At 66.6% G+C, this 55,902-nt stretch carries 50 protein-coding genes, 1 tRNA gene and 1 riboswitch (1 of these 52 cut by a window edge); of the genes, 27 read left to right on the forward strand and 24 right to left on the reverse strand.

What is annotated here, in order from left to right; all coding sequences use genetic code 11:
* Window positions 1-36: 36 nt before the first annotated feature.
* The 3 genes from bamA to fabZ are packed head-to-tail and all read left to right on the forward strand — an operon-like array spanning window position 37 to window position 3,745.
* On the forward strand, window positions 37-2,658 hold the full coding sequence (gene bamA, locus NUW81_RS00800; RefSeq protein WP_245109324.1) for an outer membrane protein assembly factor BamA: 2,622 nt from the start codon (window positions 37-39) through the stop codon (window positions 2,656-2,658).
* The gene (locus NUW81_RS00805; protein WP_245109327.1) at window positions 2,658-3,257 is read left to right on the forward strand and encodes an OmpH/Skp family outer membrane protein; all 600 of its coding nucleotides are present in this window, start codon (window positions 2,658-2,660) and stop codon (window positions 3,255-3,257) included. Before bamA ends, NUW81_RS00805 begins: the two co-directional genes overlap by 1 nt.
* Before the next feature lie 11 nt (window positions 3,258-3,268).
* Window positions 3,269-3,745 carry a 3-hydroxyacyl-ACP dehydratase FabZ gene (gene fabZ / locus NUW81_RS00810; RefSeq protein ID WP_260508516.1) on the forward strand — a complete coding sequence of 159 codons (477 nt, stop codon included), beginning with the start codon at window positions 3,269-3,271 and terminating at the stop codon, window positions 3,743-3,745.
* 3 nt (window positions 3,746-3,748) lie between these two features.
* Here fabZ and NUW81_RS00815 read toward each other — a convergent pair whose 3' ends face one another.
* Genes NUW81_RS00815 through NUW81_RS00830 form a run of 4 tightly spaced genes read right to left on the reverse strand, consistent with a single transcriptional unit; the run spans window position 3,749 to window position 8,028 of the window.
* The gene (locus tag NUW81_RS00815) at window positions 3,749-4,450 is read right to left on the reverse strand and encodes an ABC transporter ATP-binding protein (protein WP_245109329.1); all 702 of its coding nucleotides are present in this window, start codon (window positions 4,448-4,450) and stop codon (window positions 3,749-3,751) included.
* A complete protein-coding gene (locus tag NUW81_RS00820; protein WP_245109332.1) occupies window positions 4,447-5,403 on the reverse strand; it encodes a FecCD family ABC transporter permease in 957 nt (318 codons plus the stop codon). The genes NUW81_RS00815 and NUW81_RS00820 overlap by 4 nt, the downstream gene beginning before the upstream one ends.
* Window positions 5,400-6,140, reverse strand: a complete 741-nt coding sequence (locus NUW81_RS00825; RefSeq protein ID WP_245109334.1) for an ABC transporter substrate-binding protein — start codon at window positions 6,138-6,140, stop codon at window positions 5,400-5,402. Before NUW81_RS00825 ends, NUW81_RS00820 begins: the two co-directional genes overlap by 4 nt.
* Window positions 6,124-8,028 carry a TonB-dependent receptor gene (locus NUW81_RS00830; RefSeq protein WP_245109336.1) on the reverse strand — a complete coding sequence of 635 codons (1,905 nt, stop codon included), beginning with the start codon at window positions 8,026-8,028 and terminating at the stop codon, window positions 6,124-6,126. The genes NUW81_RS00825 and NUW81_RS00830 overlap by 17 nt, the downstream gene beginning before the upstream one ends.
* A 98-nt stretch (window positions 8,029-8,126) precedes the next feature.
* Window positions 8,127-8,270: riboswitch (cobalamin riboswitch) on the reverse strand.
* Window positions 8,271-8,371: 101 nt separating this feature from the next.
* Here NUW81_RS00830 and rpmE point away from each other — a divergent pair.
* Both rpmE and NUW81_RS00840 read left to right on the forward strand, forming a co-directional pair.
* Entirely contained in the window at window positions 8,372-8,602 is a 231-nt protein-coding gene (gene rpmE, locus NUW81_RS00835) for a 50S ribosomal protein L31 (RefSeq protein ID WP_245109339.1), read from the forward strand.
* Window positions 8,603-8,614: 12 nt separating this feature from the next.
* Window positions 8,615-9,175, forward strand: coding sequence for a GNAT family N-acetyltransferase (locus NUW81_RS00840; protein WP_245109341.1), 561 nt, complete (start codon window positions 8,615-8,617; stop codon window positions 9,173-9,175).
* Window positions 9,176-9,178: 3 nt separating this feature from the next.
* Here NUW81_RS00840 and NUW81_RS00845 read toward each other — a convergent pair whose 3' ends face one another.
* The 3 genes from NUW81_RS00845 to NUW81_RS00855 are packed head-to-tail and all read right to left on the reverse strand — an operon-like array spanning window position 9,179 to window position 12,927.
* Window positions 9,179-11,104 (reverse strand): DUF2207 domain-containing protein, encoded by a 1,926-nt coding sequence (locus NUW81_RS00845; RefSeq protein WP_245109343.1) that lies wholly within the window; start codon window positions 11,102-11,104, stop codon window positions 9,179-9,181.
* 5 nt (window positions 11,105-11,109) lie between these two features.
* Window positions 11,110-11,670 (reverse strand): LemA family protein, encoded by a 561-nt coding sequence (locus NUW81_RS00850; RefSeq protein WP_245109345.1) that lies wholly within the window; start codon window positions 11,668-11,670, stop codon window positions 11,110-11,112.
* 54 nt (window positions 11,671-11,724) lie between these two features.
* Entirely contained in the window at window positions 11,725-12,927 is a 1,203-nt protein-coding gene (locus tag NUW81_RS00855; protein ID WP_245109347.1) for an acyl-CoA dehydrogenase, read from the reverse strand.
* Here NUW81_RS00855 and otsB point away from each other — a divergent pair.
* Genes otsB through NUW81_RS00870 form a run of 3 tightly spaced genes read left to right on the forward strand, consistent with a single transcriptional unit; the run spans window position 12,926 to window position 16,940 of the window.
* Entirely contained in the window at window positions 12,926-13,765 is an 840-nt protein-coding gene (gene otsB / locus NUW81_RS00860) for a trehalose-phosphatase (RefSeq protein WP_245109350.1), read from the forward strand. The two genes, NUW81_RS00855 and otsB, sit on opposite strands and share 2 nt — an antisense overlap.
* Complete coding sequence (locus NUW81_RS00865) at window positions 13,762-15,564, forward strand: glycoside hydrolase family 15 protein (protein ID WP_245109352.1); 1,803 nt, start codon at window positions 13,762-13,764, stop codon at window positions 15,562-15,564. The genes otsB and NUW81_RS00865 overlap by 4 nt, the downstream gene beginning before the upstream one ends.
* Window positions 15,561-16,940: an alpha,alpha-trehalose-phosphate synthase (UDP-forming) gene (locus tag NUW81_RS00870; protein WP_245109354.1), complete on the forward strand. Its 1,380-nt coding sequence runs from the start codon at window positions 15,561-15,563 to the stop codon at window positions 16,938-16,940. The genes NUW81_RS00865 and NUW81_RS00870 overlap by 4 nt, the downstream gene beginning before the upstream one ends.
* 12 nt (window positions 16,941-16,952) lie before the next feature.
* Here the strand turns inward: NUW81_RS00870 and NUW81_RS00875 are convergent, their stop codons facing one another.
* The 4 genes from NUW81_RS00875 to NUW81_RS00890 all read right to left on the reverse strand — a co-directional run bounded on the left by NUW81_RS00875 (window position 16,953) and on the right by NUW81_RS00890 (window position 24,718).
* Complete coding sequence (locus NUW81_RS00875) at window positions 16,953-18,341, reverse strand: HlyD family type I secretion periplasmic adaptor subunit (protein ID WP_245109357.1); 1,389 nt, start codon at window positions 18,339-18,341, stop codon at window positions 16,953-16,955.
* On the reverse strand, window positions 18,338-20,104 hold the full coding sequence (locus NUW81_RS00880; RefSeq protein ID WP_245109359.1) for a type I secretion system permease/ATPase: 1,767 nt from the start codon (window positions 20,102-20,104) through the stop codon (window positions 18,338-18,340). Before NUW81_RS00880 ends, NUW81_RS00875 begins: the two co-directional genes overlap by 4 nt.
* A complete protein-coding gene (locus NUW81_RS00885; protein WP_245109361.1) occupies window positions 20,094-20,396 on the reverse strand; it encodes a response regulator transcription factor in 303 nt (100 codons plus the stop codon). Before NUW81_RS00885 ends, NUW81_RS00880 begins: the two co-directional genes overlap by 11 nt.
* 383 nt (window positions 20,397-20,779) lie before the next feature.
* Complete coding sequence (locus NUW81_RS00890) at window positions 20,780-24,718, reverse strand: DUF5801 repeats-in-toxin domain-containing protein (protein WP_245109363.1); 3,939 nt, start codon at window positions 24,716-24,718, stop codon at window positions 20,780-20,782.
* 268 nt (window positions 24,719-24,986) lie between these two features.
* On the opposite strand from NUW81_RS00890, the gene NUW81_RS00895 reads away from it, so the two are divergent.
* The 4 genes from NUW81_RS00895 to msrA are packed head-to-tail and all read left to right on the forward strand — an operon-like array spanning window position 24,987 to window position 28,471.
* The gene (locus NUW81_RS00895) at window positions 24,987-26,474 is read left to right on the forward strand and encodes an FMN-binding glutamate synthase family protein (RefSeq protein ID WP_245109365.1); all 1,488 of its coding nucleotides are present in this window, start codon (window positions 24,987-24,989) and stop codon (window positions 26,472-26,474) included.
* Between the two features lie 58 nt (window positions 26,475-26,532).
* Window positions 26,533-27,282, forward strand: a complete 750-nt coding sequence (locus NUW81_RS00900; protein ID WP_245109367.1) for a fatty acid desaturase — start codon at window positions 26,533-26,535, stop codon at window positions 27,280-27,282.
* Complete coding sequence (locus tag NUW81_RS00905) at window positions 27,279-27,821, forward strand: sterol desaturase family protein (protein WP_245109369.1); 543 nt, start codon at window positions 27,279-27,281, stop codon at window positions 27,819-27,821. Before NUW81_RS00900 ends, NUW81_RS00905 begins: the two co-directional genes overlap by 4 nt.
* Window positions 27,821-28,471: a peptide-methionine (S)-S-oxide reductase MsrA gene (gene msrA, locus NUW81_RS00910; RefSeq protein ID WP_245109371.1), complete on the forward strand. Its 651-nt coding sequence runs from the start codon at window positions 27,821-27,823 to the stop codon at window positions 28,469-28,471. Before NUW81_RS00905 ends, msrA begins: the two co-directional genes overlap by 1 nt.
* Here the strand turns inward: msrA and NUW81_RS00915 are convergent.
* The 4 genes from NUW81_RS00915 to NUW81_RS00930 all read right to left on the reverse strand — a co-directional run bounded on the left by NUW81_RS00915 (window position 28,468) and on the right by NUW81_RS00930 (window position 33,471).
* The gene (locus tag NUW81_RS00915; RefSeq protein ID WP_245109373.1) at window positions 28,468-30,210 is read right to left on the reverse strand and encodes a BCCT family transporter; all 1,743 of its coding nucleotides are present in this window, start codon (window positions 30,208-30,210) and stop codon (window positions 28,468-28,470) included. The genes msrA and NUW81_RS00915 overlap by 4 nt on opposite strands.
* A 300-nt stretch (window positions 30,211-30,510) precedes the next feature.
* Window positions 30,511-31,551, reverse strand: coding sequence for a hypothetical protein (locus tag NUW81_RS00920; protein ID WP_245109375.1), 1,041 nt, complete (start codon window positions 31,549-31,551; stop codon window positions 30,511-30,513).
* 269 nt (window positions 31,552-31,820) lie between these two features.
* A complete protein-coding gene (locus tag NUW81_RS00925; RefSeq protein ID WP_245109377.1) occupies window positions 31,821-33,323 on the reverse strand; it encodes a ShlB/FhaC/HecB family hemolysin secretion/activation protein in 1,503 nt (500 codons plus the stop codon).
* A 58-nt stretch (window positions 33,324-33,381) separates the two neighbouring features.
* Window positions 33,382-33,471, reverse strand: a tRNA-Ser gene (locus tag NUW81_RS00930).
* Window positions 33,472-33,620: 149 nt separating this feature from the next.
* On the opposite strand from NUW81_RS00930, the gene NUW81_RS00935 reads away from it, so the two are divergent.
* The 8 genes from NUW81_RS00935 to NUW81_RS00970 all read left to right on the forward strand — a co-directional run bounded on the left by NUW81_RS00935 (window position 33,621) and on the right by NUW81_RS00970 (window position 41,186).
* Window positions 33,621-34,718, forward strand: coding sequence for a lytic murein transglycosylase (locus NUW81_RS00935; RefSeq protein WP_260508517.1), 1,098 nt, complete (start codon window positions 33,621-33,623; stop codon window positions 34,716-34,718).
* A 69-nt stretch (window positions 34,719-34,787) separates the two neighbouring features.
* On the forward strand, window positions 34,788-35,951 hold the full coding sequence (locus NUW81_RS00940; protein ID WP_245109383.1) for a D-alanyl-D-alanine carboxypeptidase family protein: 1,164 nt from the start codon (window positions 34,788-34,790) through the stop codon (window positions 35,949-35,951).
* Between the two features lie 3 nt (window positions 35,952-35,954).
* Entirely contained in the window at window positions 35,955-36,584 is a 630-nt protein-coding gene (tmk, locus tag NUW81_RS00945; protein WP_245109386.1) for a dTMP kinase, read from the forward strand.
* Entirely contained in the window at window positions 36,581-37,549 is a 969-nt protein-coding gene (locus NUW81_RS00950) for a DNA polymerase III subunit delta' (protein WP_245109388.1), read from the forward strand. The genes tmk and NUW81_RS00950 overlap by 4 nt, the downstream gene beginning before the upstream one ends.
* A gap of 10 nt (window positions 37,550-37,559) precedes the next feature.
* Entirely contained in the window at window positions 37,560-39,065 is a 1,506-nt protein-coding gene (metG, locus tag NUW81_RS00955) for a methionine--tRNA ligase (protein WP_245109390.1), read from the forward strand.
* A complete protein-coding gene (locus NUW81_RS00960; RefSeq protein ID WP_245109392.1) occupies window positions 39,062-39,841 on the forward strand; it encodes a TatD family hydrolase in 780 nt (259 codons plus the stop codon). Before metG ends, NUW81_RS00960 begins: the two co-directional genes overlap by 4 nt.
* Entirely contained in the window at window positions 39,838-40,602 is a 765-nt protein-coding gene (locus NUW81_RS00965) for an MBL fold metallo-hydrolase (protein ID WP_245109395.1), read from the forward strand. The genes NUW81_RS00960 and NUW81_RS00965 overlap by 4 nt, the downstream gene beginning before the upstream one ends.
* Window positions 40,599-41,186: a retropepsin-like aspartic protease family protein gene (locus tag NUW81_RS00970; RefSeq protein WP_245109397.1), complete on the forward strand. Its 588-nt coding sequence runs from the start codon at window positions 40,599-40,601 to the stop codon at window positions 41,184-41,186. Before NUW81_RS00965 ends, NUW81_RS00970 begins: the two co-directional genes overlap by 4 nt.
* A 143-nt stretch (window positions 41,187-41,329) precedes the next feature.
* Here NUW81_RS00970 and NUW81_RS00975 read toward each other — a convergent pair whose 3' ends face one another.
* Window positions 41,330-42,583 (reverse strand): DUF819 family protein, encoded by a 1,254-nt coding sequence (locus NUW81_RS00975; protein WP_245109399.1) that lies wholly within the window; start codon window positions 42,581-42,583, stop codon window positions 41,330-41,332.
* Window positions 42,584-42,677: 94 nt separating this feature from the next.
* Between NUW81_RS00975 and mazG the strand changes: the two genes are divergently transcribed.
* On the forward strand, window positions 42,678-43,445 hold the full coding sequence (gene mazG / locus NUW81_RS00980) for a nucleoside triphosphate pyrophosphohydrolase (RefSeq protein ID WP_245109402.1): 768 nt from the start codon (window positions 42,678-42,680) through the stop codon (window positions 43,443-43,445).
* Here mazG and hflX read toward each other — a convergent pair.
* From hflX to dusB, 5 genes are all read right to left on the reverse strand, one after another.
* On the reverse strand, window positions 43,442-44,731 hold the full coding sequence (hflX, locus tag NUW81_RS00985) for a GTPase HflX (protein ID WP_245109404.1): 1,290 nt from the start codon (window positions 44,729-44,731) through the stop codon (window positions 43,442-43,444). The genes mazG and hflX overlap by 4 nt on opposite strands.
* Window positions 44,728-45,159: an RNA chaperone Hfq gene (gene hfq / locus NUW81_RS00990; protein WP_245109407.1), complete on the reverse strand. Its 432-nt coding sequence runs from the start codon at window positions 45,157-45,159 to the stop codon at window positions 44,728-44,730. Before hfq ends, hflX begins: the two co-directional genes overlap by 4 nt.
* 5 nt (window positions 45,160-45,164) lie before the next feature.
* Window positions 45,165-46,544 (reverse strand): nitrogen assimilation response regulator NtrX, encoded by a 1,380-nt coding sequence (gene ntrX, locus NUW81_RS00995; RefSeq protein WP_245109409.1) that lies wholly within the window; start codon window positions 46,542-46,544, stop codon window positions 45,165-45,167.
* Window positions 46,544-48,763, reverse strand: coding sequence for a sensor histidine kinase NtrY-like (locus NUW81_RS01000; RefSeq protein ID WP_245109411.1), 2,220 nt, complete (start codon window positions 48,761-48,763; stop codon window positions 46,544-46,546). Before NUW81_RS01000 ends, ntrX begins: the two co-directional genes overlap by 1 nt.
* Before the next feature lie 97 nt (window positions 48,764-48,860).
* A complete protein-coding gene (gene dusB / locus NUW81_RS01005) occupies window positions 48,861-49,865 on the reverse strand; it encodes a tRNA dihydrouridine synthase DusB (protein WP_245109413.1) in 1,005 nt (334 codons plus the stop codon).
* 84 nt (window positions 49,866-49,949) lie between these two features.
* On the opposite strand from dusB, the gene NUW81_RS01010 reads away from it, so the two are divergent.
* Both NUW81_RS01010 and NUW81_RS01015 read left to right on the forward strand, forming a co-directional pair.
* Window positions 49,950-51,104 carry a bifunctional 2-C-methyl-D-erythritol 4-phosphate cytidylyltransferase/2-C-methyl-D-erythritol 2,4-cyclodiphosphate synthase gene (locus NUW81_RS01010; protein ID WP_245109416.1) on the forward strand — a complete coding sequence of 385 codons (1,155 nt, stop codon included), beginning with the start codon at window positions 49,950-49,952 and terminating at the stop codon, window positions 51,102-51,104.
* The gene (locus NUW81_RS01015) at window positions 51,101-51,592 is read left to right on the forward strand and encodes a CinA family protein (RefSeq protein WP_245109418.1); all 492 of its coding nucleotides are present in this window, start codon (window positions 51,101-51,103) and stop codon (window positions 51,590-51,592) included. The genes NUW81_RS01010 and NUW81_RS01015 overlap by 4 nt, the downstream gene beginning before the upstream one ends.
* Here NUW81_RS01015 and NUW81_RS01020 read toward each other — a convergent pair.
* Both NUW81_RS01020 and lipA read right to left on the reverse strand, forming a co-directional pair.
* Window positions 51,553-52,014, reverse strand: coding sequence for a type II toxin-antitoxin system RatA family toxin (locus NUW81_RS01020; protein WP_245109421.1), 462 nt, complete (start codon window positions 52,012-52,014; stop codon window positions 51,553-51,555). The two genes, NUW81_RS01015 and NUW81_RS01020, sit on opposite strands and share 40 nt — an antisense overlap.
* Entirely contained in the window at window positions 52,014-52,934 is a 921-nt protein-coding gene (lipA, locus tag NUW81_RS01025) for a lipoyl synthase (protein ID WP_245109424.1), read from the reverse strand. Before lipA ends, NUW81_RS01020 begins: the two co-directional genes overlap by 1 nt.
* Before the next feature lie 79 nt (window positions 52,935-53,013).
* Here lipA and NUW81_RS01030 point away from each other — a divergent pair, with 79 nt between their 5' ends.
* The 3 genes from NUW81_RS01030 to NUW81_RS01040 are packed head-to-tail and all read left to right on the forward strand — an operon-like array spanning window position 53,014 to window position 54,886.
* Entirely contained in the window at window positions 53,014-53,958 is a 945-nt protein-coding gene (locus NUW81_RS01030; protein ID WP_245109427.1) for a sodium-dependent bicarbonate transport family permease, read from the forward strand.
* A complete protein-coding gene (locus tag NUW81_RS01035) occupies window positions 53,958-54,263 on the forward strand; it encodes a P-II family nitrogen regulator (protein ID WP_245109430.1) in 306 nt (101 codons plus the stop codon). The genes NUW81_RS01030 and NUW81_RS01035 overlap by 1 nt, the downstream gene beginning before the upstream one ends.
* Window positions 54,263-54,886, forward strand: a complete 624-nt coding sequence (locus NUW81_RS01040; protein WP_245109432.1) for a carbonic anhydrase — start codon at window positions 54,263-54,265, stop codon at window positions 54,884-54,886. Before NUW81_RS01035 ends, NUW81_RS01040 begins: the two co-directional genes overlap by 1 nt.
* On the opposite strand, the gene NUW81_RS01045 is transcribed toward NUW81_RS01040, so the two are convergent.
* Window positions 54,883-55,227: a YMGG-like glycine zipper-containing protein gene (locus tag NUW81_RS01045; protein WP_245109434.1), complete on the reverse strand. Its 345-nt coding sequence runs from the start codon at window positions 55,225-55,227 to the stop codon at window positions 54,883-54,885. The genes NUW81_RS01040 and NUW81_RS01045 overlap by 4 nt on opposite strands.
* Before the next feature lie 106 nt (window positions 55,228-55,333).
* On the opposite strand from NUW81_RS01045, the gene NUW81_RS01050 reads away from it, so the two are divergent.
* A protein-coding gene (locus tag NUW81_RS01050) for an NYN domain-containing protein (protein ID WP_245109436.1) crosses the window boundary here: on the forward strand, window positions 55,334-55,902 show its 5' portion. The gene runs 163 nt beyond the window's last position; 569 of the gene's 732 nt are visible here — the first part of the coding sequence; its start codon is at window positions 55,334-55,336; its stop codon lies off the right edge, out of view.

Consider the following 55,902-nt stretch of genomic DNA (forward strand, 5'->3'; position numbering starts at 1 on the left):
GTTGAAAAAGGGCGGGGACGCGTGAAAGTGAAAAGCATGATGGCGAAACGCCACGGGGCCGCACTGCTGGTCGGTACGATTTTGTCGGGGCTGGCGCTGCCCGCCGCCGCGCTGGCGCAGGACACGGCCCAGCCCACCGCCGCCCCCGCGACCGCCGAACCGGTCCGCGAAGGCATGATCCGCTCGATCCAGGTGACCGGCGCCGAGCGTATCGAGCGCGAGACCGTCATCGCTTATTCGACCCTGCAGCCGGGCCAGACCTACACCGCCGCGACGCTCGACCAGGCGCTGCGCGCGCTCTACGACACCGAGCTCTTCTCGGACGTCGTCATCTCGGGCGCCGACACCGGCAACCTCGTCATCGCGATCGAGGAAAACCCGATCATCAACCGCATCGTGCTCGAGGGCAACAAGCGCCTCAAGGACGACAAGATCGCGCCGGAAATCCGGCTCGCCCCGCGTCGCATCTACACCCGTTCGAAGGTGCGCGCCGACGTCGACCGCATCATCGAGCTCTACAAGCGCGAGGGCCGCTTCGCCGCGGTGGTCGAACCCAAGATCGTCGAACTGGACCAGAACCGCGTCGACCTCATCTTCGAGATTTCGGAAGGGCCGAAGTCGAAGATCCGCTCGATCAACATCATCGGCAACGAGACCTTCTCGGACGCCAAGCTGATCAAGCAGATGTACAGCCGCGAGACGGGCGGCCTGCTGGGCTTCCTCAAGTCCAACACCAGCTATGACCCCGACCGTCTCGGCGCCGACCAGCAGCTGCTGCGTCTCTTCTACCTGACCGAAGGCTATGCCGATTTCCGCGTCGTCAGCGCGCTCGCCGAGCTGACGCCCGACCGCGAGGATTTCGTCATCACCTATGTGATCGAGGAAGGCCCGCGCTACAAGTTCGGCACGGTCGAGACGGACAGCGCGCTGCGCGACTTCGACGAAGAGCGCATGAACGAGCTCGTCGACATCGAACCGGGCGACTGGTTCAACGCCAAGAAGGTCGAGGACACGGTCACCGCATTGAACGAGGCGGCCGGCTTCGAGGGCTATGCCTTCGCCGACGTCAGCCCCGCGATCAGCCGCAATCCCGACGACCTGACGATGGACATCACCTTCCGCACCAACGAGGCGCGGCGGGTCTATATCGATCGCGTCGATATCAACGGCAACACGGTGACGCGCGACAATGTCATCCGCCGCGAATTCCGCCTGTTCGAGGGCGATGCCTTCAACGCCACGCTGCTGCGCCGTACCGAGGACCGCATCCGCAGTCTCGGCTTCTTCAACCAGGAGCTGGAGATCAAGCAGACGCCGATCGGTGACGACCGCGTCGCGCTGACCCTTGATGTCGAGGAACGCCCGACCGGCCAGCTGACCTTCTCGGCGGGCTTCTCGAGCCTCGAGCGCTTCCTCCTGTCGGCGCAGATCAGCCAGAACAACTTCATGGGCAAGGGCCAGACGCTGCTCGCCGGCGTCAACTGGTCGCGCTATTCGCGCAGCGTCCAGTTCGGCTTCACCGAGCCCTTCTTCCTCGGTCGCCCGATCCTGCTCGGCGCCGACGTCTATCGCCGCGATTTCAACAGCTTCAACTTCGTCGGGTCGGATCGCCGTTCGACCTACAGCCAGCTGTCCACGGGTGGCGGCCTGCGCCTCGGCTTCCCCGTGACCGAATATCTGTCGGCGGGCGTGCGCTACAACCTCGTGCTCGACGACATCACCCTCGACCGCGAGACCTTCTACAGCGACTTCGACGACAATGGCGTTCTCGACGATGACGAGTGCGATCCGGTCAAGGCGGGTACCTATCTGTGCGGCGAGCTCGGCGAACGGCTGACCTCGTCGATCGGCTACAGCCTTGCCTTCAACAACACCGACGGCCTGCGCGCCACCCGCGGTATCCGCGCCAGCCTGCGCCAGGACTTCGCGGGCCTCGGCGGCGACGTGCGCTACCTGCGCACGATCGGCGATGCCACGCGCTACTTCAAGATGCCCGCCGACTTCGTCCTCTCGGTCAACGCGCAGGGCGGCTATGTCCTCCCGCTCGACGACGAGGAACTGGCGTTCCGCGACCCGATCCGCATCTCGGACCGCTTCTTCGGCCCGAACTTCCGCGGCTTCGACATTCGCGGCATCGGCCCGCGCGTGCTGCGCCGCAATTATGACGCTGACGGAAACCTGTCGGACGAGGCGACGCGGACCTCGAACGCGCTTGGCGGCAAGGCCTATTACTTTGGCCGCCTCGAGCTCGAATTCCCGACCTCGGCGGCGCTGCGCAACTTCGGCGTGCGGCCCTCGGCCTTCGTCGACATCGGCTCGGTGTGGGATCTCACCGCACCCGATACCAGCGACATCCTCTTCTTCTGCTCGCCGGCCGAAGCCGACGGCCCCGACTTCCTCCAGGTCGAAGCGGGCGATACGCTGCCGGGCGGCGCGCCGATCACGGCCTGCTCGGACGTGGCCGCGGGCTATGTCCAGACGCCGGGCTATCGCGAGGATTTCGTCGGCAACAGCCCCAACCCGCGCGTGACCGTGGGCATCGGCGCCAACTGGGTGTCGCCCTTCGGTCCGCTTCGCCTCGATCTTGCGACCGCACTGGTCAAGCAGGAAGGCGATGACACGCGCCTCTTCTCATTCAACGTAGGAACCCAATTCTGATGAAGCATCTTCTTGCCGCCGCCGGCCTTGCCGCCGCGACCCTTCTCCCGGCGACTGCTTCGGCGCAGTCCTTCCCCGACACCAAGGTCGGCGTCGTCGACGTCAACCGCGTCGCCACCACCTGCACCGCCTGCGTGACCGCGCTCCAGTCGCTCGAGCAGCAGGCGCAGGCCGTTCGTGCGCGCGAAACGCAGCTCGGCCAGCCGCTCCAGCAGACCGCCCAGGCGATCCAGGCCGAAGTGAATGCCCTCAATGGCGCCGAGCCGTCGGCCGACCTCCAGCAGCGCGTCCAGGCCTTCCAGCAGCAGCAGCAGGCCGCCGCGCAGGAAATCCAGCAGCGCAGCGCCATCGTGCAGCGCAACCGTAATTACATCCTGCAGCAGATCAGCGCGGCCATCGAGCCGGCCTACCAGCAGGTCGTCGCGCGTCGCGGCGTGCACCTCATCGTGCCGACCGAATCGACCCTGGCGCACCAGCCCGCGGTCGACCTCACGAACGACGTGCTGGCCGAAGTGAACCGCACGCTGACCAGCATCAATGTCAACGCGCCGGCGCCGCAGCAGCCCGCCGCGCAGCAGACCCCGCAGCAGAGCCGCTAAGGCCCCGCTCGGTGAGCAACGAAACGACAGGCGCCGTCATCGGCCCGCTGGACATCCGGCGGGTGATGGCGGCGCTGCCGCATCGCTACCCGCTGCTGCTCGTCGACCGCGTCGAGCGCATCGAGAAGGACAAGTCGATCACCGCGATCAAGGCGGTGAGCATGAACGAGCAGTTCTTCCAGGGCCATTTCCCCGGTCGCCCGATCATGCCCGGCGTCCTCCAGATCGAAGCGCTGGCGCAGGCCGCGGGCGTCTTGGCAGTGGAGAGCATGGACCTGGCGGGCTCGAACAAGCTCGTCTATTTCATGGCGATCGGCGACACCAAGTTCAGGAAGCCGGTCGAACCCGGCTGCCTGCTGCAGCTCGACGTCGAGATCGTCCAGATGCGGCGCAATATCTGCAAGTTCGAGGGCAAGGCCTCGGTGAACGGCGAGGTGACCTGCCAGACCAGCTTCACCGCGATGATCGCCGACCCGCCCGAGGACTAGGGGCTAGCCGAGCACCATCGACCCGTCGGGCTCGCGCCTGAGGTCGAACAGCTCGGCGATGACCTCGCTATGCTCGAGCTCGAAACGGGGCGCGTCGGCAACGACGCGCCCTTCGCGCATCAGGACGAGGCGATCGAAGGCTCCCAGGAGCTGGAGGTCGTGGAGCGCGACGATGACGCCGCGACCGTTTTCCGATTCCTCGATGAGGATGTCGCGCATGGTCAGCACCCAGAAGGGGTCGAGATTGGCGAACGGTTCGTCGAGGAACAGGAATTGCGGCGTGGTGGCCAGCGTGCGGGCAAAGAGGATGCGCGCGCGCTCGCCGGTCGAGAGCTGGTTGGCGGGACGGTCGAGGAAATCGTCAAGCGCGAGCCGCTCGACCAGCATGTCGAGCCGCCCGGGGTCGGTCGGCACGGGGCTGAGGGCGAGAAGGTCGCGCACGGGGATCGCCCAGTGGACGAGCCGCGAGGCGGGCAGGTAACCGATCAGCCGCGCGCGGCGCGCGGGCGGGGCGTTGTCGAGCGGTTCGCTGTGAATGGCGAGGTGCGCGGTCTCGCAATTGCCGATGCCCGCGAGGCAGCGCAGCAGGCTGGTCTTGCCGCTGCCGTTGGGGCCGATCAGCGCCACGCGCTCGCCCGGATCGACGAGCAGGTCGGTCGCCGCGAGGCGCCCCGAGAGCGACAGGTTGCGGGCCTCGAGGCTCATGCGGTGCTCGCTTTCATGCGCATCAGGAGGAGGATGAAGAGCGGCGTGCCGATGAGCGCGGTGACGACGCCGATGGGGATGGGGCGCCCGTCGGGCGCGGCGCGCACCATGAGGTCGGCGGCCAACAATAGGGCGGCGCCGAGGAAGGCGGCGGGCAACAAGGCGCGCCCCGGGTGGCCGCGGCTCAGCGAGCGGGCGGCGATGGGGGCGATGAGGCCGACGAAACCGATGGCGCCGCAAGCCGCGACGCAGGCACCGATGGCGATGGCCGACAGGAGGATCGTGCGCCGCGCGAGCGCCTGCGGGGCGACGCCATAGGAGGCTGCGACATCCTCGCCCAGCGCGAGCAGGTCGAAGTTGCGGCGGTCGCGCCACAGGAGCGCGCCGGCGAGCCCTGCGGGGACGAGCGCGGCGAAGGTATCGGGCCAACCGCTGTCGACGAGGCTGCCCATCAGCCAGCGCCACTGGTCGTAAAAGGCGAAGGGGGAGGGAGCGAGCGCGAGGAGGAGCGAGGTGGCTGCGCCCGCGGCAAGCGCGATGGAGAGGCCGGCGAGGAGGAGGCGGGCCGGATCGGCGCCGCGTCCCGCGATGAGGAACAGGCCGAGGAGCGCGAGCCCCGAGCCCGCGGCGCCGCCGACGGCGAGGGCGAGCGGGCTGGTGAGGGCGAGGAAATGGCCGGTGGCGACAGCGCCCAGCGCGCCTCCCGAGGCAGCACCGGTGATGTCGGGCGAGGCGAGGGGATTGGCGAAGACCGCCTGCAGGGCGGCCCCGGTAATGCCGAGGGCGGCGCCATAGCCGATGGCGAGCAGGGTCCGCGGGGCACGCAGTTCGAGCATGATCGCGCGGGCGATCTCGTCGTCGAGCGCGAACAGGTCGAACGGCAGGAGGAAATGCAGTGCGGCCATCACCGCGAGCAGGAGCGGCGGGCCGAGGCGCACGGCAAGGCGGCTCATTGGCGCGCTCCGCCAGCGAGGCGTTCGATCACGCCGAGCATCGAGGGGCCGCCGCAGGTGAAGGGACGGCCGTCTACCGCGAGCCGCGGTGCGTCGAGGCGGCGGACGAGGGGATGGTCGCGCCAGCGCGCGCCGCGGTGCCACTCGCGCTCGCGATAGCGGCTTTCGAGAATGAGGTCGGGGCGCGCGGTGACGATGGCCTCCACGGTCCCGCGCCCGCTGTCGAGCGTGATCGGGACGAGGCCGCCGAGGGCGAGCCAGCCGCTCGCCAGCGTGCCGGGGTCGGTGCCGCCGGGGCCGACGAACAGCGCGCGGCGGCCGTGGGGGGGCTGGCGCGCGGCGAGGCGGTCGAAGCGACTTTGCCACTGGCGCGCGCGCGGCGCGGTGCCGAACAGGTCGGCGACGCGGCCGACGGTGGCGCGCACTTCGTCGGGGCTGGCGGCATAGGGCAGGGTGACGATGCGGATGCCGAGCCGCTGTGCGAGGCGGGCGGCGCCGTGGCCGATCGGACGGCTCGTCAGCACCACGTCGGGTTCGTAAGCCGCGACGTCGACGATCCGCCCGCCATTGCCGGGCAGGCCGGAAGCGCGCGCGGCAAGGACATTCTCGGCAGCATCGCGGCCGAGATGGCTGACGCTGATGACCTGCCCATCGCGCGCGAAAAGCAGGGCATATTCGTCGGCGCACAGGTCGAGGCTGGCGACCTTGAGCGCGGCGGCGCTAGCGAGCGAGAGCAAGGCCGACAAAAAGGCTCCTCCCTGCGGTCGCATAGCCGATGACGTCGCGATAGTCGCTGTCGAAGAGGTTCTCGCCGCGCACCGAGACAGTGATGCCGCTCCCGATCTCGCGGGCGAGGCGGGCGTCGGCGAGGACATAGTCGCCGAGCAGCACGCGGGGGGCGGGGAAAAGGTCGAAGTCGAGATCCTCGCGCGCGCCGACCCAGGCCAGCGAGGCGGCATAGGTCCAGCCGCGCGACGTGCCGTCGAGCCAGAGGGCGGCCTGATGCTCTGGGCGGCGGGTCTCGCGCAGCAGGAGGCCGTCCGGCGCAAGGCGCTCGCCCGCGTCGACATAGGCGTAGCTGGCGCCGAGCTGGAGCGCCTGCGACAGGCGGGCGCCGAACTCGGCCTCGATCCCTCGGCGACGGCTCTTGCCGTCACGGTTGGCGGCGCTGGTGACGAAGGTAACGGGGTCGAAGACGTTGACGATCTCGTCCTCCAGCCCTTGACCGAACAGCGTCAGTGCGGCGCTGTAGCGACCGTCGTCATAGCCGAGGCCGACATCGCCGCCGCGGCTGCGTTCGGGCGCGAGGTCGGGATTGCCGAGGAAATTCTCCGGGAAGAAGCCGAACAGCTCGTAGAAGTTGGGCTGGGCGATGCCCTCGCCGTAATTGGCGCGGACCGACCAATGGTCGGCGAGGCGGACGAGCGCGCCGGCGGACAGGCTGGTGGTGTCGGCGAAGCCATCGAACAGGTCGTGGCGGAGCGCGGCGTCGAGCGAGAACAGCTCATGGTCGGTGCGCCATTCGGCGACAAGCCCCGTGCGGTCGCGGGACACCGACTGGCGTGTGGCGCCGCCATATTCGCGATCATCGGCGCGGAAGCGTTCGCTTTCCTGTTCGAGCGCGAGGGTGAATTCGTGAACGAGCGGGCCGCTGCCGAAATGGCGGGTCGCCTGCGCATCGAAGGACAGTCGTTCGGCTGCTGTGCGGTTGCGCTCGGCGTCGCCAAGGTCGTTGCGGTTGGAGGAGGCGAGGAGGCTGCCGCCTGCGCGGAAATTCCAGTCGCCGGGGGCGTGGACGAGGCCGAGGCGAACCGCGCCGAGGCGGTTACGCGTCTCGTCGGCGGTGTCGGCGCGGGTGAAGGTGACGGGGTCGAGGCCGTCATATTCGCTCGTTCCGAGGATGCCGAAGGCGGCGGTCTCGAGCCGCGTGGCGGGGGCGAGCGCGAGACGCGCGGCGAGGCGGCCGGTGAAGAGGTCGTAGCCGTCCTTGTCGCCGTCGCCGCCAAGCGCGTCGAAACCCTCGGCACCCTGCGCGCCGAGGGCGAGGCGGAGCGAGGCGTCGTCATCGCCGGTCGCGACGTCGCCCGACAGGCGGGCGAAACCGAAGCGTCCGGTCTCGCCCGACAGGCGCAGGTCGGACGGGCGGCTCGCGGGGCGGTCGCTGCGCAGCGCGACGACGCCGCCGATCGCCTCGGGCCCCCAGAGGGCGGACTGCGGGCCGCGCAGGGCCTCGATGCTGTCGGCAAGGCTGGTGGAGAGAAGTTCGAAGCGCGGCTCGTTGGCGGCGGCGGGATCGTTGGCCTTGATGCCGTCGATGAAGAGGACGGTGTGGTTGGCCTCGGCACCGCGCAGGCGCAGCTGGGCCTGGCTGCCCGCGGGGCCGGCCTCGGCCAGCGCGGCGGCGGGGACGCGGCGCAGGAGCGTCAGGAGGCGGGCCGGTTCGGCGCGGTCGATGCGGTCGGCGGCGATCACGGTCACCGCGTCGCTGGCGCGGTCTCGCAGGCGCGGGGTGCGGGCGGCGGTGACGAGGATCGCCTCGTCGGGCGCGCTGGTGTCGAGCAGCACGTCGACGAGTTCGACATCATCCTCGGACGGTGGCGGGGGTGGCAAATCCTGGAACAGCATGCATGTCTCCTTTTCGTCGGTTCGCCACGACGGAAAGGAAGGGCATGCGGGGACGCCACGACCTTGCGCGCCCTTCCGCTGACCCCGGCGGATGGGACGGACGATGGATCGGTGAGGCCGGTATCTGGCTTTGCAGGAGCGGTTGCTCCTGCTCACAGTTGCGGGCACAGCGCCGGATGTTCGCCGGCTTCCCTCTTCGCCGCGGCCATTACGGTCGCGGAGCCTCGGTGATCCGTCTCCTGCGCTAGGCGGGTTTTGCTTGATCGGCAAGGCGCGATTGGCTAGGGAGCCGCGACCCTTTCCCAAGGCCGGTCGGAAACCGGCCCAACAATCGGAAAAGATGATGAAAAACGATACCCATCCCGACTACCACATGATCACCGTCGAAATGACCGACGGCACCAAGTTCCAGACCCGCTCGACCTGGGGCAAGGAAGGCGACACGCTCGCCCTCGACATCGACCCCAAGAGCCACCCGGCCTGGACCGGTGGTAGCCGCAAGGCGGCGCAGGGCGGTCAGGTCGAACGCTTCAACAAGCGTTTCGGCGGCCTTTCGCTCTCGAAGAAGAAGTAAGGCGCGGCGCCCGTGGACGCGGGCGCGCCCCTGAAGCCCATGCGCTCGGCTCCCACGCTGGAGACCGAGCGCTTGGTGCTGCGTCATTGGCGGCGCGAGGATTGGGAGGCCTATTACCCGATCATCGCCGACCATTCGACGATGCGTTATGTCGGCGGGAGCGGCATTAGCCGCGAGGATGGCTGGCGGCGCTGGCTGGCCTCGATCGGCAGCTGGCAGATTTCGGGCTATGGCAGCTTTGCGGTGACCCGCAAGGACGATGGCGTTGTCGTCGGCATGTGCGGCATCTTCCACGGCTGGCGCGAGATCGACGGCGGGTTCGAGCCCGACCCCGAATTCGGCTATATCTTCGGCCCCGAGGGGCGCGGGCGGGGCATGGCCTTCGAGGCCTGCACGGCAGCGCTCGACTGGCTCGATACGCATCATGGCGTGCCGATCTGGGCGATCATCGAGGACGATAATGCGCCGTCGGTGAAGCTGGCGGGCAAGCTCGGTTTCGAGAGCCAGGGTGCCAAGATGTATGGCGACGAGCCGATCGGCGTGTGGCGCCGTCCGGCCCCCCGCGAAGGCTAGGCGCTACCAGCCGCCGCCGCCGCCACCACCGACACCACCACCTGAAAAGCCGCCGCCGCCCGAGCCGCTCGACGAGCCGGGCGCCGTGGCGGCCGAGGCGATGGTCGAGGTCATGGTGCTGCCGATCGCGGTCGCGAAGCTGCCCGGGTTGGACCAGATGTCGCGAGTGCCCGAATACCAGAGGAAGCTGTTGTCGCGGTCGCTCGACGGATTGGCCGCGGCGGCGGCGAGCACGCCTTCGAAGCGTTCCGCCCAGCGGTTTTCGACTTCCAGCGCGATGGCATGGGGCAGGTAACGTTCGAACAGCTGGAGCTGGGCGCGCGGTGGCTGCATGCGGTCGAAGCGCTCTTCCTCGGTCGTGGCGAGATATTGCTTGAAGCCCGCGATGCGGTCGAGCAGCGCGCGCCCCTCTAAAGTGGGCGCATCCATCCAGAAGAAGCCCGAGAAGGCGATGATCCCCCCGCCGATGAGCGGCAGGAGGACGGGGAGGACATTGCCGCTGCCAAGCGCGAGAAGCGCGAAGGGGATGCCGGGGATGAGGCCGGCAAGGCCGATGATCGCCGCGAGGATGATGACGGGCCAGCGCAGCATCTGGCCCTGTTCCGGGCGTCCGAAGAAGAGGAGGGTGCCGATGAGGACGCCCGCGACCGACAGGAGGACGAGGAGGGGCGAGGCCATCTCCTCGGCCCAGACGACGCCTGCCGCGGCGATCCAGATGCCGGCGAACCAGAAGAGGAGGCCGGCAACCGCCCAGCCGATGTTGCGGTGGAAGGCGGTGCCGTCGTAGCGCTTCTCATAGGGGCGCTCGAGCATCTTGCGCGCGGCACTGAACTCCTTGTGATTGTCATTATCCATCGCGATCGAGGCACCGGGCAGGGCGAGTTGGGCGAGCATGTCGTGCTCGCCTTCGTCGAGCGGGCGCAGCTGGCCGCCGTCGACGAGGCGGTGAACTTCCATCGTCGGTTTCTTGAAGAAGCCGCCACCTTCCTCGCGCAGTTCGACATGGCCCTTGATGGCGCTGTCGACCAGCGCGGCGGTCATGCCGCGATAGTCCATCGACTGGCGGGTGAGATAGCGGATGGCGGCGGGCGACAGGTCGTCGGGCGGCGCGAAGAGAGGCACGACGGTGCCCGGGCGCGGATCGCGCCCGACGGTACGCCAGGCGTGGAGGTAATAAGCGGCCACGAGCAGGAGGCCGAGGAGACCGGCGACAGGCGGGACCACGTCGGCGAGCTGGCGCCGGAATTTTGTGGCGGTAGAGAGGGGCGCGACCACGCCCTTGGGGAAGGCGACGGCGACAGTCAGGCCTTCGCCGGGCGCGAGCCTGCGGTCATATTCGAAGCGGGTGACGCCGGGTTCCGCGCGGTCGAGCCGGGCGGGCGTGCCCTGTTCGCCCTGCCGCCCGGTGTAGGAGCTGTACTGGACGAGGTCGGCTGGCTTGGGGAGGCGGATCGTGGCGCTCGACCGGTCGATCGGAAATTCCCAGCCGTTGCCGGTGACGTTCCAGTAGAGCTCGTCAAATTCCTCGAAGCGGCCGATGGCGCGCTTGATACGGTAGCGCAGGCGATATTCGTGCACGCCGTCCGAGAGGAAATGGTCGGCCGAGCCGAGGCGGATGCGCGCGCCATTGGCTTGGCGCGTGACCTGATATTCTTCCCTGCGTCCGTCGCGTTCGGCGGCAAGGAAGTCGAAGCCCACATTGACCGTGCGGCCGGTCTTGTCGCGATAGCGGATGGGTATGGTGCGGAAGATGCCGCGCTTGATCCGGTTGCCTTCGGCCTGCACGCGGATGGTCTCGGTGATGATCGCCGAGCCATCTTCCCGCACGTCGGCATGCGCGTGAAAGGCAAGGATACGTTCCTGCGCGGCTGCCGGCGCGGCGAGCGCCAGCAGTGCGAGGAGGGCAAGGAACAGGCCTCGGAGATGCACGGGCCCTAGCTCGCGAAGTCGATCTTGGGCGCCGACTGGATGGCGGGGTCACTGTCCTCGTAATAGGGTTCGGTGGTGAAGCCGGTGGGGCCGGCGATGATCACGTCGGGGACCGACTGGACCTTGGTGTTGAGGTCGCGCGCGGTGGCATTGTAGTAGCGGCGCGCGGCCTGCAGCTCGTTTTCGGTCGCGGTGAGCTCGTCCTGCAACTTGCGGAAGTTGGCGTCGGCTTTCAGCTCGGGATAGGCCTCGGCGACGGCCATGAGCTTGCCGAGCAGGCCCGTCATCATGGCATCGGCCTGTGCGGTGGCCTCGACGCCCTTGGCGGCGACGGCATTGCCGCGCTGGGCGATTACCGCTTCGAGCGTCTCGCGCTCGTGGGTGGCATAGCCCTTCACCGTCTCGACGAGGTTGGGGATGAGGTCGGCGCGGCGGCGGAGCTGGACGTTGATGCCCGAGAAGGCCTCGCGGACGAGCGCGCGCAGGCGCACGAGCTTGTTGTAGACCGCGACGCCCCACAGGACGATCACGACGAAAATGGCGATGGCGACAAGTGCGATGGTCACGCGAAAAGCTCCCCCCGGATGGTACCGGAGGGAGCGTAACGCGGGGTCGCGGCTTTAGAAAGCCGAAATGCCGGTGATCGCGCGGCCGAGAATGAGGGCATGGACGTCGTGCGTGCCCTCGTAGGTGTTGACCGTCTCGAGGTTGAGCATATGGCGCATCACCGGATATTCCGAGCTGATGCCATTGCCGCCATGCATGTCGCGCGCGGTGCGGGCGATCTCGAGCGCCTTGCCGCAATTGTTGCGCTTGACGATTGAGATCATCTCGGGGGTGAGCTTGCCTTCCTCGAGGAGGCGGCCGACGCGAAGGCTGGCTTGCAGGCCGAGGCCGATCTCGGTGACCATGTTGGCGAGTTTGAGCTGCGGGATCTGGTTGGCGGCGAGCGGGCGGCCGAACTGCTTGCGCTCGAGCTGGTAGTTGCGCGCCGAGGCGTAGCAGGCCTCTGCCGCGCCCATCGCGCCCCAGCTGATGCCGTAGCGGGCGACGTTGAGGCAGCCGAACGGACCTTTCAGGCCTTCGACATTCGGCAGGAGGTTTTCCTCAGGCACCTCGACATCGTCCATGACGATTTCGCCGGTGATCGAGGCGCGAAGCGAGAGCTTTTCCTTCACCTGCGGGGCGGTGAGGCCCTTCATGCCCTTCTCGAGGATGAAGCCGCGGATCTTGCCGCCATGCGCTTCCGACTTGGCCCAGACGACGAAGATGTCGGCGATGGGCGAGTTGGTGATCCACATCTTGGCACCGTTGAGGAGGAAGCCGCCGTCGATCTTCTTGGCGGTCGTGCGCATGCCGCCGGGGTCCGAGCCCGCATCGGGTTCGGTGAGGCCGAAGCAGCCGACCAGTTCGCCCTTGGCGAGGCCGGGGAGATATTTCTTCTTCTGCTCTTCGGAGCCATAGGCGTTGATCGGGTGCATCACGAGGCTGGACTGCACCGAGCAAGCACTGCGGTAGCCGCTGTCGACGCGTTCGATCTCGCGGGCGATGAGGCCGTAGCTGACATAGCCAAGGCCGGCGCCGCCATATTCCTCGGCGACGGTGGCGCCGAGCAGGCCGAGTTCGCCCATCTTGGGCATGATCTCGGGGTCGAACACTTCCTCGTTGAAGTGATCCTTCACGTTCGGAAGCAGCTGTTCCTGCGCGAAGGCGTGGGCGCTGTCGCGCACCATCCGCTCTTCGTCGGAGAGCTGGTCGTCGAGGTTGAACGGGTCTTCCCAGTCGAAGGGAACGAGGGTCTTGGAGCTGGATTTCTGAAGCATGGGTGCGTCCTACCGCGCCAAGGGGGGCGGTTCCAGCGAAAAGCGGCGGAACAGGGGGCATCCGTGCTGCGTAGAGCAGAGTGAACGATCACATCGCCATCTCGGGGGACTTTCCATCACCGCCAATGCGCCAACAGCAGGGCCCGGGCTTCTCGAAGGAGCGAGTCTGTTCCTCGATTTCGACGGCACGCTGGCGGGCTTCACGACCGATCCCGAGGCGACACGGCTCGGCCCCGGGCGGCTCGAGACGCTGGTGGCGCTGCACGAGCGGCTCGAGGGGCGGCTGGCAATCGTCAGCGGTCGCGCGCTCGCCAGCCTCGAGGCGCGGATTGCCGATGCGCGCATCACGCTGGTCGGCAGCCACGGGCTCGAGGCACGGATCGAGGGCGCGCGCGAGGCCTGGACCGAACGGCCGACGGCGCTCGATGACGCGCTGCGGGCCCTGCAGGAATTTTCCGCATCGCGCGGCCTCCTGTTCGAGCAAAAGCCGTTCGGGGCGGCGCTGCACTGGCGCGAGTGGCCGCAGCGCGGCGCGGGCGCGGCGGCGGAGGTCGAGCGGATCGCGAACGAGCATGGCCTTGCCTTCCAGTCGGGCGACCATGTCGCCGAATTGCGGGTGGCCGGCGGCGACAAGGGCGATGCGCTCGTCCGGCTGATGCGGCGCGACCCGTTTGCGGAAGGCGTACCGGTGATGGTGGGCGACGATCTGACTGACGAACATGGCTTTGCCGCGGCGCAGGCACTGGGCGGGCACGGCGTGCTGGTCGGAAGCCGCGACGAGAGCCGCGCGCGCCATCGTCTCGCCAGCGTGGATGCGGTATGGGAGTGGCTCGGATGACGGAAAAGACCCTCAACCTCTGGCCGATCGGCAATTGCCAGGTCAGCGCGCTCGTCGATGACCGCGCGGGGTTCGTCTGGGGTTGCCAGCCGCAGGTCGACGGCGACCCGCTCTTCTGCTCGCTCCTGGAGCCCAAGGGGGACGGACGCCCGGGCATGCCGCGCGGCGAATGGCGCTTCGAGCTGGAAAAGCAGGTGTCGGCCGAGCCGCGCTATCTGGGCAATTCGCCGATCCTCGTCACGCGCCTGACCGACGAGGATGGCGGCGCGGTCGATGTCTATGATTTCTGTCCGCGCTTCATGCAGTCGGGACGGCTCTACCGCCCCGTCGCCTATGCGCGGATCGTGCGTCCCGTCACGGGCGGACCGCGGCTGTCGATCCGGCTCAATCCCGCCAATCATTGGGGCGCCGAGAATGCCGACCGCACGCGCGGGTCGAACCATGTGCGCTTCCTGACCGACCCCGCGCCCTTGCGGCTGTCGACCGATGCGCCGGTGGGACGGGTGCTCGACGGGCGGCCCTTCCGGATCGAGCGCGATCTCGCCTTCTTCCTTGGCGCCGACGAGAGTTTCCAAGGGGCGATCGGGCCCAATGTCGCGCGGATGATGGAGAAGACGAAGCGGCACTGGATGTTCTGGGTGCGCGGGCTGGCGGTGCCGCTCGACTGGCAGGAAGTGGTGATCCGCTGCGCCATCACGCTGAAGCTTTGCCAGCATGAGGAGACAGGGGCGATCGTCGCGGCGCTGACGACCTCCATTCCCGAAGCGCCGGGGTCGGAGCGCAACTGGGACTATCGTTACTGCTGGATCCGCGATGCCTATTACACGGTGCAGGCGCTGAACCGGCTCGGCGCGCTCGACGTGCTCGAAGGCTACCTCTTCTACCTGCGCGACCTTGTCGACGGGGCCGAGGGCGAGGAAGTCCAGCCCCTCTATGGCGTGGGCGGCAATGCCAAGCTGGAGGAAGGCGTCGCCGAATGCCTCGCGGGCTATCGCGGCATGGGGCCGGTGCGCATCGGCAATGCCGCCTTCACCCAGTCGCAGCATGACGCCTACGGCCAGATTGTCCTGTCGAACGCGCAGGCCTTCTTCGACAAGCGGCTGTTCCGCGCTGGCGACGAGGCCGATTTCCACCAATTGGAAGCGATCGGCGAGAAAGCCGCGGAGAAATTCGACGAGCCCGACGCCGGCCTGTGGGAATTTCGCACGCGCGCCTCGGTGCACACTTATTCCTCCGTCATGTGCTGGGCGGCCTGCGACCGGCTCGCCAATATCGCGGGGCGGCTCGGGCTCGAGGATCGCGAGCAATATTGGCAGGCCAAGTCCAAGCATATCCGCGACGTGATCGAACAGCGCGCCTGGTGCGAGGAGAAGGGGCGCTATTCGGCCATCTTTGACGGGGACGAGCTCGACGCGAGCCTCCTCCAACTCGTCGACATGCGCTTTGTCGAAGCCGACGACGAGCGTTTCCGCGCCACGCTGGCGGCGGTCGAGAAGGGGCTGCGGCACGGCAACCAGATGCTGCGCTATGCCAGCGAGGACGATTTCGGGCTGCCCGAGACCGCGTTCAATTTCTGCACCTTCTGGCTGATCGAGGCGCTGCACCGCGTCGGGCGCGACGAGGAAGCGCGCGAGTTGTTCGAGGCGACGCTCGAACGGCTCACCCCCGCCTGCCTCCTCTCGGAGGATACCGATTTCAAGACGGGCGAATTGTGGGGCAATTACCCGCAGACCTATTCGCTCGTCGGCCTGATCAATTGCGCGATGCTGCTGTCGCGGCCATGGAGTAGCGTGCGTTGAGCCGGCTCATCGTCGTCTCCAACCGGGTGAACGTGCCGCGCGGGCGCGAGAATGACGGTGCGCAGGGCGGGCTCGCGGTGGCGCTCACCTCGGCGCTCAAGAAGTCGGGCGGCATCTGGTTCGGCTGGTCGGGCAAGGCGGCGGAAAGCTTCACCGGTGCGGTCGATTACCAGCGCCACGGCGGGGTCGCGACGGCGACGGTCGACCTTGATGAACAGGACGTCGAGGAATATTATAACGGCTATGCCAACCGGACGCTGTGGCCGGTCTTCCATTATCGCATCGACCTTGCCGATTTCGACCGCGAGTTCGGGCGGCGCTACGAGGCGGTCAACAAGAAGATGGCGGGCACGCTGGCGCCCATGATCGACCCGGGCGACATGGTCTGGGTCCACGACTATCATTTCATCCCGATGGCCTCGGACCTGCGCGCCGAGGGGGTGGCCAACCGCATCGGCTTCTTCCTGCACACGCCCTGGCCGCCGCACCGGCTGATGGTGGCGCTGCCCTATCACCGCCGGCTGGTGGAAACGATGCTCGCCTATGACGTGATCGGCTTCCAGTCCGACGAATGGCGCGAGAGCTTCCTCCATTATTGCGAGCGCGAGATGGATGGAGAGGTCGACGGAGAGTGGCTGACGGTCGAGGGCCGCACGATCCGCTGCGCGACCTTCCCCATCGGCATCGATGCGAAGGTCTTTGCCAAGCTTGCGACGGGCCCCGATGCGCAGGCGAGCTACGTGCGGGCGCGCGACAATGTGACGGGGCAGATCATCGTCGGCGTCGATCGGCTGGACTATTCCAAGGGACTGATCGAGCGCTTCAACGGCTATCGCAAGCTGCTCGAGCGCGAGGAGTGGCTGAAGAAGGTCACGCTCCTGCAGATCGCGCCGCCAAGCCGCGGCGAAGTCCCGGCCTATGGCGAGATCCGTGACCAGCTCGACATGCTGTCGGGCCGGATCAACGGCGAGCATGCGCGGGTCGACTGGGTGCCCATCCGCTATGTCAACAAGGGCTATGCGCGGCCCGAACTGGCGGGGATCTTCCGAGCCGCGCATGTCGGGCTGGTGACGAGCCTGCGCGACGGCATGAACCTCGTCGCCAAGGAATATGTGGCGGCGCAGGACCCCGAGGATCCGGGCGTCCTTCTCCTATCGCGCTTCACGGGGGCGGCGGCACAGATGGAGGATGGCGCGCTCCTCATCAATCCGCACAGCCAGCTCGATATCGCCAAGACGCTCGACCAGGCGCTGCGCATGGGCTGGGAGGAGCGCAAGGAGCGCTGGCAGACGCTTTACGACGGGCTCAACGCCTATGACGTCCACCATTGGGCGGCGGACTTCCTCGAGGCGCTGAAGGGGGCGGACGAAGCCTGAGGGACGCGGGGCCTAATGCTCGCGGAAACTCTTCCAGAAGGCGCCGCGGAGGGGCTCGAGGAGATAGTCGAGCGCGCTACGCTTGCGTAGCGGCACGAGCACTTCCACGGGCATGCCGGGGCGCAATTCGAAATCCTCGCCGCGACGCAGGCGGATCTCGTCGATCTCGCTGGACGGCACGGTGACCTCGGCGCTGAAGAAGCCGAGGCCGCTGCGTTCGTCCTCGAGCCGGTCGGCGGACAGGTTGGTGAGCGTGCCGCGAAGGTCGGGAAGCGAGCGTTCGTGCAGGGAGGAAAAGCGCACGCGGGTGACCTGGCCCACGTTGAGATCGTCGGCCTCGGAAGGATCGAACTGGGCGGCGATGACGAGCGGCGCGCGCTCGGGCACCACGTCCATCAGCTTCTGCCCCGGCTGGATCACCTCGCCCGCGCCGGCAAGCGTCATGCCGACGACCGTGCCGCTGGCAGGGGCGCGGATCTCGGTCGCGGCGAGCTTGTCGCGGGCGGCGCGGGCGCGGGGGGCGACCTCGCGCAGCGCGGCCTCGACCGAGCGCAGTTCCTCGGAGACGCGGTCATAATGGGCGCTGAGGGCCTGCGCGGCTTGCATCTGCCCTTGCGCGACTGCGGCACGCGAAGAGGCTTCGCCCGCGGCAAAGGCGCCGCCCTGGCCGACGAGGTCGGCGCGGGCGCGTTCGAGCGCGCGCAGGCGGTTCTTCGAGACGAAACCCTTCTCGGCGACCGGGGCGAGTGCGGCCAGTTCCTCGTCGAGGAGGCGGCGCTGCTCGTCGGCGGCGACCGCCTGGCGGCGCGCGCCCTCGGCTTCCTGCACGGCCTGCGCCGACTGCTGGCCGATGACCGACCGGGTGGTGGACAGGAGCGCGGCGCGGCTGGCGAGCTGGCGCTGCTGGAGGTCGAGGGCGGCAGCGGCGATGGCGCGGTCCTCGTCGCGGGCGAGACGGGCGAATTGCGGGGGTGGGGTAATGGTCGACTGGCCCGACTGTTCGGCGCGCAGGCGGGCGCGTTCGGCGAGGAGCCCGATTTCCTCGCTGGTGAGAGCGCGTTCCTCGGCGGCGACCTCGGCGGCGACGAGGCGGACGAGGACATCGCCCTTCTCGACGACCTGGCCGTCCTTGACGAGGAGGGTGGCGACGACCCCGCCGTCGCGATGCTGGACGGGCTTGCGCTGGCCCGAGACGACAAGTTCGCCCTGCGCATAAGCGGCGGCATCGAGCCGGATGAGGGTGCCGCCGAGCAGCAGCGCGGCGATGAACAGGCCGAGCACGATCCAGCCGATGCGGATCTCGCGGCGCGGGTCGTCATGTGCCTCGTATGCCGCGACGGCCTGGCCCGCGGGGACGGGCAGTTGCGCCTTGTCGGGGTCGGGGATCACGGGGCCGTTCATTTGTCGCCTCCCATCTTCACATGGTGGCGGGTGACACGGGGCTGGCCGTGGCCGATCCGCGCGAGCACCTCGTCCTTGGGGCCGTCGAGCTCGATGCGCCCGTCGCGCAGCAGCACGATGCGGTCGAGGACGGGAAGAACGCTCAGCCGGTGGACCACGATGACGAGGGTCGTGCCCGCTTCCTTGGCATCGTTGAGCGCCTCGATAAGCTGGAGGTCGCCATCGGCGTCGAGATGGGCATTGGGCTCGTCGAGGAGCAGGTAGGGCGGGTCCTCGTAGAGGGCACGGGCGAGCGCGATGCGCTGGGCCTGCCCCATCGAGAGGCCGCTACCGCCGAGCCCGAGCTTATGGTCGTAGCCGTCGGAGAGGTTGAGGATGAGTTCGTGCGCGCCGGCCTTCTTGGCAGCCTCGACGACCTCGGCATCGATGCGCTCGCGCTCCACGCCCTCTCCTTGCGAAAAACGGGCGACATTGTCGCGCACGCTGCCCGCCATGAGGGTGGGGTGCTGGGGCATGAAGCCGATGAAGCGGGCTAGCGCCTCGCTGTCCCAGTCGCGGCGGTCGGCGCCGTCGAAGCGGATGGTGCCGGCATCGGGTTCGAGCGCGCCGGCGATGAGCGAGAGGAGGCTGGTCTTGCCCGCGCCCGAGGGGCCGATGATGGCGACCGCTTCGCCCGCGGCGATCTCGAGGTCGATGTCGTCGAGGATGGGGCGCTCGCCATGTCCGGGGTCGAGCGAGACGCCCTTGAGCGCCAGGCGGCCGGTGGGGGCGGGCAGGGCGGTATGCTCGTCGAGCGGGGTCTCGCCCTCGGCGCTGCGGTTGATGATCCGCCAGGCCTGCCGCGCATCCACCATCTGGCGCCATGCACCGACGAGCCGGTCGATCGGCGAGAGCGCGCGGCCAACGAGGAACATGGAGGCGAAAATTGCTCCCGGCGTCACCAGTTCGTTGATCGCCAGCAGGGCGCCGAGGCCGAGGGCCAGCGATTGGAGGAGGAGGCGGAGCGCCTTGGAGGCGGCGCCGATCGAGCTGCCGGCAAAGCTCGCGATCGCCTGCTGGCCGATCATGCGCGCCCGCTCGCCGATCTGGCGGGCGACGAGCGCGTTGCGCATGCCGAGCGCGCGCACCACGCCCGCATCGGTCAGCGTGCGGTCGTGGCTGGCATAGGCCGCGGCGGCGGCGCTGTTGGCCTCCTCGAGCGGTGCCGAGGTGCGGCGGTGGTTGAGCCAGGTCAGGCCGAGCAGCAGGCCGGCACCGAAAAGCGCCAGGAAGCCGATGGCGGGGTGGATGATGAAGCAGATGAGGATGTAGAGCGGCGTCCAGGGCGCATCGAACAGCGCGAGGATGGCCGATCCCGACATGGCGCGACGCAGCGTGTCGAATTCGCGCATCAGCCGGCGGGCCTCGCTGCTGCCCGGCGCGCGGGCATAAGCGAGCTGGAGGAGCGGGTCGGCGAGCATGCGGTCGAGCCGGATGCTGGCGCGCACGAGAAGGCGGCCGCGGGCATAGTCGAGCACGCCCATCGCCACGACCGCGACAATGAGGAAGAGAGTGAGGAAGAGGAGGGTCAGCCCGCCACGCGTCGGCACCACCCGGTCATAGACCTGGAGGAGGTACAGCATCGGCACGAGGAAGAGCAGGTTGAAGCCGGCGCTGAAAAGCGCGGCATAGCGCCAGTGCGAGCGGCAGGCGAGAAGCCCGGCGCGCAGGCGGTCCCTGAAGGCTCCCCCTTGCGATGGAGCGTCTAGCGGCTCACCGAGCATTGCCCTGACCGCTGTCCGCGGCTTCGTCGGGCGCAGGATGCTCGATGATAGAGCCATCCTCCTCGAAACGGATGAGCCCCGCGGCAACCGCGCGGGCGATCAGGCTGGCGCGATTGTGCGCACCGAGCTTGAGCTTGGCATTTTCGAGATGGGTATCCACGGTGGACGGCGAGATGGTCAGCGTCTTGGCGACTTCCTTGGACGATTTGCCCAGGGCAACCAGCTCGACGATCCGGCTTTCGCGCCCGGTCAAATGCCAGGTCGCGCTTGGTTCGAGAGCAGTGGCGTTCACTTGTAACCCCCTTTCATCGACAGCGTGTCGCTCGCAACCGATGGCGGACCTTCCGGTGGTGATCCGGTTCGAAAACCGGAGGATTGGGAAGCGTCACCGAGCAGTCACTTGGTAAACCCAAAGTTAACAATGATCAATAATGACACAGCGGTTTACGGCGACTTTTGACGGTAGAGGCAAAATCCACCTAGGTGATTTGGGGGAGGGGCGATGTGCCTCTTTAAATGCCGCTTAAAGCCCCGCCCGGGCCGCCCGAGTCGCGGACCCGCCGCGCAAGAAAGACCCTCCCAGTGCCGGGGCGGCACCCTTGGGAGGGTCACTCGGTGCTGCCGCCCCGGCTCCCACCTGGACGGGGGCGTGTCCAGGCGAGAACGGTGCCGTCTTCAGATCAGGACGAGGTCATCGTCGGGATCGAGGACGAGGAGGCCCATCTCGGGCACACCCTCTTCGGCGAGGCTCGCCGAGGCAGGGGCGAGCGAGGCGGGGAAGACGACATTGTCGTCGTCGAAATCACCGGTCCCGTCGACCCCGACATACCAGCTGTCGCTGGCGCTATCGCCGTCACCGTCGGTGATCTTGGCAGTGAAGCCGAGCACGAGGTCGGGGATCGGCGGCGATTCCAGCGTGCCGAAGCCGCCGATGTCGAACTTGCCTGCGACACCCTCGACATAGACCTGGTCGAATTCATCGGTACCGTTGGTCTCGATAATGATCCGATAGTCCTCGTCGATGTCGGGCAATTCGTAGCCGTTATTCCCCACGTGGATGGTCGAAATGTTGATCTCCGATCCCACCGGCGCCGAGGAATAGACCGCCATCACCGTCTGCACTCCCGTACCGGGATCGATGTGGAGGACCGTGATCTTGGCGAGGGCGACACCCATTGCACCGGGATCGGCCAGCCCGCCATTGGCATCGTCGCCGGTCGAGGTGGCGAACAGGCGGCTTCCGGCATCATTGGCGGGACCGGCGTTGTTGCCGAAGTTGAACGCCTTGATGAGCATGGTCGCCGGGCTGTTGCCCTGCACCTGGACGACATCGAGGAAGGTCGCCTTCACGTCCTTGCGGGAGGTGAATTCGATATTGTCGACATCGTCGGCCTCGTTCGAATCCAGTCCCTGGTTCGAATAGGCCGGATTGGGGCCGATCACGAGCGTGAAGTAGACGCCTTCGCCGGGATCGATCATCTGGTTGTTCGACCCGATGGTCACATCACCACCACCCTTGGAGGTGTTGATGGTGTTGCTGTCCTTGGTCAGCTCGCCATCGCCGTCGAAATTGGGCTCCTTGGCGATGATCACGAGGCCCTCACCGCCATCCTCGAGCATGCCGAAGATGTTCTGGCCCGACGGCAGGTTGCTGAAGTCGAAGGCCTTGGGCGGCTGCGGCGCGGCGTTGACCGCGAAGCTGTAGCTGCCCGCACCGGCCTGGTTGAGCGACAGGGTGAAGTAGAGGACGTCGTCCGCATCTCCATAGCCGTCGCCATCGGCGTCATACCAATATTTGACCTCAGTATTGCTGGCGTTGGCGAAGGCCCGGAGCGTGATGTCGCCATAGGTGACATCGCCGCCCGTCTTGCCTTCCCAGTCGGTCAGCACATAGCGGTTGGCCGTCGAGTTGACGGTGTTCGGATTGGGATCCGAACCGACCGCGCCATTGAGGGTCACGGGGCCATAGCTGCCGACCGCGAAGTCGACCGTGCTGTTGGCGATCGAGCCGATGCTCGGCCCGCTATCCTCGAACTGGATGATCGGGCTGATGTCGACCGATGCCGTGTCGGGGTCATCGTCATTGTCGGTGATCGTCACTTCCGCCTCGACCTTGAGGTTCGAGAGGGCGAGCGGCGCGCCGGCCTCGTCGGGATCGGCGGTATTGCCGTGGATGAGCGCCCGATATTGGGTCAGCGTGAGGCTGCCGTCAGTCGAATTGATCTCGATCTTGAAGGCCATGGCGCCCGCCGGATCGGCGGCACCGCCGCTGCCCACGAGGCCGACGACATCCGCGCCCGACTTGTAGAGCCAGATGCTCTGGCCGGTGTCGGTGTCGTCGACGCCGCTGTCGGAGCCGTCACCGTCGGTCAGCTTGAGCGTGAAGACGCGTGATTTCTCGCCGTCATTGCCCGCCACCGAAGTGTCGTTGAAGATGGTGGCACCGGCGACCGTGATCTTGCCGAGCGTGCCGGCAGGTTCGGTTTCGGGCGCACCATTTTCGCCGATCGATTCATCGACCAGCACCTTGGCGCCATTCTTGAGCGTCAGGCCAGCGGTCGGGGCATCATCCTCGAAGTAGAGGATGCCGCCGATGTCGAGCGAAACCGCCTCTTCATCGCCGTCGGCGTCGGTCTTGGTCAGCCAGGCGAGGATTTCGCCTTCGGCGATGGTCAGCGCCGCATTGTTGGCAGGATCGGGATCGTAGGGTTCGTCGGGGTCCGTGGCATCGGGGTGCTTGACGGCCCGCATGACGTTGAGTTGCACGACGTCGACCGGATCATCGCCGAAGTCGGGGCCGTCGGGATCCCAGTCGAAGATGATCTCGACCTCGAAGCACCAGATCTTCGCGGAGGTCGGGTCCAACTCATCGGTGAGGATGTAGCCGCCGACCTTGGTGTCGGTGATCTCAAAAAGCTTGATCTTCTGGCCGGTCAAGCTGTCGAACAGCCCCGATTCCCCGGTACCGGTCGGATCGAGGCCGAGCGTCCAGGCCGTGCTGCCCGCACCGTCCGTGCCGTAAATGGAAATCGGATCTCCGGGATTTTCCGGTGTCAGCACTTCATCGAACAGGTCGGTGAGGATCGTCTGGTTCTTCCCGAAGGATGTATTTTCATCCTCGCCAGCATTTTGGCCGGTGGTTTCATCGACCAGCACGACGCCACCCTTCAGTTCAATGACCGGCCCGGGGCCATCATCTTCGAAACGAAGCTCGGCACCGATATCCTGGGTGATGCTCGAGGGCTCGTTGATGCCGATGAGGCCGATGTCGAACTTGCCGCTGATCGCTTCGATGAGGACGGCATCGTGAAGGGTGCCACCGCTCGACCATTCGACGATGTAATTGGCCTCAAGGCCATTGATCGTGGCGACACCACTGCCATCGATCGACCAGCTGACGCCCATCGTCCCATTGGTAATCGGATTGCCGGCGGCATCCTTGACCACGATGGAGGTTACCATGACGGCGGCACCGTAATTGTTGCCTTCGAGCGCGTTCACGAATGCCTGGCCATCGGCGTCATTGCCGTTCCACAAGGTGAGTTGGATCGAGACGGGGTCGTTGCCCTGTGTCTGGCTGATCTTGAAGAAACCGCCATCGACCTCCTTACGGTTGGTGAAGTCGATATTGTCGGCGTCGTCGGCCTCGTTCTGGTCGAGATCACCCGGCTCGCCCGTGGCGGTGTAGCTGGGATTGGCCCCTTCGACGAAGGCGAAATAGCCACCTTCGCCGATCGGGTTGCCACCGTTGAACATCTGGTTGTTCACGCCGATGGTGGTGGGGCCACCGCCCTGCGAGGTGTTGATCGTGTTGCTCGCGTTGGTGAATTCGCCATCCGCGTCGATATCCGGATCGCGGCCAATGATCACCACAGCCGAGGAGGCGTCACCGACGATGCCGAACAGGTTCTGGCCCGAGGGCAGGAATTCGAAGTCGAATTCGGTGCTGATGGAGGCACCCACGCCGATGGCATCGAAGAGCGTCACTGCTTCATCGACACTCGTATCATCGCCATTCTTCAGCGCTTCGAACTGGACTGTCCAGACACGAGCGCTTTCGAGATTTTCGGCAGGGTCCAGATAGATGGCGAGGACAATGTCGCCATTCGTATCGACACCCAGGACCATCTGGTCGCCCAGGCCGCTATCGACGTCGCGGAAGAGATAGATAGCTTCGTCGTCGATCGTCGTGAAAGGAGCCAGAACGCCATCGGTGATGGTCGTCGACCCGGCAATGTAGGGATCATAGGGATCGCCATTGCCATCCACGAACCCCAGCGCGGTAATGTTGGAACCGCCAGACGAGACCTGGACGAAGTTGGACGCGCTCTTGCCAACGCCGATACCGTCGGCGAAATCCTTGGCCGGGTCGCCAAGAGCGAGTTCGCCGCCGTCGAAGAGACGCATGTAGAAGTCTGCCGCTTCTTCTTCCATCGAATCCGCGGCGTTGATGAGGTTGGGCGGATCTTCGGGGTCTTCGGTCAGGTCACCGGTATCGACGAGACGATAATCATCGTCGTTATTGTCTTCGCCGGTCGGCCACGTTCCAGTGCCGTCCTGGTAGCCGTCGCTTTCGTCGAGAGTTACGTCGCCGTTGATGGTGATGCTGGCCATGATACTGCCCCTTGATGCTTGCCCCCGGACGCAGGTGCCCCAGGAAGCCGGTTTACGAGAGGGTGCAGAAATACGCGGGAAGGGGCTCCGGCGGCATCGGAGCGGAGCGCTAAGCGCGACGCCTTAGACCGGCCCACCAAGGACCCAAGGCCTAGGTCGATCCCGCTAGGGCAGTTGTCCTTTTCGGTGCTTTCGCGGGGCCTCGGTCAGGCGGCTGGCATCCTTGCTGCGCATCGTGCATTTGTTACGCAGGCGCAAAGGAGTTCCCGTGACGACAACCGAGACCATCCTCAACTATCTCGCCATCGGCTTCATCTGGCTGCTCGGCATCGGCGTGTTGGCGGTGGCGGTGCTGTTCGTGATCGACGTCAGCCAGCGGACCGACACGGTGCGGCGCAACTTCCCCGTGATCGGGCGCTTCCGCCACCTGTTCAGCCGGCTCGGCGAATTCTTCCGGCAATATTTCTTCGCGATGGACCGCGAGGAAATGCCCTTCAACCGCGCCCAGCGCGACTGGGTCGATCGCGCCGCCTCGGGCAAGGGCGACGTGCGCCCGTTCGGCTCGACCAAGAACCTCCAGCCGGTGGGCACGCCGATCTTCGTCAACGCGGCCTGGCCGACGCTCGACGAGGATGCGGTGGAGGCCGCGCCGCTGCTGATCGGGCCGGGGGCGAGGCGCCCCTATGAGGCGCCGAGCTTCTTCAACATGAGTTCGATGAGCTACGGTTCGCTGTCCAAGCCCGCCGTGCGCGCGCTGTCGCTCGGCACGGCCAAGGCGGGCTGCTGGATGTCGACGGGGGAAGGGGGGCTGGCGCCCGCGCATCTCGAGGGCGGGGGCGACATCGTCTTCCAGCTTGGCACCGCCAAATATGGCGCGCGCAATGACGATGGCAGTCTCAACGAGGAGAAATTGAAGGCGATCGCCGCGCATGAGGAAGTGCGGATGATCGAGTTGAAGCTCGCCCAAGGGGCCAAGCCCGGCAAGGGCGGCATCCTGCCCGCCGACAAGGTGACCGCCGAGATCGCCGAGATCCGCGGCATCCCCGAGGGCAGGGACAGCATCTCGCCCAATCGCCATCCCGAGATTTCGAACGACGAGGAACTGCTCGACTTCATCGACCGGCTGCGCCGCGTGTCGGGGCTGCCGGTGGGGATCAAGACCGTGCTCGGCGATGATTGCTGGCTCGACGGCTTCTTCGAGGCGATCATGCGGCGCGGCAAGGAGAGTGCGCCCGATTTCATCACCATCGACGGGGGCGATGGCGGGACCGGCGCGGCGCCGATGCCGCTGATGGACAATGTCGGCATGGTCATCCACGAGGCGCTGCCGCTGGCAGTGGACCTGCGCGCCAAGCACGGGCTGACCGAGCGCATCCGGATCGTCGTGTCGGGCAAGCTGATCACCCCCTCGGATATCGCCTGGGCGCTGGCGGCGGGCGCCGATTTCATCAATGCGGCGCGCGGTTTCATGTTCGCCATCGGCTGTATCCAGGCGATGAAGTGCCACACCAACAATTGCCCGACCGGCGTGACGACCCACAAGAAGCGGCTCCAGCGCGGGCTGGTGCCCGAGGAGAAGTCCGAGCGGGTGGCGCATTTCGTCGACCAGATGCGCAAGGAAGTGGGGGTGATCGCGCACAGCTGCGGGGTGGCGAGCCCGCGCGATCTCCAGCGCCATCACGTGCGCATCGTCTGTCCCGACGGGCGGACGCGGCGGATGGACGCGATGCATCCCGACCCGGTGCGGCAAAGCTAGGAGTGCCGGGCCGTTCAGCCTTGTTTCACCGCTGCCTGCTATAGGCTAGGCAAGGATCATGGAACGTGACGCCGCCCTCCGCCAGACCTCGATCGGCCTCCTGCTTGCCGCGCTGATCATCGGCGCGTGGGCGGGCGGGCATGTCGCGGCGGTGTGGGTGCTCGTCGCATGGGAGCAGCCGTGGCTCGCCATCGCGCTCTTCCTCGTCCAGACGTGGCTGTCGGTGGGGCTGTTCATCATCGCCCATGACGCGATGCACGGCTCGCTCGCGCCCGGCGCGCCGCGGGTCAACCGGCTGGTCGGGCGGGTGGCGCTCCGGCTCTATATGGGGTTCAGCTTCGACCGGCTCCATCCCAAGCATCACGCGCATCACGACCATGTCGGCACCGAGGGCGATCCCGATTTCGATGCCGCCAATCCGACGAACCTGCCGCGCTGGTACGCCACTTTCATGGGGCGCTATCTCGACTGGTATGTCTTCTGGGTCACGGGGGCGATCGTCATCACCTATGGCGCGATCCTTTATGCGGTCGGCGGCTGGGAGCGGCTGGCGCATATCCTGTTCTGGGCGGGCCCCTCGCTTGCCGCCTCGATGCAGCTCTTCTATTTCGGCACCTATCGCCCGCACCGCCATGTCGAGGGCGAGGCCTTTGCCGATCATCACAATAGCCGGTCGAACGACTTTCCGGTGTGGGGCAGCCTGTTGAGCTGTTTCCATTTCGGCTATCATCACGAACATCACCTTCATCCCGGCACGCCCTGGTGGCGCCTGCCGCGGGTGCGGCAACGGACGAAGAACGCCTCATGAGTTTCGACTTTCTCTCGACCTTTCCCGTCTGGCAGGGGCTGCTGATCGCTTTCGGTGTGGTCGCTGCCATGGAGCTGACGGCCTATGCGGTGCATCGCTGGGTGATGCACGGGGCGCTGGGCTGGGGCTGGCATGCCTCGCACCACGAGAAAACACACGGCCTGTTCGAGAAGAACGACCTCTACGCCGTCGTCTTCGCGGGGCTGGCGATCGTCATGTTCACGGTGGGGGCGCTGGGGCCGGTGTGGCTGTGGTATGTCGGGCTCGGCACGACGCTCTACGGCATCCTCTATTTCATCGCGCATGACGGGCTGGTGCACCAGCGCTGGCCGTTCCGGATCGTGCCCAAGTCGGGCTATGCGCAGCGGCTTTACCAGGCGCACCGGCTGCATCATGCGGTCGACGGGCGCGATGGCTGCGTGTCCTTCGGTTTCCTCTACGCCCCGCCGGTGCGGGTGCTGAAAGAGCAGCTCAAGCGTAACCATCCACGCGGCGTGCGCGAACCGGAGGATGTCCCCGAACTCCAGACAGGTGCGTGATGCGACCCTTTGCCCTTGCCCTTCTTTCCTCCCTCGCGCTGGCCGCCTGCGGGTCGGCATCGGCGAGTGGCTATGAGAAGGTGCCGGCGGCAAGGCTGGTGATCGAGAATGACGCGGCCAGCGAGACGGCGGTGTTCGCCGGTGGCTGTTTCTGGGGCGTCGAGGCGGTGTTCGAACAAGTGAAGGGCGTGCGCTCGGCCGTGTCGGGCTTTTCGGGCGGCGCGTCGCGCAAGGTCAGCTACCGTCAGGTCGTGTCGGGTGGCACCGGGCATGCGGAGGCGGTGAAGGTTGTCTTCGATCCGCGCATCGTCTCCTATGCCGAACTCATGCGGGTCTATTTCTCGGTGATTGCCGATCCCACCCAGCTCAACCGGCAGGGCCCCGATGTCGGCCCGCATTATCGGACTGCCTTCTTCCCGATGGATGCGCGGCAGGAACGACAGGCGCGCGCCTTTATCGCACAGCTCGGGCGGGCAGGGGTCTATGACAGTCCGATCGTGACGAGGATCGAGGATTGGTCGCATTTCATCCCGGCCGCGACCTACCATCAGGATTTCGCGAGGAAGAACCCGCGCCATCCCTATATCGTGCGCCACGACGCGCCAAAGGTGGCGGCCTTCAGGCGACTTTTTCCCGAGCTTCGCCGCTAATCGGCCCCGTCGCGCGGCGGCGTGTTCTCGGTCCATTCGTCGGTCGTGGCAGTGGTGGAAACACCATGATGCTTGCGCCGGAGGTCCCAAACGACCGCCTTCACGATCGCGACCGCCATGATGGCGACGACGAAGGAGAAGGGCAGCGCGCCGAGGATCATGGTAGTGCGGATCGCATCGATCCCGCCGAGCACCAGCATCGAGCCGACCATGAAGGCGAGGGCCGCGCCCCAGAAGATGATGTGGCGACGGCGCTGTCCCTCGGTCTCGCCGGCACCGTTGATCGTGTTGATGATGAGGATCGCGCTGTCGACCGAAGTGACGAGATAGGTCAACAAGAGGAAGACGATGAGCCCCGACACGATGGCGGCGACGCCCGGGTCGAGGAGCACCGCGATGGTGGCGTAGAGCTGGTCGGAAAGCGCGGTGTCGAGAATGCGACCGCCGGCCTCGCCCGACAGTTCGAGCGAGATGGCGGTGCCACCGGCCAGCGTCATCCAGATGAAGCAGATCAGCGAGGGAACGAGGACGACACCGAAGACATATTCGCGAATGGTGCGCCCGCGCGAGATGCGGGCGATGAACATGCCCACGAAGGGTGCAAAGGCGATCCACCATGCCCAGTAGAAGATCGACCAGTCGAGCTGCCACTGGCGCTGCGCGGTGGCAATCTCGCTGCCGTCATCGCCATAGATGCGCAGCGAAAGTTCGGGCAGGTGGCGCAGATAGTCTAGGATACCGGCACCGAGCAGTTCGAGCGCGAACAGGCTCGCACCCGCCACCGCGAAAAGCGCGAGGAGGGCGAAGGACAGCCCCATGTTGATGTTCGAGAGCCATTTGATGCCGCGCCCGACGCCGGTCAGCGCGCTGATGGTCGAAGCGCCGACGAGGACCACGAGCGCGAGCACGATGGCGGGCAGGGTGGCGCTGCCGTCCTCGACCAGCCAATCGCCAAAGCCGACGCGGTCGAGCCCGGCGACGAACTGTTCGACACCGAGCCCCATCGTCACCGCGACGCCGAGGATGGTGGCGACGACCGCGACCACGTCGACGACATGCCCGCCGAGCCCCGACATGCGGGTGCCGAACAGCGGTGCGAGCGCCGAGCGGACGGTCAGCGGAAGATCCCGGCGATAGGCGACATAGCCAATCGCGAGGCCGACCAGCGCATAAGTACACCAGGCGGCCAGCCCCCAGTGCAGGAAAGTGTAGCGATAGGCGGGGATGACGGCTTCGGTCGATGCAGGGCTGATGGTGCCCGCGATGATCTCGGGATTGTTCGTGAAATGGGCGAGCGGTTCCCCGGTGGAATAGGTCAGCATCCCGATGCCGATGCCGGCGCCGAACAGCATGGCGAACCAGCTCAACCGGGAGAATTCGGGCTTCTCGCCGGGAAGGCCGATGGTGAGGCTGCCGCTGCGCGGGGCCAGCGCGAGCAGGAAGCAGACGAGCATGAGCGCGGCGACGAGATAGACATACCAGCCGCCGAAGCGGCCGATGATCGCGCTGTTGGCCGCGCCCAGCGTTTCGTTGGCGCTGACGGGGAAGAAGATCGCCCAGAGGATGAGGAGCGACACGGTGACCTTGGCGGGCACCGTGACCGCACGGCTGAACCCCTCATAGAAACCGCGATCATGGGTCTTGATCGGCAAATGCGTCAGTGGCGGTTCGATCGGGAAATCGTCTTCGGGCCGGTGCGCGCGCGTGCCCTCTGCGCGCTGCTGTTCGGGATGGTCCATTGGTCTTGCTCCGCCTCGTGATCGATGGCGCAAGACGAAGGATCAGCCACGTCCCGCGGGGGTGTGGACGGCCCATCCTAGGGTGTCGGCTAGCGAACACAACAGCAGCACGAGGAAAAATGGCGGAGAGGGTGGGAGCGGCAGGCTCGCGCCTACATCACCCAGCTTGGCCCGTCGTGGTGGCGGAAGGCTGTCACCAGGATTTCGCGAAGAAGAACCTGCGCCATCCCCATATCGTGCGGCATGACGCGTCCAAGGTGGCGGCGTTCAAGCGGCTGTTTCCCGAACTCGAGCGCTAGATCAACGACGCCCGACGAGCATCGGGTCGTCGAAGCGCCGTTTGATGCGCACCGAGCAGTCGGCGTGAAGCTGGCGATCGAGGGGCAGCGTGCGTGACGTGAAGTCGAACAGGCCGAAATGCGACATCACGCCTGTCGACAAGATCCGCGTTCCGGTCTCGTCGGTCCAGACGCGCCGACCGTGGCCGGACAAGACACATTCGGTGAGGCTGCCGCTTTGTTCGCGGTGGAGCGCCGCGGCCGGTTGGCGGCCCGGCTGCGGGACGATCATGAGCGGCGGGCGCGGTAGCGTCGTGCCGGGGGGCGTGGTCGTCGTGGTCGGCGTCGGGGTAACGGTCGTCAATTGACCGACCGGCTGCGGGCCCTGCGTGGTCGGCTGGGGACGCGGCAGGGTAGGGACGGCAACCATCGGCGGCACGCGGATGGGCTGCGGCTGCGGGATTTGCTGGGGAACGGGCTGGGGTACCATTTGCGGTATCGGGGTGGGCACCTGCATCGGGGTCGGCACCTGCTGGGGCGGGAGGACCGGCTGGGGCATGTTGACGACCGGATCGGGCGGGACCTGCTGCGTCGACGGCTGGGGCGGGATCGCCATCGGGGTCGGTGTCTGCTGCGGCGGGAGGACCGGCTGGGGGACGTTGACGACCGGATCGGGTGGCACCTGCTGCGTCGGTGGCTGCGGCGGGATCGCCATCGGGGTAGGGGTCTGCTGCGGCGGGAGGACCGGCTGGGGCACGTTGACGACCGGATCGGGTGGCACCTGCTGCGTCGGTGGCTGCGGCGGGATCGCCATCGGGTTCGGAACCTGTTGGGGCGGGAGGACCGGCTGGGGGACGTTGACGACCGGATCAGGCGGGACCTGCTGCGTCGGCGGCTGGGGCGGGATCGCCATCGGGGTCGGTGTCTGCTGCGGCGGGAGGACCGGCTGGGGCACGTTGACGACCGGATCGGGCGGGACCTGCTGCGTCGGTGGCTGGGGCGGGATCGCCATCGGGTTCGGCACCTGCTGGGGCGGGAGGACCGGCTGGGGGATGGCGTACACGGGCTCGGGCGGCACTTGCTGTCTGGGTGGCTCGGGCGGGACCGCGTAGGTGGGCTTGCCGTCGGTAGGGGGGAGGGCAGTCTGGCTCGGTTGCGTGTTGGTTGGCTGCGTCGGGGTGATCGTCGTGGTGTCGGGGACGGACCCGCAGGCGCTATTCTGATGCGGGTTCCCGATCCCCTGGCACCAACCGTAATGATGCCCCTGCGCCACCGCGTCGGGGGCGGCGGCGAGCAGCCAGAGAAAGAAGGCGGCAAGGGAAAGCAGGCGGGTCATCGGGTGAAAGCCTTGCTGATGCGGGCATAGATGGCGAGGTTGCCGGCGTCGCTGCGCGGTCCGTCGGCGAGCGGAACGGCGAGCCAGCTTTCGAATCCCCACCCCGACGAGATATGAGCGCGTACACCCGCGCCGGTCGAGGCGAGGCGATAGTCGTCTCCGGCAGAGAGGCGGTTGGCGCGCTGGCGGAAAGCGCCGGCTTCGAGAAAGGTGAAGACCGACAGCTGCGCATCACTGCCATCCTCGAGGAGGTGGTCGAGCGACAGCGCGCCGATCGCGGCATCGTCGCCAACCGCCTCGCCAAGGCCGTAGCCGCGTAGCGAGGGCTGGTGACCGGCATAATAGCGCTCGAGCGCGGGCAGGTCGTCGAACGCGAGTTGGCCCGCCAGTTCGACCTGGACCTGGCTCTTTCCTCCGAGGGGCAGCGCGAGTCCGATCACGCCGTTGAGATGCGCGAAGCCGGCATCGTCCTCGCCCGGCGCAACCAGCGAGGCGTCGTCGCTGACGCCGATACTCGCGGCCAGTTCTGCTTCGACAAAGGTGCCATTGTCGGCGGTATGGCCCCCGACGAGGAAGGCGCGCAGTGCGCGGCTGCTGCTCTGGAAGTCGCTGCTGCCGAGGCGGCTCTCGGCGTCGCGATATTCGGCTTCGCCGATCATCATGAGAAAGGCGCCGGGCTTGCGCACCAGGGCGTGGCCGATGCCGATCGCGGCCTGTTTGCCCTCAAGCGTGCTGTCGACGCGGATCGTGCCGATGTCGCGTTCGCCAAAGGCGGTGCCGGCGCGCGCCTCGAGAAAGGTGCCGCTGCTGCCAAGCGGGGTGAGGTATCGCAGGATGCCTGCCAGTCCGACCCCGTCGTCGGGTTCGAGCGTGCCGACCGCGGTGGCCTGGAGCTGGTCGCCGGTCGACAGCAGCGAGGTGACGGCGGAGTCGAGGACGAGGCGGCCACCGGTGCCGGGTGCGATGTTGATCGTATCGAGCGAGACGAGAAAGGTGGGCCCGCGTTGCGTCCCGTGCAGTTCAAGGACCGCGCCGTCCCCGCCCTCGTGCTGGAGGCTTGCGCGAAGGTCGATGCCGGCAAGGTCGTCGGCGAGGAGGAAGCGGCGGTCGAAGTCCTGCTGTTTCGGCGCATCGATTCCCACGAGGGGCGTGAAGCGTTCCGCGATGGCGCGGGCGGCGTCATCATCGAGCCCGTCGATGCGTATCTCGTCGATGCGGCCCTCGTTGACCCGAAGGACCCACTGGCCATCGCGTTGGTAGGCGGTCGCTTCGGCGAGGAAATAGCCGTCTTCACGGTAGAGGATCTCGACCGCTTCGACGAGGTGGTGGTCGGTCAGCGTCTCGCCGGCCTCGCGGATATGCTGGATGGCATAATGGACGAGGTGGTCGGCGTCGTAGCGGGTGACGCCTTCGACAGCGATGCCATGGTCGGGCAGGCTCGCGGGCGGCGCGGGCAGCGGCGCGAGCAATGCAGCCGAGATAAGCGATAGCACCGTCATGACAACGCCCCTGCTATTCGAGGGGCATGATGCGTCCGGGGCATCGGAAAGACAAGCTTGGCGGAGAGGGTGGGATTCGAACCCACGGTGGACTTGCGCCCACGACGGTTTTCAAGACCGTTGCATTAAACCGCTCTGCCACCTCTCCGCAGGGCGCGGCGGAACACTTTTCGTCCACCTGCAATTCAGCAAGGCCTCGCTATGGCGAAAGGCCGGATCGTGCAAGGGCTGCGATGAACATGGATGTTTTTCCGGTCCGCGAGGGATAAGGATGGTTGCATGAGCGTAAGCCTATTGATGCGTATCTCCCTTCTTGTCGCGAGCCTGTTTGCCGCCGCGCTCCCCGCCTGCGGCCAGGAACGCGACCCGCTCGCCCCGCTGCCCGAGGGCGCCGCGAGCGGTGCCGCACAGGCCGCGCCCGCCGTGCCGCCGACGCCCGCGGGGGCGATGAGCTGGGAGGCCTATAAGCGCCACCTCGCCGCGCGTAGCCTCGCCGAAGGGATCAGCCAGCGAACCGTCGATGCGGTCATCCCGGGATTGCGCATCAACCAGCGCTCGATCGACCTCGACCGCTCGCAGCCGGGCGGCTCGCCGGGCTCGACGCGGATCCCGCCCTATGCGCCCTACCAGCGCAAGCATGTCACGAGCGACATCATCAGCCGCGGCAAGGCCGAGGTGCGGCAGCACTGGACCACGCTCAACCGCATCCAGCAGCAATATGGTGTCGACAAGGACGTCATCGTCGCCATTTATGGCAAGGAGACGAGCTACGGGCGGATCATGGGCAATTTCGACCTGTTCGAGGCGCTCGGCAGCCTCGCCTGGGAAGGACGCCGCCGCGACTTGTTCGAGGGCGAGTTCGTCGCTGCCATGAAGCTCATGGACAAGGGCTATACGCGCCGCCATCTCACCGGCAGTTATGCCGGCGCGGCGGGCAAGACGCAGTTCATGCCGACCAACATCCTCAAGCTCGCCAAGGACGGCGATGGCGATGGCTGGGCCGATATCTGGGGCTCGGAGCCCGACGCTTTCGCCTCGATCGCCAATTACATGGCCTCGAAGGGCTGGGAGCGCGGCATCGACTGGGGGATCGCGGTCAACGTGCCGCGCTCGCTCGACCGCAATGCCATCGCGCGGAAAACCCCGCCCGAGCGCTGTCCTGCAGTGTTCAACCGTCATAGCGAATGGAAGACGATGGCCGAGTGGCGCCGCCTCGGGGTGACGCCCGTGACGACGAGTTTTTCCGATGGTGTCATGCTCAAGCTGTTCGAGCCCGACGGGCCCGGTCGGACCGCCTATCTCCTGACGAGGAATTACGACCTCATCCTCGATTACAACTGCTCCAATTTCTACGCGCTCACCATCGGCCTCGTCGCCGACGCGATCGAGCGATAGCCCTTGAGGGCAGGGGCCCCGCCGTCCTAAGACCTTTCTTCCACATTCCTCTCGAAGGTTCGCTTGCCCATGCGCCTCTCCCTCCTGCCGCTCATCGCCCTTCCCGCTGCCGCTGCCGCGGTCGCCGCCGCGCCCAGCTTCGACGGGGAGGCGCCGATCGCCTATCTCATCGACCTGTCCTCGGGGCAGGTGCTCTACGAGAAGGACGCCGACCGGCAGATCCCGCCCGCCTCGATGGCCAAGATGATGACGACGCATGTCGCCTTCGAGCTGATCGATGCGGGCAAGCTCGACGAGGACAAGATGTGCACCGTGCGCCCCGAGACGTGGCGCGAATGGTCGGGGCCGCAGGCGGGCTCGACCATGTTCCTGTCGCCGGGCGAGGAAGTGAGCGTCGAGAACCTGCTTTACGGCGTGGTCACCGTGTCGGGGAACGATGCCACGATGGTGCTGGCCGAATGTATCTCGGGGACCTCGGAGGCCTTCGTCGACCGCATGAATGCGGCGGGCAAGGATCTGGGACTGACCGGCAGCCGGTTCGGCAATCCGGTCGGCTGGCCCGATGAGGGCGCGACGCTGGTCACCGCGCGCGATCTCGGCACGCTGGCGCGCTCGACCATCGAGGATCATCCGGAACTCTACGCCAAATATTATGGCAAGCAGGAATTCACCTGGGGCGAGACGCAGGGCGGCAAGCCGATCACCCAGCCCAACCGCAACCCCTTGTTCGGCAAGGTGTCGGGGGCCGATGGCCTCAAGACCGGCCACACCGAGGAAGCAGGCTATGGCTTCACCGGTTCGGCCGAGCGCGACGGTCGCCGCCTGATCATGGTGGTGGCGGGGCTCGACAGCTATGGCGGGCGCGTGTCGGAAAGCGTGAAGCTCATGGAATGGGGCTTCAACGCATGGGACACCATGCCGCTCTTCGCCGAGGGCGAGACGGTCTGGCAGGCGCAGGTCCAGCTCGGCAGTGCCGATACGGTCCCGCTGGTCGCGCCGCGCGACCTCGCCGCGAGCTTTGCCGGTGGCATCGCCGCCGATCCCACCGCCAAGATCCGTTACCAAGGGCCGCTCAAGGCCCCGATCGCCAAGGGCGACAAGGTGGCCGAGCTGGTCGTCACGGTCGATGGCGAGGAAGCGGTGCTGCCGCTGGTCGCGGGCGAGGCCGTCGAGGAAGCGGGCTTCTTCCGCCGCGCGATGATCGGGCTCAAGCAGCTCTTCGGCATGGCCTGACCGGTGGTGCGGGGGCGGTTCATCAGTCTCGAGGGCGGTGAGGGGGTCGGCAAGTCGACCCAGCTCGCCGCACTGGCGCAGGCGCTCGAGGGACGAGGGCTCGAGGTCGTGGTAACACGCGAGCCGGGCGGCAGCCCGGGCGCCGAGGCGATCCGCAAGCTCCTGCTCGAGGGCGAGGAAACGCGCTGGACGCCGCGCGCCGAGGCACTGCTGTTCGCCGCCGCGCGGGCCGACCATATCGCCAAGACGATCCGGCCCGCGCTCGACGAGGGTAAGTGGGTGCTCTCGGATCGTTTCCTCGACAGCTCGCTCGCCTACCAGGGCGAGGCGGGCGGGCTCGGGTTCGAGGCGATCCGCGACCTTCACCGCTTCGGCTCGGAGGATTTCCTGCCTGACCGTACGCTGGTGCTGCGGCTCGAGGGCGGGGAGGGAGCGCGCCGCGCCGCGACCCGCGACACCGATGGCGCCGACCGGATCGGCGGGCGCCCGCCATCCTATCATGCGATGGTCGATGCGGGCTTTGCCAAGAGCGCCGAAACGGATCCGGAGCGCGTGAAGCTGGTCGATGCCGGCGGCAGCGCGGCGACGGTGACGGCGCGGCTCCTCTATGCGCTGGGGGACCTGCTTCCATGATCATCGGACAGGAAGAAGCGGTCGGCCGTTTTGTGAAGGCGTGGCGCTCGGGCACACCGCATCACGCCTGGCTCCTTGCCGGCCCCAAGGGCGTGGGCAAGGCGACGTTCGCGCGGGCCGCGGCGCTGCGCGTGCTCGCCGAGGCCGCGGGACCGATGCCGGCGGGCGAAGGGCTCGAGGTCGCACCCGACCATCCGACCGCACATCTGATGGAAGCGGGCTCGCACCCCGATTTCCGGCGCCTCGAGCGGGGCATGAACAAGTCGGGTACAGCGCTCGCGCGCAACATCTCGGTGGCGCAGGTGCGCGAACTTGCCGGGTTGTTCGCGGTCACACCATCGCTCGGCGACTGGCGCGTCATCATCATCGACAGTGCCGACGATCTCGAGGCCAGCGCGGCCAACGCGCTGTTGAAGATGCTCGAGGAGCCGCCTGCCAAGACGCTCTTCTTCCTCATCACCCATGCGCCGGGCCGGCTGCTGCCGACGATCCGGTCGCGTTGCCGTCGTCTCGATTTCGCGCCGCTGTCGCAGCATGACGTTACGCGCGTGCTCGAACAGGTGCGCCCCAAGAGCGATGCGGCCGAGCGCGAACGGCTCGCGGCCCTGTCGGCTGGTTCGGCGGGGCGGGCGCTGGCGATTGCCGAGCATGACCTCACCCCGCTCGCCGAAGCGGCGAAGATGCTGATGCGCGAGGGCGATCCGACCAACGGCAAGCGCGCCGCGCTGGCCAAGAGCCTCGGCCTCAAGGCGGCGGCCGACCGTTACGCACTGTTCCTGTCGATGCTGCCGGGGCTGGTGGCGGAGGAGGCGCGGGGTGCCGAAGGCCAACGGCGCGAAACGCTGCTCGACGCTTATGCCGAGGCGCGGCGCACCGCGCAGCTCGCGCCGCGGCTGTCGAGCGACCCTGCCTCGACCATCTATGTGCTGACGGGCCATCTTGCGGCGGCGGCGCGGCACGGCTAGTCGCCGAGGCATGTCACAGCCCTATTATCTCTCCACCGCCATCTCCTATCCCAACGGCGCGCCGCATGTCGGCCACGCCTATGAAGCGATTGCCGCCGACGTCATGGCGCGCTTCCAGCGGGGGCTGGGCAAGGACGTCTATTTCCAGACCGGTACCGACGAGCATGGGCTGAAGATGGCGCAGACAGCGCGCGAGCAGGGGCTGACGCCCGCCGAACTGGGTGCGAAAATGTCGTCCATGTTCAAGACGATGGCCGATGACCTTGGCATCACTTACGACCGCTTCATCCGGACCACCGACGCGGACCACCACCGCGCCGCGCAGGCGCTGTGGAAGAAGCTCGAGGAGCGCGGCGACCTCTATCTCGGGCGCTACGAGGGCTGGTATTCGGTGCGCGACGAGGCCTTCTACAACGAAGACGAGCTTTTCAAGAGTGCAAGCGGCGAGAAGCTCTCACCTCACGGTACTCCCGTCGAATGGCAGGTAGAAGAAACCTGGTTCTTCAATCTGTCGGCCTACCAGCAGCCGTTGCTCGACCATATCGCCGCCAATCCCGATTTCATCGCGCCCAAGAGCCGCCGCAACGAGGTGGTGAGCTTTATCGAGGGCGGGCTTCGCGACCTGTCGGTGAGCCGCACCAGCTTCGACTGGGGCGTGCCGGTGCCGGGGTCGGAGGACCATGTCATGTACGTCTGGCTCGATGCGCTGACCAATTACATCACCGGTGTCGGCTATCCCGATGGCGGCGAGCGCTGGGACAAATATTGGCCCGCCGACTGTCACCTCATCGGCAAGGACATCATCCGCTTTCATGCGGTCTACTGGCCCGCCTTCCTGATGAGCGCGGGGATCGAATTGCCAAGACAGGTCTATGCCCACGGCTTCCTCCTCGGCGAGGGGGGAGTGAAAATGTCGAAGAGCCTCGGCAATGTGGTCGACCCGATGGCGATGGCGCGGCGTCATGGCGTCGATGCGCTGCGCTACTATCTCCTGCGCGAAGTGAGCTTCGGGCAGGACGGCAGCGTCGGGGAGGAGGGTCTGGTCACCCGCGTCAATGCCGAACTCGCCAACAGCTTCGGCAACCTTGCCCAGCGCACGCTCTCGATGATCCACAAGAACCTCGACGGGGTGATCCCCGCCGCGGGTGCGGAAGAGGCCGATGCCGCGTTGCTCGAAAAGGTTCGCGTGGCCTGTGAGGAACAGCTGCCAAGTCACTTCGAAGGCTGGTCTTTCGAGAAAGGCATCGAGGCGTGGCTGCAGGCGGTCTATGCCTGCAATGCCTATGTCGACGAGATGGCGCCCTGGGCGCTGCGCAAGACCGATCCCGAGCGGATGGCGGCGGTGCTCGGGACGCTGGCGGCAGCCATCAAGCCCTTGGCCGAGGCGGTCCTGCCGGTCGTGCCGACGGGCGCGCAGTCGGTGCTCGACCAGCTGGCGGCGGGCGAGGGCGGGGCACCGATCGCGAAACCGACCCCGGCCTTTCCGCGTCTGGAGATGAAGACGGAGGACGCATGAGCCTGATCGACAGCCACTGCCACCTCAATTACGAGGGCCTCATCGAGCGGCAGGACGAGGTGCTGGACGCGGCGCGTGCGCGCGGCGTCACGGGCATGCTCAACATCTCGACGCGGCAGAAGGAATGGGACGCCATCGTCGCTACCGCCGAGCGCAATGACGATGTCTGGGCGACCATCGGCGTGCATCCGCACGAGGCCGATGCACATCCCGATCTGGGCGTCGAGGCGCTGGTCGAGGCGGCCAAGCACCCCAAGGTGGTGGCCATCGGCGAATGCGGGCTCGATTATTATTACGACAAGTCGGACCGCGAGGCACAGAAGGCGCGCTTCCAGGCGCATATCGAGGCGGCGCGGATCACCGGGCTGCCGCTGGTCGTGCATACCCGCGAGGCGGAGGAAGACACCGCCGAGATGCTGGGCCGCGAGGTCGCCAAGGGCGGGGTGAAGGGCGTGCTGCACTGCTTCACCAGTTCGCAGTGGCTCGCCGACCGTGCGCTGGAGTTCGATTTCTACATTTCGCTCTCGGGCATCGTGACCTTCAAGAATGCGAAGGACTTGCAGGAAACCGCGAAGATGCTGCCGGCAGACCGTTTCCTCGTGGAGACCGACAGCCCGTTTCTCGCGCCGGTGCCGCATCGCGGCAAGACGTGCGAGCCGGCCTTCGTGGCCGACACGGCGGCCTTCGTCGCCGACCTGCGCGGCGAGGACCTCGGGGAACTGCAGGAGCGCACAAGCGCAAACTTCTTCCGGCTGTTTGACAAAGCGGCGGCGTGAAGGTTCGCATCCTCGGCTGCGGGACCTCGGGCGGGGTGCCGCATGTCGACGGGAACTGGGGCGCGTGCGATCCCGATAATGTGAAGAACCGGCGGCGTCGCTCCTCGATCCTCCTCGAGACCGGCGAGGGGCGCCTGCTGGTCGATTGCGGCCCCGATTGCCGCGAACAGCTGCTCGACGCGCAGGTGACGTCACTCGACGCCTGCGTCGTCACACATGATCATGCCGACCATTGTCACGGTATCGACGATTTGCGCGGGCTCGTGCGGAGGACGGGCAAGCGGTTGCCGCTGTGGGCGCGCGAGGAGACGCTGGACCAGCTCGAGCGGCGCTTCGCCTATGCCTTCGCCGGCTACCGCGGCTATCCGGCGCTGTTCGAGCCCGAGGCGCTCGGGTCGTCGCGGGACTGGCGGGGCGGCCGCTTCCGCTTCGTCGACCAGCCACACGGCGGCATCACGAGCCTCGGCATGCGATTTGATCGGCATGGAAAGAGTCTTGCGTATGCAATTGATTTTCATGACCTTACTGATGAGATGGCAGCCCTCTACGAGGGCGTGGACGTCTGGATCTGCGATTGCCTCGGGGTGAAACCGCATCCGACGCACGCCCATCTCGATGCGGTGATGGGCTGGGCGCGCGAGCTCGGTGTCGGGCAATTATGGCTCACGCACCTCGACATCGTGATGGATCATGCCCAGTTAAGTCAGATGCTGCCTGACTGGGCGGCGCCTTGTCATGACGGACTGGAAGTGAAGCTGTGACCAACGACTGGATGCTTGGCGGTGTCTATATCATGCTCGCGCTGGCGATCGTGGTGTCGGCGCTGCTGACGCGGCGCGAACCGATCGCCAAGCTGGCCAAGATGGCGTTGGCCTGGGTCGCCATTTTCGGCGCGGGCTTCGTGATCTTCACTTTCCGCGACGATCTCGGGATGGTCGGCGACCGGCTGAAATCCGAGGTGACGGGCGATCCGATCACCGCGCAGGGCGAAGTGCGCGTGCCAATGGCGATCGACGGCCATTTCTGGGTCGAGGTGGACGTCAACGGCATGCCGGTGAATTTCCTCGTCGACAGCGGCGCGACCATGACCACGTTGGGCCGGCCGACCGCCGAGGCCGCGGGCATCGCGATCAATCCGCGGCGCGACCAGATGGTGCGCACCGGCAATGGCGTGGTGCGCGTGTCGCGCGGGCGCGCCGACAGCCTGCGGCTCGGTCCGATCGAGCGCAACGACATGGCGGTTCATGTTACGGACCAGGCCGACCTCAACGTCATCGGCATGAACTTTTTGTCGTCGCTTGATCGATGGGGCGTCGAAGGGCGCTGGCTGGTGCTCGAACCCTAGGGGTCCGAAACGCGCCAGAACCATGGCCGCACCCATAGTCCGCTTAACATAATATATATTATCAGACTTGCGGGTTCATGCGTTGGTGAAGCCCCCTCACGCGCTTTTCCGCCATTTTTCGAACCGTCCCGTGGTCGGGCGCCTTAGCCCCCGACCACCATCCGCATCATCTCGGCGCACAGGATCGCGCCATAGGTGCCGAGCGCATAGCCGAGCACCGCGAGCAGCACGCCGACCGGCGCGAGCGCGGGATGGAAGGCCGCCGCGAGCACCGGCGCCGAGGCCGCGCCGCCGACATTGGCCTTCGAGCCGACGGCGATAAAGAAGAACGGCGCGCGGATCATCTTGGCCACCGCGAACAGCAGGATCGTGTGGACCAGCATCCAGATGATGCCGACGAGGAACAGCAGCGGGCGCTCCGCGACCGAGAAGATGTCCATCTTGGTGCCGATGATGGTGACGAGCAGGAAGATGAAGACGGTGCCGATCTTGGAGGCACCGGCACCCTCGAGCGAACGCGCGCGGGTGAAGCTCAGTGCGAGGCCATAGGTGGTGGCGACGACGACGACCCAGAAGAAGCCGCTGGTCAGCACGCTTTCCTCCATGCCCGGGATGGAGGCGATGGCGGGGCCGATGATCAGGGCGACGAGGTGCGACAGGCCGACGCCGGCGAAGGTCAGCGCGACCATCACCATGAAATCCTCGGTCTTCGAGACACGCTCGATCGAGGCCGAATAGTCGGCCATCTTGGTCTGGAGCCGCGTGATGGCGCTGCTGTCGGCTTTCAGCCAGCGGTCGATCGGCTCGGGATTGCCCGCGCCATAGAGCAGGAAGGCCATCCAGATGTTGGCCACCACGATGTCGACCGCGACCATCGCGGCATAATTTTCGATGTTGTAGCCATAGACTTCGAGCATGGCGGTCTGGTTGGCGCCGCCGCCGATCCAGCTGCCCGCGACGGTGGCGAGCCCCCGCCAGGCGGCGTCGGCCCCTTCCCCGCCCACGGTCTCGGGGCTGAAGCTGCCGACGATCGCGACCGCGATGGGGCCGCCGATGACGATGCCGATCGTGGCGGTGAAAAACATGATCAGCGCCTTCGGCCCGAGGCCGATAACCGCTTTCATATCAATACTTAGCGTGAGGAGGATGAGAGCGGCCGGCAGGAAATAGTCCTTCGCCACCTGCCACAGGTTGGTGTCGCTTGTGATGACGTTGAAGGAGGTCAGCAGCGAGGGAATGAGGTAGCACAACAGGATGATCGGCACGACGCCATAGAATTTGGCCCATTTGCCGCCGAGGCTGCGGGTCCAGAAGAGAAGGCCGAGAATGGCGGCGAGGATGCCGAAGGTGACGGCATCGGAAGTGATGAGCGCGGTGGGCGCGACCTGTTCGTCCACGAGAAATCCTGTAGCTGTTCGCCGGGCACCATGGCGGCTCCGGGGCCTCGGGAAAAGGCTTTTGATTCATCGCGGCCCGCGCCATGCTGCGCCCATGAGCGACCAGCAGAACAGCGCGGGCCTTGCGCGGCTCGTTTCCATCATGCGCCGATTGCGCGATCCCGAAACCGGCTGCGAATGGGACAGCGTTCAGGATTTCGGCACCATCGCCCCCTACACCATCGAGGAAGCCTATGAGGTCGCCGACGCCATCGCGCGCGGCGACATGGCCGATCTTGCCGAGGAACTGGGCGACCTCCAGCTGCAGGTGATCTTCCACAGTGTGATGGCCGAGGAGGAAGGCGCCTTCACGCTGGCCGACGTGTTCGCGAAGATTTCGGACAAGATGGAGCGGCGGCATCCGCATATCTTCGGCGAAGCGGAGAATGGCGGGCATCATCTGTGGGAAGAGATCAAGGCGGCCGAACGCAAGGACAAGGCCGAGGATGAAAGCGCGCTGGCCGGGGTGGCGCTCGCCCTGCCCGCGCTCGAACGCGCGCAGAAGCTGCAGAAGCGGGCGGCGCGCACCGGCTTCGACTGGCCCGATGCGAGCGGCGCCAAGGCCAAGATCCACGAGGAGCTGGCCGAGCTCGAGGAGGCTGAAGGCGCCGCGCATCGCGAGGAGGAGCTGGGCGACCTCCTGTTCGCGGTAGTGAACCTCGCACGCTTCCTGAAGATCGATGCCGAGGAGGCGCTGCGGAAGGCCAATCGCAAGTTCGAGAAACGCTTCCGCGCGATCGAGGCGCATCCCGAGTTCGCGGAACGCGATCTCGACGGCAAGGAAGAACTGTGGCGGGCCGCGAAGCTGTCGACCGCCGACTAGAGCGCGTTAAAGCGTTCCCAGTCCTTTTCGGACAGTTCGACGGTGAGGTGGATGCTTTCCCCATCCATGCGCTGGTCGAGGACCTTGCCATTGGCGTGCAGCCAGCTGAGGCGCTGGCCCTCGCTCACGGATAGCGAGATCTCGTGCCGGTTGCGATCGGGATCGAGTGCCTGGCCGACCACCTCGCGGAGATGTTCGACACCTTGCCCCGTCCCGGCGCTGATGAGGATCGCGCCGCGCGGGCCGGCGCGGCCTTCGAGTGTGGCATAATCGTCGGGGCTGAGGAGGTCGGCCTTGTTCCACACCTCGAGACGCGGCGGCCCCTTCCCCTCTTCGAGGCCGAGTTCGGCGAGCACCCCTTCGACATCCTCGGCCTGCGCTTCGGTATCGGGGTGCGAGATGTCGCGGACGTGAAGGATGAGGTCGGCGGAGGCGACCTCCTCCAATGTGGCGCGGAAGGCGGCGACAAGCTGTGTGGGCAAGTCGGAGACGAAGCCCACCGTGTCGGACAGGATGACCTTTTCGTGGCCCGGCAGCTTGACGCTGCGCATGGTCGGGTCGAGCGTGGCGAACAGAAGGTCCTTCGCCATGACAGAAGCTTCCGTCAGGCGATTGAAAAGCGTTGACTTTCCGGCGTTGGTATAGCCGACGAGCGCGACCACAGGCCACGGCGCGCGCTGTCGCCTGTCGCGGTGAAGGCCGCGGGTTTTCTTGACCTGCTCGAGCTCTTTCCTGATGCGCGCCATGCGGTCGCGGATCATGCGGCGGTCGGCCTCGATCTGGGTTTCGCCCGGGCCACCGAGGAAGCCGAAGCCGCCGCGCTGGCGCTCGAGGTGGGTCCATGAACGGACAAGGCGCCCGGCCTGGTAGTCGAGGTGGGCCAGCTCGACCTGGAGGCGGCCTTCGGCGGTGGCGGCGCGTTCGCCGAAGATTTCGAGGATGAGGCCGGTGCGGTCGATGACCTTGGTCTTGAGCCGGTCCTCGAGATTCTTCTGTTGCACGGGCGTGAGCGTGTGATCGACGATGGTCAGCGTGACATCGTCGGCGGCCGCTGCGGCGGCGATCTCGTCGACCTGCCCGCTGCCCAGCAGCGTGCCGGGGCGCAGCGTGCGGACGGTGAAGCTCATCGCCTCGGTCACATGGATGCCGATCGCCTCGGCAAGACCCTTGGCTTCCTCGGTACGGGCGTCGGCGTCGCGGCTGTGCGTATGGCGGGCGAGGACGGGCACGACGAGCAGCGCGCGCTGGCCCCCTGCCCCTTCCTCGTCGCGGTTGAAAACGCTCATCGATCCGCCTGCCCGTCGGAGATGGTGGCGATGGCATGCTTGAAGACGAGCTGGATGTCGCCGCCCTGCTGGAGGAGCAGCGCATAGGCGTCATGGCCGGCAAGACTGCCTTCGAGCGCGATGCCGTTCAGGAGGAACAGCTTCACGGACTGGCCGCGGCGGCGGGTGAGGAAGGCGTCCTGCCGGTCGCCGCGGGTGTGGCCCTCGACCTCGAAGGCGGCCTGGTCGCGCAGGAGCACGGTCGACACCCCTTGCTTGTAGACGAGCTGCTCGTGGCCGTCGCGCTGGAGCGTGAGGCTGTAGGCATCGAATCCGCTGATCAGCCCCTGGAGGCGCACGCCTTTCAGGAGGAAGATGGTCGCGGGCACCCCGCCCTTGCGGGCAAGATTGAGAAACTGGTCCTGCAGCGAGGACTTGGGCTGGGTCATGGGGTTCAGTTCTTGTCGCGCTTGTCCGTGACGCCCAGCGCCTTCAGCTTGCGGTGAAGGGCCGAGCGTTCCATCCCGATGAACGCGGCGGTGCGGCTGATGTTGCCGGAGAAACGACGGATCTGGACGCGCAGATATTCGCGCTCGAAATTCTCGCGCGCCTCCCTGAGCGGCGAGCCCATCATGGCAACGGTCGAGGTCGCGCTCTTGTTGTCACTGCCACCATCGGTGACTTCGGGCGGCAAAAGATCGATCTCGATGCAGTCGACCCGGTCGCCGGGGGTGAGGATCATGGTGCGCTCGATGATGTTCCTGAGCTGGCGCACGTTGCCGGGCCATTCATGCGCCTGGAGCGCGGCCATCGCCTCGTCCGACACGCGCGGCGGGCGCACGCGGCGCTCGGCGGCGAAGCGGGCGAGGAAGTGGCCGACGAGCAGCGCGATATCCTCGCGGCGCTGGTTCAGCGGCGGGATGGTCACGGGCACGACGTTGAGGCGGTAGAAGAGGTCTTCGCGAAAGCGCCCCTCCTCGATCTCCTTCTGGAGGTCGCGCGAGGTGGCCGAGAGCACGCGCACGTCGACCTTTACGGGGCGGTCGCCATGGACGCGGTGGAAGCTCTGGTCGGTAAGGACGCGCAGGATCTTGGCCTGCGTGTTGAGCGGCATGTCGGCGATCTCGTCAAGGAACAGCGTGCCGCCATGCGCCTGTTCGAGGAGGCCGGGACGGGCGACGCCGCCTTCCTCGATACCGAACAGTTCCTCCTCGACCCGCTCGGGCGCCATCATGGCGGCGGAGACGACGACGAAGGGGCCGTTGGCGCGCGGGCTCCAGTTGTGGATCATCCGCGCGGCGATTTCCTTGCCGACGCCTGCAGGGCCGTTGATCATGACGCGGCTGCCGGTGGGCGCCACGCGCTTCAGGGTGGCGCGGACCGAGTTGATGGTCGAGGACGAGCCTTCGAGTTGCTCGTCCCGCATGGTCTGCTTTTTGAGCTGCGCATTCTCGCGGCGCAGGCGATCGGTCTCGGTGGCGCGCGCGACGAGGTGGAGCAGCTTGCCCGCCTCGAAGGGCTTTTCGATGAAGTCGACCGCGCCCGCGCGCACCGCGGCGACGGCGGTGTCGAGATTGCCATGGCCCGAGATCATGATGACGGGCAGCGAGGCATCGCGTTTCTTGACCTCCTCGAGGAGCTGTAGGCCGTCCATGTCGGAGCCCTGCAGCCAGACATCGAGCAGCGCGAGATGCGGACGGCGCCGCTCGATCGCTTCGAGTGCCTCGCGGCTGTTGGCGGCGGTGCGCACGTCATAACCTTCGTCCTCGAGCACGCCCGAGACCAGTTCGCGGATATCTTCCTCGTCGTCGACTACCAGGATCTCAAGAGCCATCAGATATCCTCATCATATTCGTTATCGTCACCGGCACGGGTGAGCGGGGTGCCGGGTTCGCCCTCGGCGCGATCCTCGAGCCGGGCGGCATCGAAGCTGATCCGGACGCGGGTGCCCCCGCCCTCCCGATCGAAAAAGGCCAGCTGGCCTGCATGTTCCTCGACGATCTTCTTGACGATGGCGAGGCCGAGCCCGGTGCCGCGCACGCGCGTGGTCATGTAAGGCTCGGTCATGCGCTCGCGGTCGGCGGGCAGGCCGATGCCGGTATCGTCGAGGAGGATGGTGAGTTCGCCGCCCTCGCGTTCGAGCTTCATGGCGATGAAATCGCCTTCCTCGCGCGCCTCGCCCTTCTTGCGGCGTGCCTCGATCGCCTCGACCGCATTCTTGACGATGTTGGTGAGCGCCTGTGCCAGCTGGCGGCGGTCACAGACCATGCGCACGGGGCCGCGCGCGGGATCGATCGAGAAATGGATGCCGGGATGCGCGACCTCGTGGAGGAAGAGCGCGGCGCGGGCGATGTCATGCACGTCCTCGTCGCGGAACGAGGGCTTGGGCATGCGCGCGAAGTTGGAGAATTCATCGACCATGCGGCGAAGGTCGCCGACCTGCCGGACGATCGTCTGGGTCAGCCGCTCGAAGGTGTCGTCATCCTGCGGGATGGTGTCGCCATAGCGGCGCTGGAGCCGTTCGGCGGCGAGCTGGATCGGGGTGAGAGGGTTCTTGATCTCGTGGGCGATGCGGCGCGCGATGTCGGACCAGGCGGCGCGCCGCTGGTCGGACAGCTGGTCGGTGACATCATCGAAGGTCAGCACCGCGCCGTCCTCGTAGCGCACACGCTTGACCGCAAGCGTGCGCGGGCCCGCCTTGGTGGCGAGTTCGAGCGTTGTCTCCTGGCTCGCGCCCGAGAGGAATTCGCCGAGTTCTGGCGAGCGATCGATGAGGCGTTCGCCCTCGAGGTTCACATCCTCGTCGGCGAGTAGCAGTAGCGCCGAGCGGTTGATGAGGAGGATGCGGTCCTCCTCGTCGGTCGCGATGACGCCGGCGGTGACCGAGGACAGGACCGCCTCGATGAAGGCACGGCGGAGGTCGAGTTCCTCGTTGGCGGTCAGGAGCGCGCCGGTCTGTTCCTCGATCCGGCTCGTCATGCGGTTGAAGGCGGTGGCGAGCGTTGCGATCTCGTCGGCGCTCGCCTGCGGCGGTACGCGCGCGGTAAAGTCGCCCTCCTCGACGCGGTTGGCGGCGGCGACGAGCTGGCCCACGGGGCGCGCGATGCGGTCGGCGAGCTTGAGGGCCGCGAAGATGGCGAGCGCGACGATGAAGATGGCGCCGATCAGCAGCGCGGCATTAAAGCGAAGTTGGTTCACGCGGCTACGCTGGATGATGTCGTTATAGGCGGTCATCACCCCTTCGGCGCGGATGATGCTCTCGGCCAGATTGCCTTCGACATAGCGGTTGGCGATGAGATAGCCGTTCTCGCTCTCAGGCAGCTTGATGAAGATGCTGATGCGGTCGATCGCGTCGAGGAGCACGGCATTGCCCGCGTCCGCATCATCCTTGGTGGCGAGGATCTGCTCCTCGTCGATCAACCCGTCGAAGTCGTTGACGGTGACGAGCGCCTCGATCTCCCCATTGTCGCCGATCGCGATCAGGGCCGCCTCGTTCAAGGTGCGATAATAGACCTGTTCTTCCACGAAGAGCCGGAATTCCTCGCTCTCGACGGGCACCTCCTGGAGGGTGAACATGATGTCGGCCGCCATGTAGGCGGCTTCCTCGGACACATCGAACTGCTCGTTCTCGAGCGTCGAGGTGGCGAGCGACACGGTGTCCTCGAGCATGGTGCGCGCGCGGTCGGAGAACCAGAATTCGAGCCCCGACTGGATCAGCAGCGAGGCGAAGATGGCGACCGTGACGGTCGGGACCGCGGCGATGATCGAAAAGAGCGCGACGAGGCGCGTGTGGATCTGGCCGGTCCCTACTCCCTGCCTCTTGCCGCGATACTGGGCGATGCGGCGCGACAGGAGGACCATCAGGATGATGGCGGGGATGAGATTGCCGACCATCAGGAGTGCGATGAGTGGCGGACTCAGCAAGGTGGGTCGGCCGTGATCGTGAAGCAGGAGATCGGCAGAATAGGCGAGCGTGCCGATGAGGACGACCGCTGCGATGACTGTCGCGAGGCGCAGCCGCGTCGAGCGCGACGACCAGTGCAGTGGCTTCAAGGCCTGCGGAGAATCACTGACGGCATTCATTCCGTGCAACGCCTAGCACGGAAGCGTTGCATGAAAAACACAGTTTGGCGGCTAGGCCTCAGTGAGGTCAGGCGGCGGCGCGCTGGGCGTCGATGAATCGACCGTAGTAGTCGCGCAGCAGCTGCTTTACCTCCGCCGCGCTCTCGACGGTGTTGACGTGGTTGCGGAACTCCGCCGAGCCGTGGAGGCCCTTGGTGTACCAGCCGAGATGCTTGCGCGCGCAATTGACGCCGACGCGCTCGCCATAGAGCGCGATCATGTCGTCATATTGCTCGAGGATCACGTCGAGCTGCTCGGCGAGCGGCGGTGCGTCCTTGGCCTCGCCGTGACAGAGATCGGCGATCATCTGTCCGAGAAGCCACGGTTTGCCATAGGCCCCGCGGCCGACCATGACCCCGTCGGCGCCCGACTGGTCGAGCGCGGCATGGGCGTCCTCGATCGCGTTGATGTCGCCGTTGACGATCACGGGGAGGCTGGTTGCTTCCTTGACGTTGCGGACAAAGGCCCAGTCGGCACTGCCGCGGTACATCTGGTTGCGGGTGCGGCCGTGAACCGTGATCATCTGCGCGCCGAGATCCTCGGCGATGCGCGCGAGTTCGGGGGCGTTGAGGCTGTCGTGGCACCAGCCCATGCGCATCTTGACCGTCACCGGCACCTTCACCGCCTTCACCGTCGCCTCGATCAGCGAGGCGGCGAGCGGCAGGTCGCGCATGAGGCTGGACCCGGCATAGCCGTTGACGACCTTCTTCACGGGGCAGCCCATGTTGATGTCGATGATCGCGGCGCCCTTGTCCTCGTTCAATTTGGCCGCCTCGGCCATGCGGGTCGGCTCGCAGCCCGCCAGCTGGAGCGAGACGGGTTCCTCCGACGGATCCCAGGTCGCCTTCTGGAGGCTCTGCTTGGTCTCGCGGATCATCGCTTCCGAAGCGATCATCTCCGAAACGGTCAGGCCGCAGCCATAGCGCTTGACGATCTTGCGGAAAGGCGTGTCGGTCACCCCCGTCATCGGCGCGAGGATGACGGGTTCGGCGATCTCGATGTCGCCGATCTTGATGGGCTTCAGGCGGGTCATGGTAGCGCGCCTTTACGGAATTTCGCCTGATCGCGCAATGAACGGCCCTTCACAGGGCGGCAATTGCGCGGCAAGGCTGGCGCCATGCAAGTGACCGCCCTCATCGTCGCCGCCGGTTCGGGCACCCGCATGGGCGGCGAGACACCCAAGCAGTATCGCAAGATCGCCGGCAAGGCCGTGATCGCTCATGCGGTGGACGCGTTGATCGACCATCCGAGGATCGATGCGGTTCGCGTCGTGATCGGCAAGGGGCAGGAAGAGGAGGCGCGCGCGGCGCTCGGCGAGCGCGACGTCGGCGCCTTCATCGTCGGTGGCGCGAGCCGGAGCGAGAGCGTGGGCAACGGGCTGGCGGCGATCGATACGAGCCACGTCCTCGTCCATGACGCCGCCCGCCCCTTCTGCCCCGCCGAGGTCGTCGACCGGCTCGTCGAGGCGCTGCATACATATTCTGCGGTCGTGCCTGTTCTTGACGTGCCCGACACGGTGGCGCGATCCGACGGCGCCTTTCTGACCCTATCCGAGAGCCGCGAGGGGCTGGTGCGGGTTCAGACTCCGCAAGCCTTCTTAGCCACTGATTTAATTGATACATTTCAGAAACATTCGAGCGGTGCTACAGCGCCGCCAACGGATGAGGCGAGCGTGATTCGAGCGGCAGGACTGCCGGTCGCCACGGTCGCCGGCGATCCGCTCTTGGACAAGTTGACGGTGCCCGCCGATTGGGCGCGCGCCGAGATGATGCTGGAGGCACGAATGGCACCGCGCACGGGGCTGGGTTTCGACGTACATGCTTTTGGCGGCCCGGGGCCGGTCATGCTCGGCGGGATCGCCATCCCGCATGACACGGGGCTCAAGGGGCATAGCGATGCCGATGTGCTCCTCCACGCCATCACCGATGCGTTGCTCGGTGCCGCCGGCATGGGCGATATCGGCGAGCATTTCCCGCCCACGGATGCGCGCTGGAAGGGCGCGGCCTCCGACCAGTTCCTCGCCCATGCGGCCAAACTCGTGCGCGATGCGGGCGGCACCATCGATCATGTCGATGCCACGGTGATCTGCGAGGCGCCAAAGGTCGGCCCGCACCGCGATGCGATCCGCTCGCGGATCGCGCGCATCCTCGGGCTGCGCGACAGCCAGGTCAGCATCAAGGCGACCACGACCGAGAAGCTGGGCTTCACCGGTCGGCGCGAGGGGATCGCCTGCCAGGCGATCGCCAATATCCGCATGGGCGTCGAGGCTTGAGCGAAGTCGCGCCCGCGCTGGTCGAGGCCGCTGCGGGGGTGCTCGAGGCGCATCGCAAGGCGGGCACGCGGGTGGCGATGGCCGAAAGCTGTACCGGCGGGCTGGTCTCGGCGGCGCTGACGGCGATTGCCGGCTCGTCGGATGTCTTCACCGCGGGATTCGTGACGTACGCCAATGAAGCAAAGGTGCGGATGGTCGGGGTCGAGCCGGTCCTGATCGAACTGCATGGCGCGGTGTCGCGCGAGGTCGCGACGGCAATGGCCGAGGGCGCGCTGTCGCGCTCGGGCGCCGATGTGGCGGTGGCGATCACGGGCGTTGCCGGCCCCGGTGGGGGATCGGCGGCAAAGCCCGTCGGCACGGTCTGGTTCGCGCGCGCCTCGTCGGACGGCGCGACGACGGTGGTGCTCAAGAATTTCGACGAGGATGCGGGCCGCGAGGCGATCCGCACTCAGGCGGCGTCGGAAGCGCTCTCGCTCTTGTTGCCGTAGAGTTCGTCGGCGCGGGCGATGAAGGCGTCGGTCATGCGGCGCAATGCACGATCGAACATCTGCCCCGCCACCGTCTCGAAGATGCGGTTCTTGAAGGCGAAGTCGACGCAGAAGCCGAGCTTGGTGCCCCCCTGCCCGTCGGGCTCGAAGGTCCATTCATTGTGCAGGAACTTCAACGGCCCCTCGACATAGTCGACGGTGATCTTGTCCGGCCGTTCCTTCTTCACGCGGCTCGTGAAACGCTCCTTGAAGGCCTTGAAGCCGACGATGAGGTCGGCGACCAGTTCCTCGTCGCTCTCGGAACGGACGCGCACCGCGCTGACCCACGGCAGGAATTCGTCATAACGGCCGACATCGGCGACGAGCTCGAACAGCTGTTCGGGCGAATAAGGAAGGCTTCTCGTCTCGGAGTGGCGCGGCATTAACGCTTGCCGGCTTTCGCAAGCTGGGCTTCGCGATTGGCGCGCATCTTCTCGAAATCGTCACCCGCATGGTAGCTCGAACGCGTCAGCGGCGAGGCGGCGACGAGGAGGAAGCCCTTGGCGCGGCCGATCGAGGCATAAGCGTCGAAGGTCTTCGGATTGACGAATTCCTTGACCTCGGCGTGCTTGGGCGTGGGCTGGAGATACTGGCCCATCGTCAGGAAATCGATGTCGGCCGAGCGCATGTCGTCCATCACCTGATGCACTTCGAGGCGCTCCTCGCCGAGCCCAAGCATGATGCCCGACTTGGTGAAGATCGACGGGTCGAGCTTCTTGACCGTCTCGAGGAGGCGCAGCGAGGCATAATAGCGCGCGCCGGGGCGGATCGTGGGATAAAGCCTCGGGACCGTCTCGAGATTGTGGTTGAACACGTCGGGACGCGCCTCGACGATTTTCTCGATCGCCTGCTCGTGCTTGCCGCGGAAATCGGGGGTAAGGATCTCGATGGTCGTGTCGGGCGTGTGCTCGCGCAGCGCCCTGATGACCTTCACGAACTGGTCGGCGCCGCCGTCGGGAAGGTCGTCGCGGTCCACACTCGTGATGACGATATGCTTGAGGCCCATCTTGGCCGCCGCGATCGCCGTATTCTCGGGCTCCATCGGATTGACCGGACGCGGCATGCCCGTCTTGACGTTGCAGAAGGCGCAGGCGCGCGTGCAGGTGTCGCCGAGGATCATCACCGTGGCATGCTTCTTGTCCCAGCATTCGCCGATATTGGGACAGGCGGCTTCCTCGCACACCGTGGCAAGGCCGAGCTCGCGCATCAGGCCCTTGGTCTCGTTATACCCCTTCGAGACGGGCGCCTTGACGCGGATCCAGTCGGGTTTGCGTTTGGTCGGAGGTGTCACGGGTGCGTTCATGGGCGCCGAGATAGCGATCAGGCTTGCCATTGCCAAGCCTTGTGGCCTAGCCCGACGCTGTACTTTCATTGGGGGCTCCATGATCCTTGAGACACTGACCTCGCCGATCATCCTGTTCTTCGTCCTCGGCATGTTCGCCGGCTTCGCCCGGTCGGACCTTTCGATCCCCGAAGCGATGGCCAAGGCGATGGCCATCTACCTGATGGTGGCGATCGGCCTCAAAGGCGGGGTCGCGATCGCAGAGGCGGGGATTACCACCGAGTTGCTGCTGGCGGGCGCGGCCGGGATCGGCTTGAGTTTCCTCGTCCCCTACCCGGCCTATTTCCTTCTCTCTCGCTTCGGGGGGTTGAAGCGGGTCGATGCGGCCGCGACCGCCGCCCATTACGGCTCGGTCAGTCTCGTCACCTACATCACCGCGATCGAGATGTTCGATGCTGCCGGAATGCCCGCGGCGGGCTTCATGGTCGCGGTGCTCGCGCTGATGGAAGGCCCGGCGATCATTTCGGGCCTCTCGCTGGCCGCCAAGGATAGCGACAGCACGAAGGGCGAGCTGCTGCACGAGGTGCTGCTCAACAGCTCGGTCGTGCTGCTCATCGGTTCGATGCTGATCGGGTATATCGCTGGGCCCGAGGGCTTCGCACCGATCGCGCCGACATTCGCCGTCGGCTACAAGGGGATCCTCGCGCTGTTCCTGCTCGACATGGGGCTCATCGCATCGCGTCGCCTGCGCGAGACGCGGGCCATCACCTGGCGGCTCGCGACCCTCGGCATCGCCATGCCGGTCGTGAACGGGGTCATCGGGGTCACGCTCGGGACGCTGCTCGGGCTCGATGTCGGCACCGCCGCCGTGCTCGGCGTGCTCGCCGCCAGCGCCTCCTACATCGCCGTTCCCGCCGCCATGCGCCTTGCGCTGCCGCAGGCCGATCCCGGCATCTATCTCTCGATGTCGCTGGGGATTACCTTCCCCTTCAACGTCGTCGTCAACATCGCCTTTCTCAGCTGGCTCGCAGGAGTGCTCGCGTAATGGAACTGACCAGGATGAAACGCGTCGAGATCCTCGTCGAGGAGCAGCTCGTCCCGCGGCTCGGCAAGATCGTGCGCAACGCCGGTTTTTCGGGTCATACGGTGATGCAGGTCCTCGAGGGACGCGGCGCCGGCGGGGCCTGGCAGGACGAGCGGCTGACGGGCTCGAGCAAGGTCATGATGCTGGCGATCGGTACGTCCGAGGATGCCGACAAGCTACTCGAGGAGATCGCGCCGATGCTCGACAGCCATCGCCTTCTCCTGACCATCGGCGATGTCGAGGTCGTCCGGCGGGAGCGTTTCTGATGCCCGAGTTTCGCGAACTTCTCGACGGTTATCACCGCTTTCGTCGCAACGATTATCACCGTCACAGGGGGCGTTGGGAGGAACTGGCGGAGGGCCAGCAGCCGCCGGTCATGATCATTGCCTGCTGTGACAGCAGGGTTGATCCCGCGACCGTCTTCGACCTGCTGCCCGGGCAGGCCTTCGTGCTGCGCAATGTGGCCAATATCGTCCCGCCATTCGACGTCGAGGCGGGGCTCGCCGGCGTTCGATCGGCGATCGAATTCGGGGTAACCGGTCTTGGTGTGCGCCACGTGGTGGTCATGGGCCACGGGGCTTGCGGCGGCATCAAGGCCGCGCTCGCGGGTGGCGACCAGGGCGCACCCGGCCACAGCCATCTCGACGACTGGATCAGCCTGATTGACGAGCCGCGCGATGCCGTGGTGGCCAACGAGGCGATCGCGGACAAACAGCTGGCGCTCGAACAGGCGGCGATCCGCCACAGCCTCGCGAACCTGCGGACCTTTCCCTATATCGCCGAACGCGAAGCAGCCGGGAAGCTAAAGCTCCACGGCTGCCATTTCACCATCGGTGAAGGCCGCCTCCTCGTCCTCGACGAGGAGAGCGGCGAGTTCATGATCGACTAGCATTCCGCGTCATAGTCGTAGACCGGATTGCCATTGTCATCGACATAGTAGCAATAGCCGCGCGTATCGCGGTAATATTGCTTGCCCTTGATGATCGCGCCGGCGATCGCGCCGATGGCGGCGCCCGCGGCGGCACCTTCGGCCACGCCGACACCGTCGACCACCGCGCCGACGGCCGCACCCGCGACACCGCCGATGGCGGCGCCCTTGGCGGCGCGCTCGAGCTGGTCGTTGTTGCGGCTGCCGTAATAGGGGTCGTCATAGCCGTAAGGATCGTTGGTCGCGCAGCCCGTTACCAGAAGGCCTGCCACCAGCATCGCTCCGCCCGTCTTCATACCCATCGCAACTTCTCCCTTGTCTTGAACGTCACTGGGTGACGGACGAAGGGGATAGGCCTTTCGTTCCGCCACCGAACCGCTATGTGAGACGGATGGGAATGAACGACAGATGAGTGGGCGCCAGAACCGCAACAGCGAAGAGGAGCTCAATATCGCGCTCCTGATCGATGCCGACAATGCCAGCCCCGATCACCTCGACGAGGTGCTGACCGTCCTCGCCGAACTGGGCGAGATCAATGTGCGCCGCGCCTATGGCAACTGGCGCAAGCCCGCGCTCAAGACGTGGGGCGAACTCACGGGGCGTCACTCGATCGTGCCGGTCCAGCAGTTCGACGTGGTCAAGGGCAAGTCGGCGACCGACATGCGGATGGTGATCGACGCGATGGACCTCCTCTATCGCGGCACCATCGACGGCTTCGGGCTGATGAGCTCGGACAGCGACTTCCTCCCCCTCGCCCAGCGGCTGCGCGAGGACGGGCTGCCGGTCTATGGCTTCGGCACCGCCAAGACGCCCTTTTCGTTCAAGCAGGCCTGTACGCGCTTCTTCGACGTCGCCGCGCTGGCCGCCAAGAGCAGCGACAATGGCGCCGAGGCCGATACGGCGGAGCGCGCGGTGGATGACGAACTGCTCGCCATCCTCGGCAATGCCTACAAGGCCTCCAAGCGCGACGAGGAAGG

This window comes from Sphingomicrobium aestuariivivum, from assembly GCF_024721585.1.
Lineage (GTDB): Bacteria > Pseudomonadota > Alphaproteobacteria > Sphingomonadales > Sphingomonadaceae > Sphingomicrobium > Sphingomicrobium aestuariivivum.

Excerpts from the sequence above, each read along its gene's own strand:
- ntrX (WP_245109409.1), bottom strand. The coding sequence starts at position 46,544 with ATGGCTCTTGAGATCCTGGTAGTCGACGACGAGGAAGATATCCGCGAA.
- NUW81_RS00960 (WP_245109392.1), top strand. The coding sequence starts at position 39,062 with ATGAGCCTGATCGACAGCCACTGCCACCTCAATTACGAGGGCCTCATC.
- hflX (WP_245109404.1), bottom strand. The coding sequence starts at position 44,731 with ATGAGCGTTTTCAACCGCGACGAGGAAGGGGCAGGGGGCCAGCGCGCG.
- dusB (WP_245109413.1), bottom strand. The coding sequence starts at position 49,865 with ATGACCCGCCTGAAGCCCATCAAGATCGGCGACATCGAGATCGCCGAA.
- NUW81_RS01045 (WP_245109434.1), bottom strand. The coding sequence starts at position 55,227 with ATGGGTATGAAGACGGGCGGAGCGATGCTGGTGGCAGGCCTTCTGGTA.
- NUW81_RS01040 (WP_245109432.1), top strand. The coding sequence starts at position 54,263 with ATGCCCGAGTTTCGCGAACTTCTCGACGGTTATCACCGCTTTCGTCGC.
- NUW81_RS00890 (WP_245109363.1), bottom strand. The coding sequence starts at position 24,718 with ATGGCCAGCATCACCATCAACGGCGACGTAACTCTCGACGAAAGCGAC.
- NUW81_RS00820 (WP_245109332.1), bottom strand. The coding sequence starts at position 5,403 with ATGAGCCGCCTTGCCGTGCGCCTCGGCCCGCCGCTCCTGCTCGCGGTG.
- NUW81_RS00950 (WP_245109388.1), top strand. The coding sequence starts at position 36,581 with ATGATCATCGGACAGGAAGAAGCGGTCGGCCGTTTTGTGAAGGCGTGG.
- bamA (WP_245109324.1), top strand. The coding sequence starts at position 37 with ATGATGGCGAAACGCCACGGGGCCGCACTGCTGGTCGGTACGATTTTG.
- NUW81_RS00830 (WP_245109336.1), bottom strand. The coding sequence starts at position 8,028 with ATGCTGTTCCAGGATTTGCCACCCCCGCCACCGTCCGAGGATGATGTC.
- NUW81_RS00880 (WP_245109359.1), bottom strand. The coding sequence starts at position 20,104 with ATGCTCGGTGAGCCGCTAGACGCTCCATCGCAAGGGGGAGCCTTCAGG.
- lipA (WP_245109424.1), bottom strand. The coding sequence starts at position 52,934 with ATGAACGCACCCGTGACACCTCCGACCAAACGCAAACCCGACTGGATC.
- NUW81_RS00805 (WP_245109327.1), top strand. The coding sequence starts at position 2,658 with ATGAAGCATCTTCTTGCCGCCGCCGGCCTTGCCGCCGCGACCCTTCTC.
- otsB (WP_245109350.1), top strand. The coding sequence starts at position 12,926 with ATGGGTGCGTCCTACCGCGCCAAGGGGGGCGGTTCCAGCGAAAAGCGG.
- hfq (WP_245109407.1), bottom strand. The coding sequence starts at position 45,159 with ATGACCCAGCCCAAGTCCTCGCTGCAGGACCAGTTTCTCAATCTTGCC.
- mazG (WP_245109402.1), top strand. The coding sequence starts at position 42,678 with ATGAGCGACCAGCAGAACAGCGCGGGCCTTGCGCGGCTCGTTTCCATC.
- NUW81_RS00905 (WP_245109369.1), top strand. The coding sequence starts at position 27,279 with ATGAGTTTCGACTTTCTCTCGACCTTTCCCGTCTGGCAGGGGCTGCTG.
- rpmE (WP_245109339.1), top strand. The coding sequence starts at position 8,372 with ATGAAAAACGATACCCATCCCGACTACCACATGATCACCGTCGAAATG.
- NUW81_RS00865 (WP_245109352.1), top strand. The coding sequence starts at position 13,762 with ATGACGGAAAAGACCCTCAACCTCTGGCCGATCGGCAATTGCCAGGTC.
- NUW81_RS01035 (WP_245109430.1), top strand. The coding sequence starts at position 53,958 with ATGGAACTGACCAGGATGAAACGCGTCGAGATCCTCGTCGAGGAGCAG.
- NUW81_RS01030 (WP_245109427.1), top strand. The coding sequence starts at position 53,014 with ATGATCCTTGAGACACTGACCTCGCCGATCATCCTGTTCTTCGTCCTC.
- NUW81_RS00900 (WP_245109367.1), top strand. The coding sequence starts at position 26,533 with ATGGAACGTGACGCCGCCCTCCGCCAGACCTCGATCGGCCTCCTGCTT.
- NUW81_RS00815 (WP_245109329.1), bottom strand. The coding sequence starts at position 4,450 with ATGAGCCTCGAGGCCCGCAACCTGTCGCTCTCGGGGCGCCTCGCGGCG.
- NUW81_RS00940 (WP_245109383.1), top strand. The coding sequence starts at position 34,788 with ATGCGCCTCTCCCTCCTGCCGCTCATCGCCCTTCCCGCTGCCGCTGCC.
- metG (WP_245109390.1), top strand. The coding sequence starts at position 37,560 with ATGTCACAGCCCTATTATCTCTCCACCGCCATCTCCTATCCCAACGGC.
- NUW81_RS00855 (WP_245109347.1), bottom strand. The coding sequence starts at position 12,927 with ATGCTTCAGAAATCCAGCTCCAAGACCCTCGTTCCCTTCGACTGGGAA.
- msrA (WP_245109371.1), top strand. The coding sequence starts at position 27,821 with ATGCGACCCTTTGCCCTTGCCCTTCTTTCCTCCCTCGCGCTGGCCGCC.
- NUW81_RS01020 (WP_245109421.1), bottom strand. The coding sequence starts at position 52,014 with ATGCCGCGCCACTCCGAGACGAGAAGCCTTCCTTATTCGCCCGAACAG.
- NUW81_RS00875 (WP_245109357.1), bottom strand. The coding sequence starts at position 18,341 with ATGAACGGCCCCGTGATCCCCGACCCCGACAAGGCGCAACTGCCCGTC.
- NUW81_RS01010 (WP_245109416.1), top strand. The coding sequence starts at position 49,950 with ATGCAAGTGACCGCCCTCATCGTCGCCGCCGGTTCGGGCACCCGCATG.
- NUW81_RS00925 (WP_245109377.1), bottom strand. The coding sequence starts at position 33,323 with ATGACGGTGCTATCGCTTATCTCGGCTGCATTGCTCGCGCCGCTGCCC.
- NUW81_RS00915 (WP_245109373.1), bottom strand. The coding sequence starts at position 30,210 with ATGGACCATCCCGAACAGCAGCGCGCAGAGGGCACGCGCGCGCACCGG.
- NUW81_RS00935 (WP_260508517.1), top strand. The coding sequence starts at position 33,621 with ATGCGTATCTCCCTTCTTGTCGCGAGCCTGTTTGCCGCCGCGCTCCCC.